The organism is Pseudomonas sp. GB2N2, from assembly GCF_054897705.1.
In genome coordinates this window covers 4409921-4465918 of the sequence record NZ_CM142701.1, presented here as the reverse complement: position 1 = coordinate 4465918, position 55998 = coordinate 4409921, and the positions used below count along the sequence as shown (strand labels likewise).

Below are 55998 nucleotides of genomic sequence, written 5' to 3'. Positions count from 1 at the left end.
GTTGCTGGGCACCGTCGCTCGGGAAACGGGCGTGGACTACAGCATCCTCGCCGGTCGTATCGACCGCATCAAAGACATTCCCTATGGGCAGTTGACCCTTGCGGTCACCGGCGGCGACATGGAAGCGGCGTTTGCTCACTTCACTGCGGCTGATGTCCACATGGAGGTGCTGCGTTGATGGAAGCCCTGACTGCATTCTTCTCCAACATCGACTGGTTCGAAATCTGGCTGGCGACCGGCGACACCTTGATGATGCTCGGCGGCTCGCTGCTGTTCACCGTTTTGCTGGGCCTGCCGCTGGGCGTGCTGTTGTTTCTGTGCAGCCCGCGTCAGTTGCTTGAAGCCAGAGGCGTGTATGCGATGTTGTCGCTGGTGGTGAACATTTTGCGTTCGCTGCCGTTCATCATCCTGTTGATCGTGATGATTCCGTTCACCGTTTTCCTCACCGGTACTTCCCTCGGTGTTGCCGGCGCGATTCCACCGTTGGTGATAGGCGCCACGCCGTTCTTCGCCCGACTGGTTGAAACGGCCTTGCGTGAAGTGGATCGCGGCATCATCGAAGCGACCCAGGCCATGGGCGCGTCGACGCGTCAGATCATCACCAACGCCTTGCTGCCGGAAGCCCGCCCGGGCATCTTCGCGGCAATTACGGTGACAGCGATTACACTGGTTTCCTACACGGCGATGGCCGGTGTGGTGGGCGCAGGTGGTCTCGGTGACCTGGCGATCCGTTTCGGCTACCAGCGTTTCCAGACAGACGTGATGGTGGTGACCGTGGTGTTGCTGCTGGTGCTGGTTCAAGTGCTACAAACCGTTGGCGACAAGTTGGTCGTACACTTTTCGCGCAAATAAGCTTTTTGTAATTTAATACATGAGCCGGCCATTCGCTGGCAGGCGCCGTGAGCGGCGCCTCACATGGAGTTAGCTGAATGAAAAAACTACTCGTCGCGTTCGCTGCCGTTGCAGCCTTTTCCGCCCACGCCGACACCCTGACTGTCGCGGCGACCCCGGTCCCGCACGCAGAAATCCTCGAATTCGTGAAGCCGGCCCTGGCCAAAGAAGGCGTGGACCTGAAAGTCAAAGTCTTCACCGACTACATTCAGCCGAACGTGCAAGTGGCCGAGAAACGCTTGGACGCCAACTTCTTCCAGCACCAGCCGTACCTTGATGAGTTCAACAAGGCCAAGGGCACTGACCTGGTGGCCGTGGCCGGTGTGCACCTGGAACCGCTGGGCGCTTACTCCAGCAAGTATAAAGCGCTGACCGAACTGCCGGGCGGCGCCACCGTGGTGATCCCGAACGACGCCACCAACGGCGGCCGTGCGCTGTTGCTGCTGGCGAAATCCGGCCTGATCAAGTTGAAGGATTCGAACAACATCCTGTCGACCACCAAGGACATCACCGAGAACACCAAGGACCTGAAAATCCGCGAACTGGAAGCCGCGACCATCCCTCGCGTGCTGACCCAGGTCGACCTGGCGCTGATCAACACCAACTATGCGCTGGAAGCCAAGCTCGATCCGGCCAAGGATGCACTGGTCATCGAAGGCAGCGACTCGCCTTACGTGAACATCCTCGTGGCCCGCCCGGACAACAAGGACAGCGAAGACATGAAGAAACTGGCTGCTGCACTGCATAGCCCGGAAGTGAAAGCCTTCATTCTCGAGAAGTACAAAGGCGCAGTGGTGCCGGCGTTCTGATCCAACGGCGCAATGAAAAAGGGAGGCCATGTGGCCTCCCTTTTTTGTGCCTGAAACACCGATCCCTGTAGGGCCTTGGCTTGTCGAGTCGTCGCACCGCGGCGATGGCGTCCGTGAGATCGCCATCGCCGGCAAGCCGGGCTCCTACAAGTACCACTTGGCTCTCAACCCTATCAGTTCTACTAGTAGACAACGTTGCTTCGATTACCCAGGCTGAATAAGATCAAAATTATTCAGGGGATTTAGCTCTTGCTCGCCAATGCTCAAGAAGTGATATGCACTTACTACTACGATCCGCTGAATCGCCTGGTGGGTACTTCTACTGATAGAGAAGCTGAACTCAGGCGCTTTTACTGCAAAGAACGTTTGGCGACGGAGATTCAGGGTTCAGCGAGCTATGCGCTATTTCAACAAGATGTTTTACCGTTGGCGCAACTATATATAAAGAAGAATTCAGCAACGATTTCGCTACTGGCGACAGATCAACCGCACACTATTTTGCACACCCTGAGGACTAAACCATTTAAATCATTTGCTTACTCGCCTTATGGGTATTCCCCAGTTGAAAACTGTTTATTGAGTTTGCTGGGTTTCAATGGTCAGCGACGAAGTTCTGTCACCGGGCATTATATGTTGGGCAATGGTTGTCGGGCTTTTAACCCTGTAATTATGCGCTTTAATAGTCCGGACAGTTTCAGTCCATTTGGGAGAGGTGGATTAAATGCTTATATGTATTGTTTGGGTGATCCCGTTAATCAACACGATATGAATGGACATTTTTCTTTATTTCACGGAGCGGGTGCAGCGTTAACTTCAATGTCTAATAAAATTGCGGAGCTCTTCAAGTCATCAAATGCATCTGCACATTTGAAAGGGGGTGGAAATCCAAGAATTAGAACGGCCAGCATAGGTAGCGTAAGCGAGGCACCTAAAGTAATAAAAAATATAGTGAGCAGTATTGCGGAGGATTACCGGGCTTACGAGATGGTTCAAAATGAACTTAACGGGAACATAATAAGGAATATTTCAACTTCGAACGAATTGCGTTCGTTAGAGCGTGGTGAACTTTACAAATACGTCCTAACTGATCAATATCAATTGGTCGTTGGTGGATATCCGGGGAAACACCCGGCAGATCTTGTTTCTCATTCCGTGCTAAGCCAATTCGCAGGAAGCAACAAAGTAATAAGTGCCGGTTATATAAAGAGCGTGGGAGGAAAAAGCCTTTTCGAAGTTAATAACTACTCGGGACACTATAAGCCAAGCGTCGAATCACTAATGCATATAAAAAAATTTGTGGAAGACATTGACGGGCGAGTGAGATTGATCCGATATTCCTTCTAGGTTGTTTCAATCTGCTTACTGCCGAAGCAGTTATTAACGATACAGCGTTTTATTTAGTTCCAAACGCGCCGTACTTCTCTTTTCGACAGGCGAGTGGAAGGCTTCCTGATGCTTCAGGAGCCTTCACCCTAAAAATTACTTGCGTTGCAGCATTACGGGCAACTGCGCCACCAACTTGGTGTTATTCAACGGTGCCCGAATAAACCCGCGCTGGGTCCCGTCGGGGCCAATCACTGCCAGGTTGCCGCTGTGATCCACCGTGTAGTTCGGCTTGCTGGTGTCTCCCGGAATAAACGGAATGCTCACCGCATTGGCCAGTTTCTGAAGGTCGTCCACCGACGCTGCGGTCAAACCCTGAAACTGTGGATCGAAGTAACCCAGGTACTGCTTGAGCTGTTTGGGCGTGTCGCGGTTCGGGTCGACGCTGACCAAAATGATCTGCAATTTATCCACAACCTCCGGCGGCAGTTCGCTTTTGATCTGGCGCAGTTGGGCGAGGGTGGTCGGGCAGATGTCCGGGCAGAAGGTGTAACCGAAGAACAGCAGGCTCCACTTGTCTTTCAGTGCGTTGACCGCCACCGGTTTGCCGTCCTGATCGGTCATCGTTACGTCGGGCAGGTTGCGACTTTGCGGCAACAGGATGATCCCGGCGTCGATCAACGCGGTCGGGTCGCCCTGGCCTTTGCCGGACAGCACTTTGTTTATGGTCAGGCCCAGAACCAGTGCGATCAGGGCGACGAGAATGAAGACGGTTTTTTGGGTTCGAGTCATAGGTTCAACAGTAAGTAGTGGTCAACGAGCAGCGCGATAAACAGCAGGAACAAGTAGTAGATAGAGTACTTGAAGGTGTTAATCGCCGCGTGCGGCCGAGTGCCACGGTACAGCACCACGGCCCATTGCAGAAACCGTGCGCCCAGTCCCAGCGCGCAGATCAGGTAGAGCATGCCGCTCATGTGGATCACATACGGCATCAGGCTCACGGCCAGCAGTGCGAAGGTGTAAAGCAGGATATGGATTTTGGTGTAGTGCTCGCCGTGGGTCACCGGCAGCATCGGAATGTCGGCCTTGGCGTATTCCTCTTTGCGGTGAATTGCCAGGGCCCAGAAGTGCGGCGGGGTCCAGGCGAAGATGATCAGCACCAGCAACAGCGGTTCGGCGCTGACATGACCGGTTGCAGCGGTCCAGCCGAGCAGCGGCGGGGCGGCACCGGCCAGGCCGCCGATGACGATGTTCTGCGGCGTCGCGCGTTTCAGAAAACCGGTGTAGACCACGGCGTAACCGAGCAGCGAGGCGAGGGTCAGCCAGGCCGTCAGCGGATTGGTGAACGCCAGCAACAAGGCCTGGCCCAACAGTGCCAGCACCAACGCAAAGGTCAGCGCTGCCGTCGGTGACACCCGGCCTTCGGCCAACGGACGTTTGTGCGTGCGCGCCATTACTGCATCGATACGCCGGTCCACCACATGGTTGACCGCCGCCGCCCCGCCAGCACACAACGCGATCCCCAGGTTGCCGAACACCAGCACCGTCCACGGCACGCCCGCACGGGTCGCGAGAAACATGCCGACCAGCGAAGTGATGAGCATCAGCACCACCACTTTCGGCTTGGTCAGCTCCAGGTAGTCACGCCAGATCGCCTGGCTGTGACGTGCGCCGATCAGAGTCGCCATGGCATCTCTCCTTTTATTGTTATGGGCCCGGCCGAGTGTTTACGCGGCCTGAAGCGCCAGCGCACAGGGGATTGCTGTTTGACCCGAACCAGACTGGTTCGCGCGTGGTAATTGACCAGCACCATCGTCAGCAGCAGCGCTGCGCCACCGGCGTTATGCGCGACAGCCACCGGCAGCGGCAGATGAAACACGACGTTGCTGATGCCCAGGGTGATTTGCGCGGCAAGGGCGATCAGCACCAACCCGGCGAGGCGAGTCATGCCAACGACCTTCAATTGCCACGCCAGCCCTAGCAGCACCACCGTCACCAACAATGCGCCGATACGGTGAGTGAGGTGAATCGCGGTGCGGGCATCGCTGTCCAGTTGCCCGCCGAGGTAATTGGGGCCGATGTGTTGGGTCAGGTGAAAGCCGTTGGCGAAGTCCGCCGGTGGCAGCCATTGCCCGTGACAGGTCGGGAAGTCGATGCAGGCCACCGCCGCATAGTTGGAACTGACCCATCCGCCGAGGGCAATTTGCAGGATCACCAGCAGCAAACCGGCGGTCGCCCAATACTGCAAACGCCGTGGCACGGTCAGCGCCGGCAGCACGCCGGACAGGCGCAAGGTCAGGAGGAATAACAGACTGAGCGTGGCAAAACCGCCGAGCAAATGCCCGGTCACCACCTGCGGCCAGAGCTTGAGCGTCACCGTCCACATGCCGAACGCCGCTTGGGCGAACACCACCGCCAACAGAAACAGCGGCAGCTTCACCGGTTGCCCTGGATGACGACGATGCATCCAGGCGCGGCCGGCCAGTATCGAAATCAACACCGCCAAGGTGCCGGCGAAGTAGCGGTGGACCATCTCGTTCCAGCCTTTGTGGGCTTCGACGGGCGCATCGGGAAAATGCAGTTCGGCATGGGCCAGTTGGGCTTCGCTTTTCGGCACGCTGATAAAGCCATAGCAGCCCGGCCAGTCCGGACAGCCGAGGCCGGCGTGGGTCAGGCGGGTGTAGGCGCCGAGCAACACCACAATCAGTGCCAGCAGGGTGGCAAACAGCGCGAGGCGAAATCCAGGTTTGGCCATGACGATGCCCTTATCCGATGTTCGACAGTTTCAGCAGATGACGCAGGTCGTTCAGTAAATCCTTGCCCTTCACCGTCGGGTCGTAGCGCAGTACCAGATTGCCGTGCGGATCGATGATCCACAGTTGGGGCACGGTCTTGTCGCCCGTCGTCTTGCTGAAGGTCGTCAGGTCCATGGGGTAGCGTCGCAGTTGCGGGTATTCGCGGGTCAGCTTGGCCTCGTAATCGGCGCTCAGGGGTTGTGCGGCGGCGAGTGCGTGGCTGGCGCGCGAGGCATCACGACCGAGACCGATCTGGATTTGCCGCGCCAGGTACACCAGTTGTTGGCAGTCCACCGAACAATCCTTCGGCGCGGTGACCAGCATTTGCCAGCGCTCCTCCTGCGCCTGCACGCCGAGGTCGGCGCGGGTCTGGCCGTTGCCGATCAGTTCGCCGTGATAGCTGCGACCGTCCGGCACCCAGAACTGCAATTTGTACATGCCGGTGGCGAGGATCATCGGACCGATCACCCCGAGCAGGATCAACAACAGCTGCAAGCGACCCTTGCGCCGACTCGCCGGCGTTTTCGCCTCAGACATGCGGGGTGGATTCATGGCCGCTCCCATGGTGTTTCTCCTTTGCGTTGTGCCAACCGAGGTAGATAAAGAGGCCGAGCAGGGCGATCGACATGGCGAACCACTGCACGGCGTAGGCGATGTGTTTTTCCGGCCCCATGGCGATCACCGGCCAATCGGCCTGGTAGGTTGCGGGGCCGGTTTCTGCGCGTAATTCGTAGGCAAACCCTTCGCGGTCCAGCGCCTTCCAAAGCTTGGCCGGCTCGACGGCGGTCACCAGCTCGGGCCAGTTCGTGGCGCTCGGATCGGCGTGCAGCTGAAAGGTAGCGCCGGGCGGAACGTAGACCCAGGCATCCAGATTCAACGCCTGAGTCGGCGTGGTGAATTGCGGCGGTGCGCGCCGGTCCGGCCACGGCAGCCAGCCACGATTGACCAGTAGCCACAGCCCGGTGGCCTGATCCTGAAACGGTTGCAGGAGCTCGACGCCGACCTTGCCGTCACGCTGGCGGTTATCCAGCAGCAGGCTGTGCGCGGCATCGAACTGGCCGTGCAGATGCACGCGACGAAAGGCCGGGTCTTCGCTGTGTTGAAGTTCGGTGCTGGCCACCGGCTCGGCGACCCGGCGTTCGGCATAGGTGTGCAGCAACGCGCTTTTCTCGGCGCCACGGCTCAGTTGCCAGAACCCGAGCGACACCAGCAGCGGCAGCAAGAGTGCGACCACCAGTGTCGGTACGATGCCCGGCCGGAAACGCTTCATGGCAGCGCCAGAAAGTCGGTCATCGCGATAGCTATACTCAAGTGCATCGCCTTACCCCTGGAGTTCCACCATGCTCAAAACAGCCATCGTCCTGATGCTGATTGCCACGGTTGTCAGCCTGTTCAGCGGCCTGTTTTTTCTGGTCAAGGACGACAGCAACTCGAACCGCCTCGTCATTGCCTTGAGTGTTCGGGTTGCGCTGGCCGCCATCACCGTCGGCTTGATCGCCTGGGGTTTTTTCAGCGGCCAGTTGGTGTCACACGTTCCTTGGTAGCTGTAAGCTTCAAGCGCTTCAAACTTGAAGCTTGCAGCTTGAAGCTTATAGCCGCCCCTAAAGCACATAGACGAAAACGAACAAGCCGATCCACACCACGTCGACAAAGTGCCAATACCAACTCGCCGCTTCGAAGCCGAACTGGTGCTCGTTATCGAAGTGCCCGCGCATGATCCGCATCAGCATCACAAAGAGAATGATGGTGCCGATGGTCACGTGGGCGCCGTGGAAACCGGTGAGCATGAAGAAGGTCGCACCGTAGATGCCCGAACCCAGGGTCAGCCCCAGTTCGTGGTAGGCGTGCATGTACTCTTCGGCCTGGAAGCCGAGGAACGCGCAACCCAGTAAAACGGTAATCGCCAGCCAGATTTTCAACGCGCCGCGATGACCCTTTTTCAAGGCATGGTGGGCGATGGTCACGGTGACGCTGGAGGTCACCAGCAGAATGGTGTTGATCAGCGGCAAGCCCCATGGGCTGATGACTTCTTTGGGGGGCGGGAACAGTTTCGGGTCCGGTGTATGCAGCAGCGGCCAGGTGAACTGGAAGTTCGGCCAGAGCATATGAGCAATGCCTTTCGGGCCTTCACCGCCGAGTGCCGGCCCGGAAATGTGCCGCACGTAGAACAGCGCACCGAAGAACGCGATGAAGAACATCACCTCGGAGAAAATGAACCAGCTCATGCCCCAGCGGAACGAGCGGTCCATTTGCGCGCTGTACAGCCCCGCGCGACCTTCCTTGACCACCGTGCCGAACCAGCCGAACAGCATGTACGCCAGCAGCAGGCCGCCGACGAAAAAGATCAGCGGTCCGTGGGATTCGGGGCGCGCGGCCTTCAGGTCGTTGAACCAGGTCGCCAGGCCAAACACCGTGACGAACATGCCAACCGTGGCGATGATCGGCCATTTGCTTTGGGCCGGTACGTAATAGTGCTCATGAGTTGCCATTTATTGTTCTCCTTATCGGGCACGCTCAACCGCCAGTGTTTACGGCTACCGGTGGATGTCGGGCGGTGATATCGAACAGCGTGTAGGACAGCGTCAGGTGCTTCACATCCTTGGGCATGTCTCGGTCAACGATGAAACGTACCGGCATCTCGATCCGTTGACCGGGCTGCAGCACTTGCTGGGTAAAGCAGAAACATTCGGTCTTGTGGAAATACGCGGCGGCAGTGCTCGGCGCGATGCTCGGCACCGCTTGCGCACTCATCGGTTTGTCGGTCGGGTTGTGAGCGATGAAAATCATCTCGTTGACGGCGCCCGGGTGGGCGGTCAGCTCTTCGCTCTTGGGGTAGAAATCCCAGGACATGTCGACGGAATTGGTGGTCAGAAACTGTACGCGAACCTGCCGCGAAGCATCGACCGTCTGCTCGCCCTCGTACTGCCCGGCGGTCTTGCCGTTGATGCCGAACGCCTTGCACATCACGTCGTAGATCGGCACCAGGGCAAACCCGAAGACGAACATCGCCACCACCACCAGCAACAGGCGGGTGACCAGTTTCTTCGTCGAAATCGAATCAGCCATGATTCCAACCCTCACTACCGAGCCCTGTGGGAGCGGGCTTGCCCGTGATAGCGGTGCGTCTGGCACACCGCGCCGACCTCATCGCTGGCAAGCCAGCTCCCACAGGGATTACCACAAGGCCACGGGTGTTCATTTCACTTCCGGTGGCGTCGTGAAGGTGTGGTACGGCGCCGGTGACGGAATGCTCCACTCAAGGCCTTCCGCCCCATCCCACGGTTTGGCCGGTGCTGGAGGGCCGCCGCGGATGGTCTTGATCACGATGAACAGGAAAAACAGCTGTGTGGTGCCGAACATGAATGCACCGATTGACGACACCATGTTGAAGTCGGCGAATTGCAGGTTGTAGTCCGGAATCCGCCGCGGCATGCCCGCCAACCCCACGAAGTGCATCGGGAAGAACGCCATGTTCATGCCGATGAACGAGAGCCAGAAGTGCAGCTTGCCGAGGGTTTCGTCGTACATGTGCCCGGTCCATTTCGGCAGCCAGTAATACGCCGAAGCGAAGATTCCAAAGATCGCCCCCGGCACCAGCACGTAGTGGAAATGCGCGACCACGAAGTAGGTGTCCTGATACTGGAAGTCCGCCGGGGCAATGGCCAGCATCAGACCGGAGAAGCCGCCGATGGAAAACAGGATCACGAACGCCACCGCAAACAGCATCGGTGTCTCGAAAGTCAGCGAGCCTTGCCACATGGTGCTCGCCCAGTTGAACACCTTCACCCCGGTGGGCACGGCGATCAGCAGCGTGGCGTACATGAAGAACAACTCGCCCACCAGCGGAATGCCGACCACGAACATGTGGTGCGCCCAGACGATGAAGGACAGGAACGCGATGCTCGCCGTCGCATAAACCATCGAGGTGTAGCCGAACAGCGGCTTGCGCGAGAAGGTCGGAATGATCGAGCTGACGGCACCGAAGGCCGGCAGGATCATGATGTACACCTCGGGGTGCCCGAAAAACCAGAACACATGCTGAAACAACACAGGGTCACCGCCACCGGCGGCACTGAAGAAACTGGTGCCGAAGTGGATGTCCATCAGCATCATTGTCACGCAACCCGCCAGCACCGGCATCACCGCGATCAGCAGAAACGCAGTGATCAACCAGGTCCAGACGAACAGCGGCATTTTCATCAGCGTCATGCCGGGGGCGCGCAGATTGAGGATGGTCGCGATCACATTGATCGCACCCATGATCGAACTGATCCCCATCAAGTGGATGGCGAAAATGAAGAAGGTCACGCTTTCCGGCGCGTAGGTCGTCGACAGCGGTGCGTAGAACGTCCAGCCGAAGTTCGGCCCGCCACCGGCGGTGAACAGGGTCGATATCAACAGAATGAACGCCGCCGGCAGCAGCCAGAAGCTGAAGTTGTTCATCCGTGGCAGCGCCATGTCTGGCGCGCCGATCATCAACGGGATCATCCAGTTGGCGAGGCCGACGAACGCCGGCATCACCGCACCGAACACCATCACCAGGCCATGCATGGTGGTCATCTGGTTGAAGAACGCCGGTTCGACAATTTGCAGTCCCGGCTGGAACAGTTCGGCGCGAATCACCATCGCGAATGAGCCGCCGAGCAGGAACATGGAGAACGCGAACCACAGGTACAGCGTGCCGATGTCCTTGTGGTTGGTGGTCAGCACCCAGCGCATCAGGCCTTTGGCGGGGCCGTGGGCGTGGTCGGCATGACCATGGTCATCGATGACGGCGCTCATGGCGTGTCTCCTGCAAACAGATGGGCTGGGCAGGCCGGGGCGCGTTGTCCCGACCGGTTCCTTACATGCGCAATAGACTGGGTCATTTGCTTTCCGCCTGTTTCAGCTCCAGCACTTCTTTAGGAGTGACCATGTCGCCCTTGTTGTTGCCCCAGGCGTTACGTTCGTAGGTCACGACCGCCGCGATGTCGACTTCCGAGAGCTGTTTGCCGAACGCCGCCATCGCGGTGCCAGGCTTGCCGTGGAAGACAATGCTCAGGTGACCTTCTTTCGGTCCGGTGGCGATTTTCGAGCCTTTGAGCGCCGGGAACATCGGCGGCAGGCCCTGGCCTTCGGCCTGGTGACACGCCACGCAGGTGGTGTGATAGATCTTGTCGCCGCGCTCTTTGAGCTCGTCGAGCGTCCATTCCTTGCTGGTCAGTTCTTTCAGCTGCAGGGCTTCAGCCTTGCGCTCGCCCAGCCATTTTTCGTAATCGGCCTTTTCCTTGACCTCGACCACGATGGGCATGAAGCCATGGTCCTTGCCGCACAACTCGGCGCACTGGCCGCGATAAATGCCGGGCTTGTCGATGCGGGTCCAGGCTTCGTTGACAAACCCCGGAATCGCATCGCGCTTGACCGCAAAGGCCGGTACCCACCAGGAATGGATGACGTCCGCGGACGTCACGAGGAAGCGCACCTTGGCGCCAATCGGCAGCACCAGCGGCTTGTCGACCTCGAGCAAGTAATGCTCGCCCTTGGCTTCCTTGTTGTGGATCTGGTCGGCGGGGGTGGCCAGGTTGCTGAAGAACTCGACGTCCTGGCCCAGGTATTTGTAATGCCACTTCCACTGATACCCGGTGACCTGGATATCGATATCCGGCTCACTGGCGTCGTACATCTTGATCAGGGTTGCAGTCGCAGGAACCGCCATGGCCACCAGAATCAGGAAGGGCACGATGGTCCAGAGAATCTCGACGGTGGTGCTTTCATGAAATTTTGCGGCCACCTGCCCGGTCGAGCGGCGGTGGACCATCATCGACCAGAACATGGCGCCGAAGACGATGATGCCGATCACTACACAGATCCAGAAAATGGTCATGTGCAGATCGAATACTGCGTGACTGATTTCAGTCGCTCCCGGCGCCATATTCACAGTCCAGGCGGCTTGCGCCTGGCTGAAAATCGACCACAACAGGAGGCCCATCCAGACGTGTGGATGTCGCATCATTGCGGGTTCCCCTTATCGTTCTTGTTATCCCGCCGGCTTTCACCTGCGGCAAGGGAGCGGCTTTTCAGACTACGAACTTGAATCGCCGGGTCTTGCTGCGTGTGCAGTCGGACGTCATCAGCTAACTCCATTCCAAACCGAGTATAGACAGCGACTGCTACCTCGCAATGTGCGCGCGTAAATCATCTGAAACAGGTGGGACTTGCGTTCCAGGGCACGAATGGAGAAGGATGCAGACGAGTGGTGGCACATCGATATAGCTTTGAAGTCTCAAGGATGAATTATTTATGACAAATGCGTCTTAGCAGATGTCGGATGCCAGCTAAGTTATGTCTTCCCAATTTCATTGCCTTTGTTTCCTGGAGTTTTCATGAACACCGCCGCATTGCGCGAGCAGATCCAAAAAGCCCAACAACACGAGGCCGAGACCGGCCTGCTGACGCGCCAACTGGAAAGCCAACTGCCTCATCTACACCCGTCTATCCAATTGCCGGAGGCGGACGCCAACGGCGTGCTGACGCGTTTTGTCGCCGCCTACATTGAGGAAGTGCCTGATCTGCTGGATGCAGCGAATGAAGTCGCCAGGGAAGCTGGAATCGAGTCACAAATCAAACCGGTGCTGAAAATTGCCGAACAGTATTTCCTCCAGCCGCCGGACATCATGAACGGCCATGTCGGGCTCGACAGCCTGCTGGACGAAGCCTATCTGGCGCACCGGTTTGTCGAAGAAGTCAACGACCTGTACATCAAGCATTTTGGCCAGCCACTGATCCCATTGGACATGACTGTCGCCAACCTGATTGCCCACCAATTGATCGGTGAGGCGTTCGCCAACCAACTGGATGAAGTGGTGCACCACGCGGTGGACAGCATGCTCGACGACGACAGCTTTGCGCTGGAGTCGGTGGAAGCCTACCGCGAGAAACTTAGCAGTCCGGACACCGGCACGGCATGGAAGCGCTGGCCGTGCATGTCGCGACGGTTGGGTGTGGGCCTGGAACTGGATCAGCCTGCCGCTTAAAGCCCTGTAGGAACCTGCTTGCTGGCGATGAACGAAACGCGGTTTATCTGAAAGACCGCATCATCGTCCATCGCCAGCAAGCAGGCTCCTACGGTTATGGGGTTGAGCCGACACCGGTGGTGGTGCGCAACCGCCCTTCCAGCCGACGCTTCAACCCCCGCGCTTCAATCAGCAGCGTCGAGCCCTTGGCCGCGTTGGCCCGCCCCCAATCCTCAAGCAACTCCAGACACGCGTGGTCGATGTAGCTCAGGTTATTCAACGGCACATGCACCGTCGCCCCGGCGGGAATGTTCCCCAGCACCTGAGTCAGCGCCGGCACCTTGAGAAAGGTCGCGGCCCCGATGAGGCGCAGCTCCATTTCACCGTCCTTGGGCAGATCGATCAGGCTGATCTTCAACCGCGAAGCCTTCCACGCCAGTTTGGCCAGGGTCAGGCCGAAGCCGATCAGTACGCCGGTCAGCAAGTCAGTAAAGATGATCGCCAGCGCAGTCGCCGCGTAGGTGAACATTGGCATCCGGCCATAGCGGCCCAAACCTCGAAAGACTTTCAGATCGACGAGCTTGAAACCGGTGTAAACCAGGACGCCCGCCAGACTCGCCACCGGAATGCTCTGCAGCACACTCGACAGCAGCAACACGAACGCCAGCAGCCACAGGCCGTGGAAGATTGTCGACATTCGGGTGGTGGCGCCGGCCTGCACGTTGGCCGAGCTGCGCACGATCACGCCGGTCATGGGCAGCGCGCCGAGCAGACCGCAGAGCATGTTGCCGATACCTTGGGCCGACAATTCCCGGTCGAAATCCGAGCGCTGGCCGTTGTGCATGCGATCTACCGCCGCGGCGGACAGCAAGGTTTCGGCGCTGGCAATGAACGCGACGGCGAAGGCCGCGATCAGCAGGGTGGGGTCGGCGAGATTGAGCAAGTCGGCCGGTTTCAGCCAGTCGATGGCTTCCGCCAGATTGGCCGGTACTTCGACCCGTTTGACCTGCAAGGCGAGCACCAGACTGGCGACCGTCGCCAAGCCCACACCAAGCAAAGCGCCTGGAACAAAGCGCAGGGAATGCGGACGCAGCTTTTCCCACAGGTACATCACCGCTATCGTCGCAACTCCGAGCAAACCGGCCTGCCAGCCAAACGAGGGCAAGGCTTGCGCCACGGCAGCCGGGAAGGCCGCCAGGTTATCCAGTCCAGACGGCTTGGGCACGGCATCGAGCATCACATGCACCTGGGACAATATGATCAGTACGCCAATGCCGGCGAGCATGCCATACACCACCGCTGGCGCCGTCACACGAAACCAGCAACCCAGTTTCAAACGGCCGGCGACCAATTGCAGAAATCCCGCCAACAACAGGATCGGACCGAGCATGGCAATGCCGTGCTGGCGCACCAGTTCGAACACCAGGACCGCCAGACCCGCCGCCGGGCCACTGACTTGCAAGGGCGAACCGGCGATCCAACCCACCACCAGACCACCGATGATCCCGGTGATCAGACCTTTGGCCGGCGGTAATCCCGAGGCGATGGCGATGCCCATGCACAAGGGCAGGGCGACCAGAAATACAACCACCGAAGCGAGCAGCTCCCGTGGCAGAACAGCTTTGAGTTGCGTAGCACGCATAGTGATTCTCCCGAAGATTTCTTCAGGCATGGCAAGGCCGGACCGCTGAAACAGCGGCCGGGGTCAAACCACACAGATTTTTAGGAGGATTTAGAAGCGCGCTTTGGGCGTTGCCACTGGTATCGGATGACTGCCATCGAGCGGCAGGAAGGCACCCTTATCCGCGTCATAAGCCTTGATTGCACTGGTTTCGATGTCGTAGACCCAGCCATGGATGAACAGATGACCGTTCGCCATGCGCGAGGCCACCGAAGGATGAGTTCGCAAGTGCTGCAATTGGGCGATGACATTCTCTTCGGTGAGGATGTGCATCGTCTCGTTTTCGTCGGTGCAATTGCAGTTGTCATGCACCATGGTTTTCGCGACTTCCGCATGCCGCAGCCAGGCTTTGACCGTGGGCATTTTTTCCAGGCTATCGGGGTTGAGCACCGCACGCATCGCGCCACAATCGGAGTGGCCGCAAATGATGATGTGTTGCACGCCCAGCGCCAGCACTGCGTATTCGATGGCCGTGGAAACACCACCGTTCATCTGCCCGTAAGGCGGGACGACATTGCCGACATTGCGGGTCACGAACAGATCACCCGGCGAGCTGTGGGTAATCAGTTCAGGCACGATGCGCGAGTCGGCGCAGGTGATGAACATCGCCCGTGGCTGTTGCGCCGTGGCGAGTTTTTTGAAGAGCTCTTCCTGCTGCGGAAAGATCTCATGATGAAAATGCAAAAAGCCGTCAACGATATGCTTCAACGCTGCATCGGCGGATTCAGCCTCCGGGTGGGCTGAAACCGACGCAGCCAACGGCTGTTTATCCTTGTCACTCATGAATTCATCCTCATTGGCGGAGTCAGGGAAGTTTCCCGTTTTGTCCGGTGTGAAGCCAGTGGCTGTTCGAAAAACATCCAGGTGAACGATCTCGACCCGTCAGTCACTCGATGAACAAGGTAGCGACCGAAACTTAACTCAAACTGAATCAACCGCTCTAGAACCTGTGTTCCAGATCGCAAGAAACGTGACCAGCCCGCAGTCGCTGCCCGTTCCCACTTCTCACCTTAGGCCAATTGTCGCTAAATCAAGGACATCTGGCGACCCGGCGGACAGAAGGCTTCGCAGTCCAGATTAAAACCTTCCCGTCGATTGAGCCCCAAGCGTTTGATGGTTTTGGCAAAACGTTGGGCCAGCAGGTCGGCGAATGGACCTTCGCCGCGCATCCGGCTGCCGAATCGGCTGTCGTAGAGCTCACCGCCACGGCTCTGCCGGATCAGGCTCAGCACATGGGCCGCGCGTTGCGGATAGTGGGCCGCCAGCCATTCCTCAAACAACGGTGCCACCTCCAGCGGCAAGCGCAACATCATGTAGGCCGCACTTTGCGCACCTGCGGCCTGCGCTTCGGCCAGCAGGCTTTCAAGTTCGCTGTCGTTGATCATCGGAATCATCGGCGAACACAGCACACCGACCGGAATCCCGGCTTCACGCATCACGCGGATCGCCCTGAGCCGGGCCTTGGGGGCAGCGGCACGCGGTTCGAGGATGCGTTTGAGTTCATCGTCCAGGGTGGTGAGGCTGATCATCACCGCTACCAGCCTTTGCCCGGCGAGTTCAGCGAGCAGGTCCAGGTCGCGCAGGATCAGCGAGCCCTTGGTGATGATCGTCACCGGGTGACGGTAACGCAGCAGCACCTCCAGGGTTTTACGGGTAATCCTGTGCTCGCGTTCGATGGGCTGGTACGGATCGGTGTTGGAGCCCAGGTTGATCGGCGCGCATTGATAGCCGCGTTTCGACAGCTGTTCTTCCAGCACATCGGCAGCGTTGGTCTTGGCGATCAATTTGGTCTCGAAATCCAGCCCCGGGGACAGGTCCCAATAGGCGTGGCTGGGCCGCGCGTAGCAATAGATGCAGCCGTGCTCGCAGCCACGATAGGGATTGATCGAGCGGTCGAAAGGCAGGTCCGGAGAAGTGTTGCGGGTGATGATGGTTTTTGCCGTCTCGATGCGCACCTCGGTGCCCTGGGTCATCGGCGCTTCCTGATACCAGCCTTCGTCCTCCGCTACCGTGCGGTTCGGCGCGAAGCGGTTGTGCGGGTTGGTGGCGGTGCCGCGACCGCGCGGCGGCAAAGGCGTACTCATGGACGATACTCGTAACTGTATGCGCATACAGTATCCGACGTTGGGCAAGTCGGCCAGTGCCGTTCGGCTCTTTGGCAAGTTTTCAAACCGCGCTGTCGTGGAGTTGAGTGAAAAGTGCAACTTTTGCAATTCCGGGAAACAGATAACGGATAGCCTGGAAGACAACTTGATAAGTAGTATCAGTTGCACACAAAGTTCCGTGTGTTTACTCATTAAATGGAATTTATAAATGTCGTTTTTTAATCAGCGCGGTATCTTTTTACAATTGTTGGCGCCCAGTATTACCAACCCCCGGGAAGCACAAGTGTCCATGCAACTGGCGCGCAAGGAGTCTGGCTGGGATGCCGTTAATCAAGAGCCTTCGGAGGCTCTGGTAGACTCTGTCTATGTCACGGCGGTTTCAAATGATGGAGGTCGATCCTTCAGCATCAACCTAGTAAAAATCGATGTGGACGGTGACGGAAATATTGACAACGATGACAAGGAAAAGCTGTTGGCTTTGGCAGAAGCGTACGCAAGTATTGTGAACCCATAAACATCTTTATAACCGGGCCCGTATAGACAGAGTTTGAAGCAGGCTTAGTTACGAGTACTTCAGCGGATCTAAAAATTCGCTGATTCACGATTCTTTGACAGATGGCTCACACACCTTTGACTGTCAGAGGCTCAGTCTGGCGTCGTCATCCCCCTACTTACAGATGGTCGCCAAGCATGTCACCACGCCTTATCCCCGCGTTATGCCTGTCGCTGGTCGCACTGTTCAACCTGACGTGCGCCCACGCCGAAGACACGGCTGTACCCCGTCCGGCGGAGTGGGCTCAGCCGGTCGAGGTTCAGTACAACCTTTTCCAGATGTCCCCGACGCTTTATCGCAGTGCCTTGCCTGACCAGGGTGCCGTCCCGTTGCTGGAAAAACTCAAGGTGACCACCGTGATCACTTTCCTGCCTGAGTCCGATTCAAGCTGGCTGACGGCGCCGGGTATCGATCAGGTGCGTCTGCCATACCGCACCAATCACGTGGATGATGCGCAGGTCCTCACGGCCCTTCGTGCCATCCAGACCGCCGAGGCCAAGGGGCCGGTGCTGATGCACTGCAAACATGGTTCGGACCGGACTGGCCTGATGGCCGCCATGTACCGGGTGGTCGTGCAAGGCTGGAGCAAGGAAGACGCGCTAAGCGAAATGACTCAGGGTGGTTTTGGTGACAGCGCTCATTTCAAGGACGGCGTTCGGTACATGATGCAGGCGGATGCGGATAAGTTGCGTACCGCACTGGCCAGTGGGGATTGCAGCACGAGCCCGTTCGCCGCGTGCTCGATGAAAAGCTGGTTCAAGTCGGCCCATGTCGAGTAATACGTTGCGACAATGCGCCCGTTTCCGACGATGCAGCGCCAGGACCCTCGGCGAACGGTCGTCCAAGAAATGCTGCCAAGGCGCTCAGTAAGGAGCGCGAATCGCCCGGCGAAAAGAAAGCCTCGCGAAAGGCCTGTCCTGTTTGCGCGTTGAAGACCCCATCCTGCTCAAACCGTTTGAACGCTTCGCTCGCCAGTACCCCTGACCACTTGTAGGCATAAACCGAAGCCCCATAACCGGTCACCATGTAATCAAAGCTGTTGGCGAACCGACACCAGGACGGAAGTCGCAGGTGATCGACCTCCCGCTCTACGTCGTCGAAGACCTGCTGAATACGACGGCCATCACCCTGGGTGCGATGCAACTCGAAGTCGAACAGTGCGCTCATCAATAGCTGTGCAGACTGCCAACTGTTCTGGGTTTGAATGGCTGACAGTGCCGCATCGACTCGCTCCTCGGTCAGGCGTTCGCCGGTTTCGTAATGGGCCGCAAGCCATAGCAGAAACTCCCGCGACAGGCACCACAGCTCAAACAACTGACCGGCAAACTCCCCTGAATCGCGTCCCAGTTGGGAAATGCCGGAGAGGGTGTAGTGAGGCGAACGCGTCAGCACATGCTGCAAGCAATGACCAAACTCATGAAACAGAACGCGCAAGTCCAGATGGGCGAGAAGACAAGGTTGTTCATCGATTCCGGGCCTGAAGTTGCTGTGCAGGACTGCAATCGGCAATGCCACCTGGCCTTCCGCGTTCCGCCGACGGTTGCGACACGTGGCGGTCCAGGCGTAGTCCGGTGCTTCCTCACGGTGGAAAGGATCGAGATAGATGTACCCGAGCACCTGGCCTCGTTCGCTGATCTCAAACAGGCGAACACTGTCATGCCAACGACTGAAATCCTTCTGCTCAACGATCGTGATCCCGAACACACGCTCACTGAAGAGGCAGAGTCGGCGTAGCGTTCCGTCCAGCGGGAAATAAGCCCGGAGGTTTTTCAGTGCGCCACCCAGTGGGTATTGGCGTAACTGTTCGGCGAGAAATTCAGTGTCCCAAGGCTGGACCTCTGAAATGTTCCGCGCTGGCGCAAATGCCTTGAGCGCTTGCGCGTCTTTCTCGAAGCCAGGCCTTGCCAGAATTATTTGCCGCCGCAGGAACCCGCTGACCTGTGCGGTGGACTCGGCCATTTCCGTTGCCAGGCTGAGTTGCGCGAAGTTCTCATACCCGAGCAACAGGGCCTTTTGGTGACGCAGTGCCAACAGCATGTGGAGTACCGGGCCGTTATCGAACTGATCGGCATGGGGACCTTGGTCGGAAGCGCGTGTGTTGTAGGCAACGAAATATTCCTCGCGCAGGCTTCGATTTTCCGCATAGGTCATGACCTGATGGCTGGTGTTCTGGTCCAGGCGCAGCAGCCACCCACCATGGCCAGCCTCTTGTGCATTCAGCGCCAGGCGGTCGATAGTTGTTCGGGATAACCCCTTGAGTTGTTCGATATCGTCAATGCGCTTGGTCCAGGCTGCGGAGGCGCTGTCGAGTTGAGTCATAAACAGGCTTTGCAGCGCGTTGATTTCGACATTGATGCGCGCGAGTGACCGTTGTTGTTCGGTAGACAAATTGATTCCCGACAGGCGAAACCGGCGCAAAATCTTGTTCAATACTGCTTTACGAGGCTCCTCGAAATTCACTGCGATCGAGCTTCGAGCGAGTCTTTGGTAGGTCTGGAACAGCGCCTGGTTGTTCAACTTTTCGGCGGTATAGCGTGCCGTAACGTAGCCACACCTTGCACTGGCCCATTCCCAGGCGATGTCGCGTTTCACCATGCCCAGTGTTTCGATGACGGACATCGCTTCGCCCAGTCGGGCATCGGTCTCATCGACTGCCAGCACGAGGTCGTCCCAGTTCGGGGACTTGGCTTGGGACGCGATGATTTCAGCAACAGTCTGCCGGTTGTCTGCAATGATTTTTTCGATGGCCGGGACAAGGTGCTCGGCGCGGACTGCTGAATAGGGCGGTAGCGTCCAGGGTTGCAAAAGCGGGTTGCTATCGGACATGAGTCTTCCTTGAGTACGGCTGATTTTGATCAGCGTAAAAGGAAGCGCAGGGGGAAAGGTGTTAGATAGTTACCACCTTCCACTCTGCTCATAGTGGAAGGTGGAGATGACTCAGTGCTGCTCGTCGGGGTTTTTCTTCAGCTTCGGATTCGGAAAAAACTGCACGGCCTGAACCTTGGCGTCCGGCACTTTCAGCGCTGACGTGTTGACCCGCGTGCCCAATTCCTTGGGCACCGACAGGCCTTGTTCATTCAAGGTGTCGGAGTAACCGCAGGCTACGCACTCGCGATGCGGCACGTCGTCTTCGTTCCACATCATCAACTTGTCCGGCTCGCTGCACGCCGGGCAGACCGCCCCGGCGATAAAGCGCTTCTTGGTGATCACAGGCCCCTCACTCATGCTGCTGCACCCTCACTCAGGCCGCTGTGGCGCAAGAGTGCGTCAATCGACGGGGCACGGCCACGGAAGTCGACGAACAGCACCATCGGCTCCTGCGAACCGCCGCGTGCGAGGATTGCTTCGCGGAACGCCCGACCGGTGTCGGCATTGAGTACGCCGTCTTCTTCGAATTTCGAGAAGGCATCGGCGGACAGCACTTCGGCCCATTTGTAGCTGTAGTAACCCGCCGCATAACCGCCAGCGAAGATGTGCGCGAAGCTGTTCGGGAAGCGGTTGTACGCGGGTGGGCGCATGACTGACACCTCGTCGCGCACGCCTTCGAGCACTTGCAGCACGCTGCGGCCGTCGCCGTGGGTCGCGTGCAGTTCGAAGTCGAACAGCGAGAATTCGATCTGGCGCACCATCATCAGGCCGGACTGGAAGTTCTTCGCCGCGAGCATTTTGCCCAGCAGGTCTTGCGGCAGCGGCTCGCCGGTTTCGTAGTGACCGGAGATCAGCGCCAAGCCTTCCGGCTCCCAGCACCAGTTTTCCATGAACTGGCTTGGCAACTCGACCGCATCCCATGCCACGCCGTTGATGCCGGACACGCCGGCATGCTCGACGCGGGTCAGCAGGTGATGCAGGCCGTGGCCGAATTCGTGGAACAGCGTGGTCACTTCGTCGTGGGTCAGCAGCGCGGGTTTGCCGCTGTCGGCCGGCGTGAAGTTGCACACCAGGTTGGCCACCGGGCTTTGCAGCACGCCATCGACGGTGCGACGACGGTCACGGGCACCGTCCATCCACGCACCGCCGCGCTTGTTGGCGCGGGCGTAGAGGTCGAAGAAGAAACGGCCGACGTGTTGGCCGTTTTCCTTGATTTCGAACAGGCGAACATCGGGATGCCAGGTGTCGAAGCCTTTCTGCTCGGCGATCTCGATGCCGTACAGACGCTGGACGATGGCAAACAGGCCGCCAAGCACTTTATCGATTGGGAAGTACGCGCGCAGGGCTTCCTGGGCAACGCTGTAACGTTGCTCACGAAGTTTTTCACCGTAGAAACCGCTGTCCCAGCTTTGCAGGTCCGGGCAGCCTTGTTCGGCAGCGTAGGCCTTGAGCTGTTCCAGGTCCTGGGTCGCGAATGGCTTGCTGCGCTTGGCCAGGTCACGCAGGAAACTCAGCACCTGATCGCTGGATTCGGCCATCTTGGTGGCCAGGCTCAGCTCGGAGAAGCTGGCGAAACCGAGCAACTTGGCGAGCTCCTGACGCAGGTCGAGGATTTCTTCCATCACCGGACCGTTATCGTTCTGACCGGCATTCGGGCCTTGATCCGACGCGCGGGTGCAGTAGGCGGCGTAGACTTCTTCACGCAGGGCGCGGTCATGGGCGTAGGTCATCACCGCGTAGTAGCTCGGAAATTCCAGGGTGATCAGGAAACCGTCGAGGTCCTTGGCCTTCGCGGCTGCGGCCATCTGCGCCTTGGCCGAATCGGTCAGGCCGGCGAGGGTGGTTTCGTCGGTAACGTGTCTGGTCCAGGCTTGAGTGGCGTCGAGCAGTTGATTGGAGAAGCGACTGCCCAGCTCCGACAATTTGCTCTGCACTTCGGCGTAGCGCTTCTGTTCAGGCGCAGGCAAGTCAATACCCGACAGACGGAAGTCACGCAGGGCGTGTTCCAGGATAGTTTTCTGCGCGACGTCGAACCCCGCGGCTTCCGGGCTGCTGGCCAGCGCTTCGAAAGCCTGGAACAGTTCGCGGTTCTGGCCCATCTCGGTGGAGTAGGCGCTCAGGGCGGGCAGGCAGGACTCGTAGGCTTCGCGCAACTCGGCGCTGTTGCACACGGCGTTCAGGTGGCTGACCGGGCTCCAGGCGGCGCCGAGGCGGTCATTGAGTTCGTCCATCGCCAACACCAGGCCGGCCCAGGTCGGTTGTTTGCCCTGGGTTTTGAGGATCTCGATAATCGCGGCGCGGTTGTCAGCCAGGATCTGTTCAATGGCCGGTTGCACGTGTTCTGCACGGATCGCCGAGAACGGCGGCAGGTCGTAGGACTGCAAAAGAGGATTGTTCACGCTCACGGTTGGCACCTTGGCTGGAAGAAACATGCAGCCATCTTAATTACAATCGACGTTCACCGCAGCTATCGGCAATAGAGAGAAACCCTATCGTGACCCTACGCAAGTATCAGAACCACGTGCCACTGCTGGGCAAAGGCGCTTTTGTCGACAGTTCGGCGGTGGTGATCGGCGACGTCGAAATCGGCGAAGACAGCTCCGTCTGGCCTTTGACGGTGATTCGCGGCGACATGCACCGCATCCGTATCGGCGTGCGCACCAGCGTTCAGGACGGTTGTGTGTTGCACATCACCCACGCCGGCCCGTTCAACCCCGATGGCTTTCCGTTGCTGATTGGCGACGACGTGACCATCGCGCATAAAGTCATGCTCCACGGCTGCAGTGTGGGCAGCCGGGTGCTGATCGGCATGGGCAGCATCGTCATGGACGGCGCGGTGGTCGAGGATGACGTGATCATCGGCGCCGGAAGTCTGGTGCCGCCGGGCAAGCGTCTTGTCAGCGGTTTCCTGTATGTCGGTAGTCCGGTGAAGCAAGTCCGTGCGTTGACTGACAAGGAAACAGCCTTTTTCACCTACAGCGCGGCGAATTACGTAAAGCTCAAAAACCTGCATCTGGCTGAAGGCTACGACCCGCTCTGACCCCGGCGCTCCCATTCAGGAATCAACATGCATTACCAAACCGTTTTGTTCGACCTCGACGGCACCCTGACCGACCCGCGCGAGGGTATTACCCGTTCGATCCAGTTCGCCTTGGGCAAACTGGGGATCGATGAACCTGACCTGACCAAGCTTGAGCACTTCATCGGTCCGCCGTTGTTGCAGGCTTTCATGCAGTTTTATGACTTCGATGAGGCGAAAGCCTGGGAAGCGGTGAATTTCTATCGTGAACGCTTCAAGGTCACCGGCCTCTACGAGAACCGCGTGTTCGAGGGCGTCACGCCGTTGCTGGAAACCCTCGGCGGGCAGGGGCGCCAGTTGTACATCGCCACCTCCAAGCCATGGATTTTCGCCCGAGAGATCGCCCGGCACTTCGACTTCGCCAGACACTTCAAGGTCATTTATGGCAGCGAACTGGATGGTACCCGGACCAACAAGGTTGAGCTGATCGCCCACCTGATGACCGAGGAAGGGCTGGACCCGAGCAACACCCTGATGATCGGCGACCGCAAACACGACTTGATCGGCGCCCGCAGCAATGGCCTGGACGCGGCGGCGGTGGGTTATGGGTTTGGTAGCCGTGCAGAATTGAGTGCCGAGGCGCCGGCATATCACTTCGAAACGTTGGAAGACCTGCATCAGGCGTTTTTGCGGGGTTAGCACGTACGCATTCGCGGGCAAGCCCGCTCCCACAGGTTATGTGTCGCACACGAGTTTTGTGAATTTCACATCACCCTGTGGGAGGTGGCTTGCCCGCGAAGAGGCCTGTTCAACCACCGGGAATGTTCAATTCAGCCAACGCTTTTAATGCCGCTTTTCGCTCATCCACCGGCAACGCACCCAGCCTTTCCACCGACGCATGAAACAGCACCCAATCCCCATTCTTCTGCTTGAACAACGCCGCAAACGCCGGCACCCATTGATCGTACAAACCAAACGGCAACAACCTCGCATTGTTCATCGGTGCGTTGATCCACGCGTCGTAGCGTTTATCCCCCGCCCATTGGCTGTCGCGCAGCTGCCGGTAGTCGGCGCGTAATTGCTCGAATTCTGCCGCTTTGCGCTCGCGCATCTGCTCGGCGGGTAGCGTTTGGGCATAGAGCCGTTCCAGCCGTGAGCGAGTCTCCAGAACCAGCTGGGTGAATTGATCCCGTCGCTGTGCCAGGTCACCAGTGTCTGGCGGCAATCCGCGATGCGCCCGCCACTGCCGGGTGCCTTCCTGTTCCACAAACGTAGCAAACGACTCATTGAATTCCGTGTCGTCCTTCACATAAAAGCGCTGATGCGCCAGCTCATGGAAGATCAACGTCGCCAAACGTTCATCGCCCCAACCCATCATCGAACTGATGATCGGATCGTTGAACCAGCCGAGCGTCGAGTAGGCCTCGACGCCGCCGATGGATACGTCCATACCTTGCAGTCGCAGCAATGCCGCCTCACCCCGAGCCGCGCTCTGGCTGTAATAGCCGCGATACGCCACGCAGCCCGCGATCGGAAAACAATGGTTCTGCGGCGACAGGGAAAATTCCGCGGTGGCAAACACATTCCAAACGACGAACGGTCGGTGAATGTCGGCGTACAAACGGTAGCTCTGGTTATCCGGCAGGTGCAGCTGCCGGCTGGCAAACGCCCGGGCTTTTTGTGACTGGGCCAGATGCGCACGCAGCTTTTGATCGCGTGATGGGTCGTCGATCACTTCGGAAACCGGCTCCCGAGCCCGCAGCAATTGCAGCTGACCACTGGCCAACTGGCCGTAATAGCTGACGCTGGCGCAACCGTTGAGCAACAAAAACATCACACCCGGAAACAAAACGCGCAAAACGCGATCAAGTAACCCAAGGCTTGGAAGCGGCCTGATCAAAATAAAATCATCCTTGGAAAGTCTGCCCGCAAGACTATCCCGCCTGACTGGAGCTCCGCTATGCGCACGATGATGCTGACGGGAGGCCTGTTGATGCTCACCGGCTGTGCAGGATTCGGATTACCTCACCACGACCCTTCTCAAGCATGGATCGATCTCGATTCACAACAGCAAGACACCGCACTGCAAGCGCTTGAGGTCGATGACAAGGCCTCCACCGACAAACGCTATTTCGAGGTTCAACCCGGCAGTCATGAGTTGACGGTGCGTTATCAGTTCCCGGTCGAGCCGAGCAACATCGGCCCCAATGCCGAGCCGCTGTGGCGCGATTGCCAACTGAACGTGAAATTCAACAGTTTCAACGCAGGTGAGAAATATCAGCTGCAAGCAGGGAATATCGGATTTCGACCGTGGGCCAAGCTCTATGATCAACAACGAAAAGTCATAGGCCAGGGCACACCGGCAGGCTGTCAACGTACCTGATCGGCGTTATGCTGAGTGACCAAAACTCCGGACATTCATCATGCGCAGGTTGTTGCTATTGCTCGTGGCAGGCGCCTTTGCCGGCTGCCAGAGCCCGTTGCCGGCGGTCAATCCACAGATGGCCTGGGTTGAATTTTCGACGCCATTCCCCAACGACAAGTTGGTGATGGCGGAACGACTGGACAAGCAGCGGTTGCGCGATGGACGCTTTTTCCAAGTGACGCCCGGCAGCCATGAGTTGATCGTGCGATTCGACTTTGAAGTGCCCGGTGGTGGTGGCTTGGGTGTGATGAACGGTCCCTCGGAGCGGTTGTGCTACCTGACCATCAACTACGACCATTTCGAAGCAGGCCAGCGTTACGTGCTCGAAGGTCGTTCGATTGCGTTCACTCCCAGCGCTCGGCTGTACAACGCCAAGCGGGAAATCGTCGCTGAGGACAGAGAGTCCTACTGCCTTATGTGAGAAGGATCAGCGGTCGTTCTTCTGGTAAATGATGGCTTTCCTGCCGTAGTCGCAAGTGCCGACGACCATGGCGACGTCATGCTTGTCGGCTTCTTCCTTGGAAACAATCTCCAGCGTGTAGGACGGCACCGCATTCGCCTGAATCTTCACTTCGATCTCGTTCTTGAGCTCTTCGCAGTCTTTCGGCGCCGCAAACGCGGAAGTGGCCAATGCACCGCAGATAATCGCCAAGGCAAAACGTTTCATGGTTGAAGCTCCTTAGAGGCAGCACGCTAGTGGGTGCGTTTTGCTGCTGTCATTTGTTCGACCACAGTGAAGCCAGCCGGGTTTTGTTTTGGCGCAAAAAAATCGCAGCCTGTCGAAGGCTGCGATCACTTATCGCGATTACGCGGGTCTAGCTGACCAGGGTGGCATCCAGACTGATCTTCGCGTTCAGCACCTTGGACACCGGGCAGCCTTCTTTGGCCTTGTTGCTCAGCTCCTCGAATTGCGCCTGAGTTGCCCCAGGGATTTTCGCTTTGAGGATCAATTTCACAGCGGTGATCGCAAAACCACCATCGACCTGGTCCAGCGTCACTTCGGCCTGGGTATCGATGCTGTCAGCCTTGAGCCCGGCATCGCCGAGAATCATCGAAAAAGCCATGGAGAAACAACCAGCATGCGCCGCGCCGATCAGCTCTTCCGGATTGGTGCCTTTGCCCCCTTCAAAACGCGCCTTGAAACCGTAGGGTGCTTCTCTGAGCACGCCGGTTTCCGTGGAAATCGAACCGATGCCGGTTTTCAGATCACCTTCCCAATGCGCCGATGCTTTCTTGGTAATAGCCATGTCTGCCTCCTCAGGATCCGGCGCGAAGCGTCGCGCCTTCGTGGTTTTCGGTTGCTAAGGGTTCTGAGGATAGACGGTGGTGCAAAGTTCACCTGATCTGATTAGTCCTACTATTTTCGTAGGTTTTTTTACCCTGGCTATTGAAACTCGGGTATATGCCCTCATTGCATAAAATACGCTTATGAATTTGGCAGGTTTTCGTTGGCAAGAAAAAACCTGCGCCCTCAATTTGGAGAAGCAGGTTTATGAAACGACTGTCCGATGTGAAGTTCTCGACTCTGGATCTGGTGCCCGTGCGCGAAAATGGCAGTGCGGCCCAGTCGCTGCGCAATTCCCTGGACCTGGCGCAGCACGTCGAAAAGTTTGGCTACAACCGCTTTTGGGTGGCCGAGCACCACAACATGGACGGCATCGCCAGTTCGGCGACCTCGGTGTTGCTCGGCTATCTGGCTGGCGGCACGTCGACCATTCGCGTTGGCTCGGGTGGCGTGATGCTGCCCAACCACGCGCCGCTGGTGATTGCCGAGCAGTTCGGCACCCTCGAAAGCCTCTATCCGGGCCGAATCGACCTCGGCCTCGGGCGCGCACCCGGCTCCGATCAAATGACCGCCCGCGCCCTGCGCCGTGAGCGTTCGGGCAGCGCCGATGAGTTTCCTGAAGACGTGACCGAGTTAATGCGCTACCTCGGCCCACGCACGCCGGACCAGCGAATCATTGCCATGCCGGGCACCGGCACCAATGTCCCGGTCTGGTTGCTGGGTTCGAGCCTGTTCAGTGCGCAACTGGCCGGTGAGCGCGGTTTGCCCTACGCCTTCGCGTCCCATTTCGCACCGCGCTACATGCATGAGGCGATTCGCGTCTATCGCAACCACTTCAAACCCTCGGCGGTATTGGACAAGCCCTACGTGATGCTCGGCGTTCCGTTGGTCGCCGCGGACACCGACGAGCAGGCCGAGTACCTGGCGACGTCGGTCTATCAGCGCATCCTCGCGTTGATCCGTGGCCAAAGCCTGGTGCAGCGTCCGCCGGTGGACACCATGGATGGCCTGTGGCTGCCCCATGAGAGGGAGGCCGTGCGTGACTTCCTCGGGCTGGCGATGGTCGGCAGCCCGCAGAAAATCCGCGCCAAACTGGACGTGTTGATCGAGCAGACGCAGGCGGATGAACTGATTTTCACCAGCGACCTGTACGAGCATGCCGATCGCGTGCACTCCTACGAGCTGCTGGCACAGGTTATGAAAGGCTGAAACGGTGCCCATAAAAATGCCGACGCAATTGCGTCGGCATTTGTACATCTGTGCGGGAATCATCCGCGTTTGTAGACGATTTCCTTGGTGCCTTTCTCACATTTGCCGACGACTTTTCCGCCACTGGCGGCGCCTTTATCGACAATTTCCAGTGAGTAATTCGACGCGCCTTTGGCATCGATTTTCGCTGCGATTTCGGCTTTGAGATCTTCGCATGATTTGCCGTCAGCAAACGCTGTACCCGCAAGGCTCAACAAACCTACCGCCAATATAAACTTCTTCATCGGTCGCATTCCCTGGTCGGATCAAAAGGAGCATCCAGCCATTAGCCGGATGCACTCATGTAGCGCTTTGCCATTCCCTATGGCACTCGGCCAGCGCGCAAGTTCAGAAGACTAGCTCAAACTCAGCTGCTGGCAATCCGGAACCCGACTTTAAGTGTCACCTGGAAATGTGCAGCCTTGCCGTCCTTGATATGCCCGCGGGTTTCGGTCACTTCGAACCATTCCAGGTGCTTGATGCTCTTGTTGGCTTCAGCCAGTGCGTTGTTGATGGCGTCCTCAATGCTGCTGGCGGATGAACCGACAAGCTCGACTTTCTTGTACGTGTGATGGTCAGTCATGGGCGTTCTCCTCAGGGTGTGAAATACAGCCTAGCAGTGATTTTTCGTATTACTTCTGTCGGTCTTTACGACACAGAAGTTCAGATTTACTGCACTTTTTCAAACCCCTGAAGTCCCAAACAACACACGCCACTCATCATCAATGCAGGAGAGCCACCATGGCCAACACCTCTTTACGTAAAGCCTCATTGCAAAGCATGGAAGCCGAGATCGAGAGTCTGCTGAAATCTTTGGAAAGCCTGAAGGACGACGCCTCGGACGAGTCGCGCAAAACCCTGAAAGCGTTGAAAACGAACGCCGAGAGCGCACTGAAACATTCGCGTCATTTGCTCAGCGATGCGTACGAAGAAGTCAAAGTCAAAACCCGTGAAACAGGGCTTGCCACTCGGGATTACGCTCAGGAACACCCTTGGACCACAGCCGGCGTCGCGGTCGGTGCACTGGGTCTGCTCGCGGCTTATCTGCTGTTCAAACGCGGCGACTAATCCGTCTGGCGCAGCTCGTTTTTGAGCCATTGCGCCAGTTGCCGAGCGCGCCCGTCCGCGGCGTGCTTGGGTAGCCACAACGCCAGTTGCGCCGGGGTTTCACTAAAACCCCACGGCGCTACCAGGCGACCGGCTTTCAAGTCCTCGGTCACCAGCGGTTCCGGCGCAATCGCCACACCCAGTCCCGCCACTGCTGCCTCCAGCAAATAATACAAATGCTCGAAACTTTGCCCGTACTTCAACGCTTTGGCGTCGAGGCCGTTTTGCTGCGCCCAGCTTGGCCAGGCCTGCGGGCGCGAGGTGGTGTGCAGCAACGGTTCGTTCAAAAGCGCATTAGCCGGTGCTTTTCCAAGCCGTTCGTAGCCCATCAATCGCGGACTCATGACCGGACCGATACGTTCGCTTGCCAATTCGTACACTTGCATGTCTGACGGCCAGGGTGGTTCGGCGAATACCAGCAAAGCATCCAGCCCTGGCCTGCGCGGATCGAGATCCCCCTCGCCGGCTGACAAGTGCAGGCGCAAGTCTGGCAAGTCGGCGTTCAAGCGACCCAGACGCGGAATGAACCAGCGCGCCAGCAGACTACCCGAGCAGCCGAGGACGAATGGCGCGTCGGCGGTGCTTTGGGTGAGTTCGGCGCACACGGTACGCAAACGTTCGAAGGCTTCGGCGCTGGCGTCGCGTAAACGCACGCCGGCATCTGTGAGTTTCAGGCCGCGACCATCCTTGATGAAAAGACTCACGCCGAGATGTTCTTCGAGTACTTTCAGCTGTCGGCTGACCGCGCCGTGGGTGACGTGCAGCTGTTCGGCCGCCTGACTCACGCTGTTAAGGCGGGCAGTGGCTTCAAAGGCGCGAAGTGCGTTCAGCGGGGGAAGGTCGTGGCTCATGGTATCTGTGAGTTTTCCTGACAGGTTACGGCGATCTTATCGGTTTTCAGCGACGGGCGTCAGAGGTAAAGTTAGGCCCATTCTCTGTTCAAAAGCATCATTTCACGCATTCAATCGGAGCGACCCATGACCCAGACTCATCTGCGCAACGGCCCCGACGTCAACGGCCTGTTTGGCGCGTTCGGCGGCCGTTACGTCGCCGAAACCCTGATGCCGTTGATCCTCGACCTGGCTCGTGAATACGAAACAGCCAAGGAAGATCCGGCCTTCAAAGAAGAGTTGGCCTACTTTCAGCGCGACTACGTCGGACGCCCGAGCCCTCTCTATTACGCTGAACGCCTGACCGAATTCTGCGGCGGCGCGAAGATTTATCTGAAGCGTGAAGAGTTGAACCACACCGGCGCGCACAAGATCAACAACTGCATCGGCCAGATCCTGTTGGCGCGGCGCATGGGCAAGAAACGCATCATCGCCGAGACCGGCGCCGGCATGCATGGCGTGGCGACCGCCACCGTGGCCGCGCGTTTTGGTCTCGATTGCGTGATCTACATGGGCACCACCGACATCGAGCGTCAGCAAGCCAACGTGTTCCGCATGAAACTGCTCGGTGCCGAAGTCATCCCGGTCGTGGCCGGTACCGGCACGTTGAAAGATGCGATGAACGAAGCCCTGCGTGACTGGGTGACCAATGTCGACAGCACGTTCTACCTGATCGGCACGGTCGCCGGTCCGCACCCCTACCCGGCAATGGTGCGTGATTTCCAGGCCGTCATCGGCAAGGAAACCCGTGACCAATTGCAAGCCCAGGAAGGTCGTCTGCCCGACAGCCTGGTGGCGTGCATTGGCGGTGGCTCTAACGCGATGGGCTTGTTCCACCCGTTCCTTGACGACACAAGTGTCGAGATCATTGGTGTTGAAGCTGCCGGTCACGGCATCGAAACCGGAAAGCACGCCGCCAGCCTGAACGGCGGTGTACCGGGCGTACTGCATGGCAACCGTACCTTCCTGCTGCAGGACGACGACGGCCAGATCATCGACGCTCATTCGATCTCCGCTGGCCTCGATTATCCGGGCATCGGCCCTGAACACGCTTGGTTGCATGACATCGGTCGCGTTCAATACACCTCAGTGACCGACCACGAAGCCCTCGACGCGTTTCACAAATGCTGTCGTCTGGAAGGGATTATTCCTGCGCTGGAAAGCGCCCATGCCCTGGCTGAAGTGTTCAAACGCGCACCGAGCTTGCCAAAAGATCACCTGATGGTGGTCAACCTGTCCGGCCGTGGCGACAAAGACATGCAAACCGTGATGCATCACATGGAACAGTCTCAACCAGAGCAATCCCAGCAGGAGAAACACTGATGAGCCGCCTGCAAACGCGTTTTGCCGAACTCAAGCAACAGAACCGCGCTGCCTTGGTGACCTTTGTTACCGCTGGCGACCCGAGCTATGACACTTCGCTGGCAATCCTCAAAGGCTTGCCCGGCGCTGGCGCCGATGTGATCGAGCTGGGCATGCCTTTCACCGATCCGATGGCCGATGGCCCGGCGATCCAGTTGGCCAATATCCGCGCGTTGGAGGCCAAGCAAAACCTGGCGAAAACCCTGCAAATGGTTCGTGAGTTCCGCGAAGGCAACAGTGATACGCCGCTGGTGCTGATGGGCTACTTCAACCCCATTCACATGTACGGCGTGCCACGCTTTATCGCTGACGCCAAAGAGGCCGGCGTGGATGGTCTGATCGTGGTCGACCTGCCGCCCGAGCATAACGGCGAGCTGTGCGATCCGGCTCAGGCCGCGGGTTTGGACTTCATCCGTCTGACCACGCCGACGACTGACGATGTGCGCCTGCCGACGGTCTTGAACGGCAGTTCCGGTTTCGTCTACTACGTGTCTGTCGCCGGTGTTACCGGTGCCGGCGCGGCGACGCTGGAGCACGTTGAAGAAGCGGTTGCGCGTCTGCGTCGCCACACGGATCTGCCGATCAGCATTGGTTTCGGCATTCGTACCCCGGAGCAAGCGGCGTCCATCGCGCGTCTGGCCGATGGTGTTGTGGTGGGGTCGGCGTTGATCGATCACATCGCCAATGCGACGACCCCGGATCAGGCAATTGACGGCGTGTTAGGCCTCTGCGCCGCGCTGGCCGATGGCGTGCGTAAGGCACGGGTCAGCTGAAGGTAAAGTTGCTGATACAGAGGAATTAGAGGGGCGCAACACAGACTAAACAGCAAGACCGAGGGCTTCAGGACTACGTTCTGAGGCGCTTTTTGCTGTTAGTGCAGTGAGGAAAGACCCGATGAAAATGCCGAAACGGCTGATTGCCAGCCTGGGTGTGCTGATGCTAAGCGCCACTCCGTTGCTGCACGCCAGCGCCGATCAACGCGACGATCACGACCGCGGCGACCAGCAACAGGGCCCTTACGATAACCATGGCGATAATCACGGCGACAATTATGGCGACAACCGTGGCGATGATCACCGTGGCCCGCAGGACAATCATCGCGGCGGCCCTCCGCCGAGGGACTTTGGTCCGGTGCGCCAGACGATTCACGACAATCACGGCTACTTCGTCCGTGGTGCGCCGCCACCTCCAGGCATTCATCTGGAACGCGGCCGGCCGTTGCCGCGCGGTTATTACGGCGAACGCCTGGACAATCGCGCATTGAGCCGGCTGCCGTATTACCAGGGTTACGAATGGCGCCGTGCCGGTGGCGATATCGTGTTGATCGCGGTAGGCACCGGGATCGTTTACGAGATTCTGGAAGGCGTGCTTTGATTTAACCAGCGGGCAAAAAAAGGCTTCGCGGACAATCCGCGAAGCCTTTTTAATTTACGGCAATTCCAACCCGCCCGCCGCTTTATGCAGTGTGCGCAAATGCTCGCCAACTTGTTTGAGGTTGGCTTCGTTGGCAGCCATTTCCGCGGCTCGACTCGGTTCGAGCAGCGCTCGCACTTCTTTATCCAAATCGCCAGTCAGCGCCTGAAGCTGTTTTTGACGCAGGCTGCTTTCCGACTCCAGGCGTTGCCATTCGCTGGGTTGCGGCAATCCATAACCACCAGTGCCGAGCAACTCCGCCGGCCGGCTGAGGTAGCCGCTGTTGGCGAGAATCTGCTGCAACGTCGCATTGGCTTTGTCCATGCCGCCGTTCTTCAACTCCCGCGCGCCGAGATAGCGTTGCTTCACTTCATCCTGGGCCAGCACCAATTGCTGCCGGAAAGCCGCCTGCTCCAACAACAGCAACGCGGCGCTGGTACGCAGGTCGGCTTGTTCAATCCACGGGCGGCGTTCTTGCGCCTTCAAAGCCAGCCAGTCTTCCACTGTGTCCTGCTTGATCGGCAGGTGCTTCTTCAGCACGTCGAACATTGCTTGATAGCGATCACGGAAAGAGTCGAATCGGTAGCCAAGCCGCAGCGCTTCGCGAGGATCATCCAAGACGCTGGTATCCGCCAGCCCGCGGCCCTTGAGCACTTCCAGCAAGCCGTTGGGCATGATGTTGTCCAGCCCGACCAGTTTCGCGTTGTTGGTGCCGCTGCGAAGCAACTTCAAACCTTCCACGGCGCAGTTGTTGGACAGGAAGAAGTAGTTGCCGTCGTAACTCCAGTGCATTTCGGCGGCGTGCTCCACCACGTCTTCAATCTCGGTGCGCGACAGGTTCAGCGGCACCGAGGCGAGGCTGCGCAGTTCGGTTTTGGTGTATTCGTCGATCACCTGAGCCAGCGGCAGGACGAACAGGCGCGACGGGTATTTGCCGACCAGGCCATCCCAACTCGACAGCTGTACATCGCCGACAAACGCGCGGTAGGACAACACCAGGTGCTGATCCAGATCCAGCCGGCAGTCCGGCCCCCGTGGCCGACCGGGTGCACAGATCACCAGCCGCAACATGCTGTGGCCCCAGCGGCTTACCCAGTTTTGATTGGCCTCGGCGAGCAGATAGTCGACTGCGTACACCCGTTCCGGATCGACCTGGCCCAAGGGTTGTTTGGCGAAATCGTTACCGGCATTGAGGAAGGCAAAGGATTTGTTGCAGGTCTCTTGGGCGGCGGGTGCCCAGCCGAAATGTTCTTTGTAGTAACGGTACAGCGCTGGCCGGCGACAGGCGTAGCTCGGGTCGAGAAGGAAATACTCCATGTTGACCGCGACGAACTCTTTCGGGCTGCTGATCTCATAGAGGTCGGGGCTGCGTGCGATCTGCCGGTTGTGCTGTTCGCGCTCGCCGCGACGGCCGACATATTGCTGCCAGCCCGCGAGGTCGAGCAGGCGCGGGTCATCGCTGAGGGTAAAGCGGCGATCGGATTGGCCGCGGCATTCATCCGGAATGCCAATCTGCCCTGAACTGCTGCTGCGTCGGCTGCAGCGCTGGATCAGCGTACGTTCGGCATCTGGCCACAGACGCGAACGATCATAGATGTGGGTGAGTTCGTGCAACACCGTGGCCAGCATCTCGCGGCGGACGGTGCCATGGGGGCGATAAGTCTTTTTGGTCGCGGCGCTGCCGTCGGTGAGGCTGGCGAGCAAATTGCGATTGAGGTCGAGTTCGGACACCAGTGACGCCTGGCCGTAGGCGTTGCTTGGCATGTCATCGGTCCAGCCGACGTCTATACGCCGGTCAAGCTGCTGGATGAAGCGCGGCGGCAATGCCTGCATGGCTTCATCCAGCAACGCTTGGCTGGCCTCCTGTTGTGCGGGGCTCAGGCCGTTTGTCTTGAGGCGTAATTGTAAGCCGGCCTGAGCCGTGTTGCCGAGCAGCAACACGACCCCGGCCAGAAGCCAGGCGCTTAATGACCTCACAGTGCGAGGATGGCTTCAGCGAGTACCTGATCACTGGCGTCCCGGGCTTCCGGCACGCGGGTGCGCAACAGATTGAGCGCTGATTCAAGGTGCGCACCGCGGATATCGCCATTGCTGGCGACGAAACTGGCGGCGTCGTCATGGGCTTCTCGAACGATTTTCGAGTCACGGATGGACGTCGTGGTATCGGAAGTGAAATCAAGGGTGCGCCGAGTGGCGTTGATCAGGATGTTACTGGTGGCAACCAGGGTGTGTGCCTGGGCGGCATCGGCCAATAACAGCAGGCCAAGGGTGGCGATAATCAGCGGGCTACGCATGGAACGACTCCGGACGAACGAGGTTAACTATTGGACGAAAATAGTTTGTGCCAGTTCACGGTCGCTTGCATGAAGTTTTGGTTGGGCGATGCGCAATACCGGGACACCTTGGCGTGTCCCCGCAATAGATAACGCTTAGATCGTCAGGATGGCCTGGGCCAGTTGCGCGTCGGTTGCGTTCAACGCCGGCGCCTGATGACGGATGTGGTCGAGCGCGCTTTCCAGTTTCACGCCACGAATGGCACCTTTGCTGGCGACAAAACTGGCCGCGTCGTCGCGTGCAGCCCGTACGATCTTGTCGTCGCGAAAGGATGAAGTGACATCGGACGTGGCGTCGGACGAGGACTTGAGTGCACCGACGACAGCATCGGTGGTCACGATGAAGCTGGTGGCGTGGGAATTGGCGGCCACGGCAAGCAGGGCTGCAGCACTGAGCAGACGAAGACGGGACATGGTGTAACTCCTTTGGACAGATCGATTGAGAGGTGGCGCGGTAGCTGTCGAGTCTGGTGAGTCAGACGCCAGTCGGGCAGTCATCGCCACGTTCCGACGTGATATTAGGCCTCAAGGGTCGGTTCGCACAGTCCTGTCTGTCCCAGTGGAAGTCAGCGCCAGAACGGTTTGTCCAATTCCTGCAGTCGGTCCGACAGACTGATGCCGAGGTCTGAAAGCTGACTTTCATTCATCTGACTCAATAAACGCCTGGTTCTGGCTCTTTCAAGGCTGTTATGGAGGGCTCTGTCCAATTGTCGAAACCAGGAAAAACGCACGGGTGTGGGAGCTGTGACATCCAGGGAATTGCTCATGGTGCAGTCCTTTTGCAGTCGGGTTGGAATTCCATGTTGATCCCGACGAGCATTCCACAACAGACACACTGCTGTAAAATTGTACTGGTTCAGTTGTTGATAATTTAAAACTGTACCTACTATTAGTCATGCTTTTTGTTTTGAAGATTTTACACCCCTTGAACGACAAAACCCGTCGTGGTTTCCCACGACGGGTCTTGTTTGTTCAATTCGGGTGCTGGCGGTTGACCTTAAGGATCAGAGCCAGCGACGCTTACTTAGCGCCAGAACGGCTTGCTCAGCTCTTCGTAGCGTTGTGCTTCGCTAATCCCGGCATCAGCCAGCAGACGCGAATCCAGACGAGCCAATTGGTGGCGGCTGGAGATGCGGCGCTGCCACAACATCAGGTTGGCGATAACGCGCAGAGGCATGGAAGCCTGGGTTTTTGCAGCGGTGTCTTCAAAGAACAGATCGGAACTGAGTGTACGTTCCATGGTTTTCATCCTTCCGCTTGTGGCGGGATTAGGTAGTGGTTTAACTGATGCCAATGATCCTCCTGTTTGGCCAGTCTCCCTAGATACAGTTCACCAGTATTGTGAGGGACCAGTTAACTGTTAAAGGGTGGTGTACGGGTCTAAATTGAGGCAACTGTACCTATACGCACCTATATAGTGCCTTTTTAGGAATTTAGATTTGAAAGGTAGGCAAGTGACGTAGGAAATGACCGGTACAGCAGTACAGTTTTGAGCATATTCCTGCCTGGCATTCGCAAGCTGACGAAATTGTGTTCGCGTCAGCTGCTAGCTGTACCAATTACACCGCCAGCATTTTTCCGGTTTCTTCCAGATTTATGTGCCAGCTCAGTGCCTCACGCAGGATATGCGGCGTATGCCCGCCGATGGCGCAAGCGGCGGTGAAGTAGTCGTCCAGAGCCTGGCGATAATCCGGGTGCACACAGTTATCGATGATGACCCGCGCCCGTTCCCGCGGCGCCAGGCCACGCAGGTCAGCCAGACCGACTTCGGTCACGAGGATGTCAACGTCATGTTCCGTATGGTCAACGTGGCTGACCATCGGCACCACGCTGGAGATCGCGCCGCCCTTGGCGATCGACTTGGTCACGAAGATCGCCAGATGCGCGTTGCGCGCGAAGTCGCCCGAGCCGCCGATGCCATTCATCATCCGCGTACCGCAGACGTGGGTGGAGTTGACGTTGCCGTACAGGTCGAACTCCAGCGCTGTGTTAATCCCAATGATGCCGAGTCGACGCACCACTTCCGGGTGGTTGGAGATTTCCTGAGGACGCAGCACCAGCTTGTCTTTGTAACGCTCAAGATTGCCAAACACATCGGCGTTGCGGCGGCTCGACAAGGTAATTGAGCTGCCCGAGGCAAAGCTCAGCTTGCCGGCGTCGATCAGGTCGAAAGTCGAATCCTGCAACACTTCGGAATACATGGTCAGGTCTTCGAAGGGTGAGTCGATCAAGCCGCACATTACCGAGTTGGCGATGGTGCCGATACCGGCCTGCAACGGTCCGAGTTTGTTGGTCATGCGCCCGGCGGCCACTTCCTGCTTGAAGAAGTCGATCAGGTGGTCGGCAATGGCCTGGGTGTCGACGTCCGGCGGCAGCACAGTCGAAGGCGAGTCAGGCTGATGGGTGATCACGATCGCGACGATCTTTTCCGGCGGGATCGGGATGGCGGTGCTGCCAATGCGATCATCGACCTTCACCAGCGGAATCGGCGTGCGGGCCGGGCGGTACGTCGGGATATAGATGTCGTGCAGGCCTTCGAGATTCGGGTTATGCGCCAGGTTGATCTCGACGATCACGTGCTTGGCGAAAATCGCGAAGCTGGCGGAGTTGCCCACGGACGTGGTCGGCACGATGTGGCCTTGCTCGGTAATCGCCACGGCTTCGATGACGGCGATGTCCGGCAGCTTCAGTTGCTGGTTGCGCAACTGCTCCACGGTTTCCGAAAGGTGTTGATCAATGAACATCACTTCGCCGGCGTTGATGGCCTTGCGCAAAGTGCTGTCGACCTGGAACGGCATGCGTCGCGAAAGAACGCCGGCTTCGGTGAGCTGTTTATCAAGATCGTTGCCCAGGCTCGCGCCGGTCATCAAGATGATTTTCAGCGGGGTGATTTTGGCGCGTTCGGCCAGTGCGTGCGGTACGGCTTTGGCTTCGCCGGAGCGAGTGAAACCGCTCATGCCGACGGTCATCCCGTCCTCAATCAGAGCAGCAGCATCGGCGGCGCTCATCACCTTATCCAACAACGAAGGCAAGCGAATACGATCACGGTACATGGGTGGTGTTCTCGGGCAACGGAAGCAAGGTGTGCAGTTTAGTGACTTGAAAAAAATCCGCCCCGCTACCATGGTCGAATGCCGAGCCCTGATTTAGAGCCTTTGGTCGGGTTTCACAGAGCATAAAAAAACCCCAGCCTACTAAAGGCTGAGGTTTTCGGTATTGCGCTGGAGCAGCTTTTACTCGACCGCTTTAACCATGTCCTCGATGACTTTCTTGGCATCGCCGAAGACCATCATGGTTTTGTCGAGGTAGAACAGTTCGTTATCCAGACCGGCATAACCGCTGGCCATCGAACGCTTGTTGACGATGATCGTCTTGGCCTTGAACGCTTCGAGAATCGGCATACCGGCAATTGGCGATTTCGGATCGTTCTTCGCGGCCGGGTTGACCACGTCGTTGGCGCCGAGCACCAGCACCACGTCGGCCTGACCGAACTCGGAGTTGATGTCTTCCATCTCGAACACCTGGTCGTACGGCACTTCGGCCTCGGCCAGCAACACGTTCATGTGGCCAGGCATCCGACCGGCAACCGGGTGGATCGCGTACTTCACGGTCACGCCGCGATGGGTCAGCTTCTCGGTCAATTCTTTAAGCGCGTGCTGCGCCCTTGCTACCGCCAGGCCATAGCCCGGAACGATGATCACGGTATCGGCGTTGGTCAGCAGGAAGGTCGCATCGTCAGCCGAACCGGATTTTACCGGGCGAGCTTCCTTGGCGCCGGCAGGACCCGCATCGACTGTGTTGCCGAAACCGCCGAGCAGCACATTAAAGAAGGAGCGGTTCATCGCCTTGCACATGATGTACGAGAGGATCGCACCGGACGAACCCACCAGCGAGCCCGCGATGATCAACATCGAGTTGTTCAGCGAGAAGCCAATGCCCGCCGCTGCCCAACCGGAATAGCTGTTGAGCATCGACACCACCACCGGCATGTCAGCGCCGCCGATCGGGATGATGATCAGCACGCCCAGCACAAAGGCCAGGGCCAGCATCAACGCGAACGCGCTGAGGTTGCCGGTCAGCATGAAGGTGATGCCCAGCGCCAGTGTCGCCAGACCCAACAGCAGGTTCAGCTTGTGTTGGCCGCCAAACTGTACCGGTGCGCCCTGGAACAGGCGGAACTTGTATTTGCCCGAGAGCTTGCCGAATGCGATCACCGAACCGGAGAAGGTAATTGCACCGATGGCCGCACCGAGGAACAGCTCCAGACGATTACCCGCCGGAATCGAATCGCCCAAGTGTTTAACAATGCCCAGCGACTGCGGCTCGACCACCGCCGCAATGGCAATGAACACCGCCGCCAGGCCGATCATGCTGTGCATGAACGCGACCAGTTCCGGCATCTTGGTCATTTCCACGCGCTTGGCCATGATCGATCCGGCGGTGCCGCCCACGAGCAGGCCGACGATGACGTAGCCAATGCCCGCCGTCGCCAGCTCAGCGCCGAGCTTATAGATGAGGCCAACCGTGGTCAGAATCGCCAGGCCCATGCCGAGCATGCCGAACAGGTTGCCGCGCCGCGACGTGGTTGGGTGCGACAGGCCTTTGAGGGCCTGGATAAAGCAGATCGACGCGATCAAGTAGAGCGTCGTTACAAGGTTCATGCTCATTACTTCGGCGCCTCTTCTTTGACGACTTTCGGGGCTTTTTTCTTGAACATCTCAAGCATTCTGCGGGTGACCAGGAAGCCACCGAACACGTTCACTGCCGCCAACGCGACGGCCAGGGTGCCCATGGTCTTGCCCAGAGGCGTGACGGTCAGCGCTGCGGCGAGCATGGCGCCGACGATGACAATCGCCGAGATGGCGTTAGTTACCGCCATCAACGGGGTGTGCAGCGCAGGTGTAACGTTCCAGACCACGTGGTAACCGACATAAATCGCCAGCACGAAGATGATCAGGTTGTAGATACCGGGGGAGATAAGCTCTTCCATCGTCTGAATCCCTGCTTAGGCGTTTTTGCGGAGGACTTGGCCGTCGCGGCACATCAGGCACGCGACGACGATGTCGTCTTCGAGGTTGATCTCGAACTGGCCTTCTTTGTTGAAGACCAGTTTCAGGAAGTCCAGCAGGTTGCGTGCGTACAGGGCCGAGGCGTCTGCACCGACCGCGCCGGCCAGGTTGGTCGGACCGCAAATGGTCACGCCATTCTCGATCACCACCTGATCCGCCACGGTCAGCGGGCAGTTGCCGCCTTGCGCTGCTGCAAGATCGATGACCACCGAGCCCGGTTTCATCTGCGCCACGGTTTCCGCGCTCAACAGCGTCGGTGCCTTGCGGCCCGGGATCAGTGCGGTGGTGATGACGATGTCCGCCTGTTTCGCGCGTTCGTGCACCGCCAGGGCCTGACGTTGCATCCAGCTGGCGGGCATTGGCCGTGCGTAGCCGCCGACACCAACGGCGCATTCGCGCTCTTCATCAGTCTCGTAAGGCACGTCAACGAATTTGGCGCCGAGGGATTCGATCTGCTCTTTGACGGCAGGACGCACGTCAGACGCTTCGATCACCGCACCCAGGCGTTTCGCCGTAGCGATCGCCTGCAACCCCGCGACGCCGGCGCCGAGAATCAGCACGCGCGCCGCTTTCACGGTGCCCGCCGCCGTCATCAGCATCGGCATGAAACGCGGATAGTGGTGAGCGGCCAGCAACACGGCCTTGTAACCGGCGATGTTGGCTTGGGAGGACAGCACATCCAGGCTCTGGGCGCGGGAGGTGCGTGGCGCAGCTTCCAGTGCGAACGCGGTGATACCGCACTCAGCCAGCTTGGCAATGGTTTCATTGCTGAACGGGTTGAGCATGCCGACCACAACAGTGCCGCTCTTGATCAGAGCGAGTTCGCTGTCGCTGGGGGCGACTACCTTCAGAATCAGCTCGGCGCCAAACGCATCGTTGGCGCTGCCAATGGTTGCGCCCGCCGCTTCGTAAGCACTGTCGACAACACTGGCTTTTATACCGGCGCCGCTTTGAACAGTGACCTTATGACCCTGGCCGATCAGCTTCTTGATGGTTTCCGGGGTTGCAGCAACCCGCGTTTCACCCGTCTGGGTTTCGAGAGGAACACCAATGTGCACGTCAAATCTCCTGCGTGATCTTATTGAGTAAACCCAGGCACTTCGGATGGTGCGGCTGGGGCGGCCGATCAGCACGATCCCGCCAAATCAGGGCGGGGCGCGGCATTTTGCAGGCGAACTTTGTGCCCTTCAAGGGATTATGACGGGTGACGGAAAATTAACTACAAGTCACCCCGTGACCGAATGTCGCAACGGGCTCGCTCAATCCCTTGCAGGCCGCGCCTTCTAAGCGTTTCGGGCGTAATTCAAGAATTTGCTCATCGGTACGGTGAATGAATGAGTATCGCGCCTCGTTAAGCCGCTCAAGGCCACGTCGTCAGGCACTTGGAGGACTTTTTATCGCTAATCCGTACAGTCAGTGAATATGCGACAAATACTTATATCTGTAGGGCTTTGAACGTGCTGACTACGGGGTCAGCTAATGAGGCGAAGCCTTTACCCTTCAAGGCTGTAGCTCTGTGCCTGGTTCACTAGCCAATCGCGAAACGCCTTCAATGACGCGGATTCGACCTTTCGCTCAGGAATCATCAGGTAATACGCCTTGATGCTCGACAGTGCCTGATCGTTGGCAATCACCAGGCGCTTCTCCGCCAGCTCGCGCTGAATCAGGAACGGCGGGATCAACGCTATTCCCATGTCGTGCATCGCCGCTTGGGCAAGCATGGAGAATAGCTCGTAGCGTGGACCTGTCATGTCGCGCGGGATATTAAGGTGTTGCGAGTTGAACCACTGGCGCCAGGCGTAGGGGCGAGTGGTCTGTTGCAGCAGCGGCAGCTCGGCGATTGTTTTCGCGTTCAGTGCTGAGCTTTTGCCCAGCAGGGCGGCGCTGCACACCGGCATCGGATTTTCGCCCATCAGCCTGTGGGATTCTGTCCCTGACCAATCGGCATCCCCGAAGTAGATCGCAGCATCGAAGTCGGTGTCGGCGAACAGGAAGGGGCGGGTGCGGTTAGTGAGGTTAACCGTTACTTCCGGGTGTTTTTGCTGAAAGTCCTTGAGACGAGGCAACAGCCATTGAGTGCCGAAAGTCGGTACGACGGCGAGCTCAATGACGTTGGCTCCCTGCTGGCCCATCACCGACAGGGTGTCACGCTCGACGGCATCCAGTTGCGTGGCGACCCTGCGACTGTAGGAAAGACCGGCCTCCGTCAGCTTCACTCCGCGCCGTGAGCGTCTGAACAATTCCACGCTCAGGAATTCTTCGAGGCTGGCGATCTGTCGGCAGATGGCGCCCTGGGTGAGGGAAAGTTCTTGGGCGGCCTTGGTAAAGCTCTCGTGGCGTGCGGCCGCTTCAAAGCTGATCAGGGCGGCTGTGCTGGGGATTTTTCTGCGCATGTACGTCAACCTCACTAATTCATCGCACTAAAGCCGTTTCCCGATGTTACGGAGTGAGAAATTAGCACAACAGTATGCAAAATCCTCGTTTGCCGTGACGCCTAACCGGGCCTAGGATCAACCCACGTTATTTGACCCGATTCGAGAGGACACACTCATGGGCGGTAAAGCTAGCTTCAACTGGATCGATCCCCTGCTGCTGGATCAACAGCTCACCGAAGAAGAACGCATGTTCCGCGACACCGCCGAGCAGTTTGCTCGGGACAAGCTCGCGCCGCGTGTTCTTGAAGCTTTCCGTCATGAGAAAACCGATCCGGCAATCTTCCGCGAGATGGGCGAAGTCGGCCTGCTTGGCGCAACCATTCCCGAGCAGTACGGTGGCAGCGGCCTGAACTATGTCAGCTACGGCCTGATTGCCCGGGAAGTCGAGCGTGTCGACTCGGGTTACCGTTCGATGATGAGTGTGCAGTCCTCTCTGGTAATGGTGCCGATCAACGAGTTCGGCACTGAAGCCCAGAAACAGAAGTATTTGCCGAAACTGGCCTCGGGCGAGTGGATCGGTTGCTTTGGTCTTACAGAGCCTAACCACGGCTCCGACCCGGGCGCGATGATTACTCGTGCGCGCAAAGTGGAAGGCGGCTACAGCCTGACCGGCAGCAAAATGTGGATCACCAATAGCCCGATCGCCGACGTGTTTGTGGTCTGGGGCAAGGATGACGCGGGCGACATCCGTGGTTTCGTTCTGGAGAAGGGCTGGAAAGGCCTGAGCGCTCCAGCCATTCACGGCAAGGTCGGTTTGCGTGCGTCCATCACCGGTGAGATCGTCATGGACAACGTGTTTGTCCCTGAAGAGAACATTTTCCCGGACGTCCGCGGTTTGAAAGGCCCTTTTACCTGTCTCAACTCGGCACGTTACGGCATTTCGTGGGGCGCGCTGGGTGCTGCTGAATTCTGCTGGCACACCGCTCGCCAATACACCCTGGATCGCCAGCAATTCGGCCGCCCTTTGGCGGCTACTCAGTTGATCCAGAAGAAGCTCGCCGACATGCAGACCGAGATCACCATGGCGCTGCAAGGCTGCCTGCGTCTGGGTCGCATGAAAGATGAGGGGACTGCGGCGGTCGAGATTACTTCGATGATGAAGCGCAACTCCTGCGGCAAGTCGCTGGACATCGCGCGGATGGCCCGCGACATGCTGGGCGGCAACGGCATCTCTGATGAATTCGGCGTGGCCCGTCACCTGGTCAACCTGGAAGTGGTGAATACCTATGAAGGTACGCATGACGTGCATGCGCTGATCCTGGGTCGCGCGCAGACCGGCATCCAGGCGTTCTATTAATAGGAGAACGGCATGGGCGCGCTTTCGCATCTACGGGTACTGGATTTATCGCGGGTGCTGGCCGGGCCTTGGTCCGGGCAGATCCTCGCGGACCTTGGCGCCGAGGTGATCAAGGTCGAGCGCCCCGGCAATGGCGACGACACACGTGCCTGGGGCCCTCCTTTCCTCAAAGACGCTTATGGCGAGAACACCAGCGAGGCCGCCTATTACTTGTCGGCCAATCGCAACAAGCAATCAGTGACCATCGACTTCACGCGCCCGGAAGGCCAGAAGCTGGTGCGTGAGCTGGCTGCCAAATCAGACATCCTCATCGAGAATTTCAAGGTCGGTGGTTTGGCGGCGTATGGGCTGGACTATGAGTCGCTGAAGGCGGCCAATCCGGACCTGATCTATTGCTCGATCACCGGGTTTGGTCAGACGGGTCCGTACGCCAAGCGCGCGGGTTATGACTTCATGATCCAGGGCCTGGGCGGATTGATGAGCCTGACGGGGCGGCCGGAGGGCGATGAGGGTGCCGGACCGGTGAAAGTCGGCGTGGCGCTGACGGATATTTTGACCGGGCTTTATTCGACGGTGGCGATCCTTGCGGCGCTTGCGCATCGGGACCATGTCGGTGGCGGTCAGCATATCGATATGGCGCTACTGGATGTTCAGGTGGCTTGTTTGGCTAACCAGGCGATGAACTACCTGACTACGGGCACTGCGCCGAAGCGTCTGGGCAATGCGCATCCGAACATCGTGCCGTATCAGGATTTTCCTACGGCCGATGGTGATTTCATCCTTACCGTAGGTAACGACGGACAATTCAGAAAATTTGCAGAAGTGGCCGGGCAGCCGCAGTGGGCGGATGATTCGCGCTTTGCCACCAACAAACTGCGGGTGGTGAACCGGGCAGCGCTGATTCCGTTGATCCGCCAGGCCACGGTGTTCAAGACCACCGCTGAGTGGGTGGCGCAGCTGGAGCAGGCGGGCGTACCGTGCGGGCCGATCAATGATCTGGCTCAGGTGTTTGAAGATCCCCAGGTGAAAGCGCGAGGGCTGGCGATCGAGTTGCCTCATGTGCTGGCCGGTAGTGTCCCGCAGGTGGCAAGCCCGATTCGACTGTCCAAAACACCCGTGGAGTACCGCAATGCGCCACCTCTGTTAGGTGAGCACACGTTGGAGGTCCTGCAACGAGTGTTGGGTCTGGATGCAACTGCGGTAGCTGCTTTCAAGGACGCCGGGGTCCTTTGAAGATTCCTTCTATATAGAGGGCGAGCGTTGATTGTTTTATATAGAGGGAAGACGGGCAGTTTTCCGGATATCTGCAGGTTATTGATAGAAAGGCCAAATAAGGGCTTGACGGCAGATTCTGGACGTCTATAATTCGCCCCACTTCCGGCGCAGTCGAAACGGAAAACTCCTTGGTAAACAAAGAGTTACGCAGTTTTCGACAGCGAGTTGCTTCAGGTTATCGAAGCCAAAAGGGAGTTGAAAAAGAGGTGTTGACAGCAGCGAGTAACGCTGTAGAATTCGCCTCCCGCTGACGAGAGATCGGAAGCGCAAGTGGTTGAAGTTGCAAAGGAAACTTTGAAAACTTCTGAAAATAACCGCTTGACAGAAACAGAGGACGCTGTAGAATGCGCGCCTCGGTTGAGACGAAAGATCTTAACCACCCGCTCTTTAACAACTGAATCAAGCAATTCGTGTGGGTGCTTGTGGAGTCAGACTGATAGTCAACAAGATTATCAGCATCACAAGTTACTCCGCGAGAAATCAAAGATGTAACCAACGATTGCTGAGCCAAGTTTAGGGTTTCTTAAAAACCCAAAGATGTTTGAACTGAAGAGTTTGATCATGGCTCAGATTGAACGCTGGCGGCAGGCCTAACACATGCAAGTCGAGCGGTAGAGAGAAGCTTGCTTCTCTTGAGAGCGGCGGACGGGTGAGTAATGCCTAGGAATCTGCCTGGTAGTGGGGGATAACGCTCGGAAACGGACGCTAATACCGCATACGTCCTACGGGAGAAAGCAGGGGACCTTCGGGCCTTGCGCTATCAGATGAGCCTAGGTCGGATTAGCTAGTTGGTGAGGTAATGGCTCACCAAGGCGACGATCCGTAACTGGTCTGAGAGGATGATCAGTCACACTGGAACTGAGACACGGTCCAGACTCCTACGGGAGGCAGCAGTGGGGAATATTGGACAATGGGCGAAAGCCTGATCCAGCCATGCCGCGTGTGTGAAGAAGGTCTTCGGATTGTAAAGCACTTTAAGTTGGGAGGAAGGGCAGTAAATTAATACTTTGCTGTTTTGACGTTACCGACAGAATAAGCACCGGCTAACTCTGTGCCAGCAGCCGCGGTAATACAGAGGGTGCAAGCGTTAATCGGAATTACTGGGCGTAAAGCGCGCGTAGGTGGTTCGTTAAGTTGGATGTGAAATCCCCGGGCTCAACCTGGGAACTGCATTCAAAACTGACGAGCTAGAGTATGGTAGAGGGTGGTGGAATTTCCTGTGTAGCGGTGAAATGCGTAGATATAGGAAGGAACACCAGTGGCGAAGGCGACCACCTGGACTGATACTGACACTGAGGTGCGAAAGCGTGGGGAGCAAACAGGATTAGATACCCTGGTAGTCCACGCCGTAAACGATGTCAACTAGCCGTTGGGAGCCTTGAGCTCTTAGTGGCGCAGCTAACGCATTAAGTTGACCGCCTGGGGAGTACGGCCGCAAGGTTAAAACTCAAATGAATTGACGGGGGCCCGCACAAGCGGTGGAGCATGTGGTTTAATTCGAAGCAACGCGAAGAACCTTACCAGGCCTTGACATCCAATGAACTTTCCAGAGATGGATTGGTGCCTTCGGGAACATTGAGACAGGTGCTGCATGGCTGTCGTCAGCTCGTGTCGTGAGATGTTGGGTTAAGTCCCGTAACGAGCGCAACCCTTGTCCTTAGTTACCAGCACGTTAAGGTGGGCACTCTAAGGAGACTGCCGGTGACAAACCGGAGGAAGGTGGGGATGACGTCAAGTCATCATGGCCCTTACGGCCTGGGCTACACACGTGCTACAATGGTCGGTACAGAGGGTTGCCAAGCCGCGAGGTGGAGCTAATCCCAGAAAACCGATCGTAGTCCGGATCGCAGTCTGCAACTCGACTGCGTGAAGTCGGAATCGCTAGTAATCGCGAATCAGAATGTCGCGGTGAATACGTTCCCGGGCCTTGTACACACCGCCCGTCACACCATGGGAGTGGGTTGCACCAGAAGTAGCTAGTCTAACCTTCGGGAGGACGGTTACCACGGTGTGATTCATGACTGGGGTGAAGTCGTAACAAGGTAGCCGTAGGGGAACCTGCGGCTGGATCACCTCCTTAATCGACGACATCAGCTGCTCCATGAGCTCCCACACGAATTGCTTGATTCATTGAAGAAGACGAAAAGAAGCAGCCCGAAATTGGGTCTGTAGCTCAGTTGGTTAGAGCGCACCCCTGATAAGGGTGAGGTCGGCAGTTCGAATCTGCCCAGACCCACCAATTTTTGTGTGGGAACCTGTAGCAATACGGGGCCATAGCTCAGCTGGGAGAGCGCCTGCCTTGCACGCAGGAGGTCAACGGTTCGATCCCGTTTGGCTCCACCACTACTGCTTCTGATTGTGTAGAGTTTAGAAATGAGCATTCCATCGAAGGATGGTGAATGTTGATTTCTAGTCTTTGACTAGTTCGTTCTTTAAAAATTTGGGTATGTGATAGAAAGATAGACTGGACGTTACTTTCACTGGTAACGGATCAGGCTAAGGTAAAATTTGTGAGTTGCTCTTAATTGAGTATTATCGAATTTTCGGCGAATGTCGTCTTCACAGTATAACCAGATTGCTTGGGGTTATATGGTCAAGTGAAGAAGCGCATACGGTGGATGCCTTGGCAGTCAGAGGCGATGAAAGACGTGGTAGCCTGCGAAAAGCTTCGGGGAGTCGGCAAACAGACTTTGATCCGGAGATGTCTGAATGGGGGAACCCACCTAACATAAGTTAGGTATCTTAAGCTGAATACATAGGCTTAAGAAGCGAACCAGGGGAACTGAAACATCTAAGTACCCTGAGGAAAAGAAATCAACCGAGATTCCCTTAGTAGTGGCGAGCGAACGGGGACTAGCCCTTAAGTGGCTTTGAGATTAGCGGAACGCTCTGGAAAGTGCGGCCATAGTGGGTGATAGCCCTGTACGCGAAAATCTCTTGGTCATGAAATCGAGTAGGACGGAGCACGAGAAACTTTGTCTGAATATGGGGGGACCATCCTCCAAGGCTAAATACTACTGACTGACCGATAGTGAACTAGTACCGTGAGGGAAAGGCGAAAAGAACCCCGGAGAGGGGAGTGAAATAGATCCTGAAACCGTATGCGTACAAGCAGTGGGAGCCCACTTTGTTGGGTGACTGCGTACCTTTTGTATAATGGGTCAGCGACTTATTTTCAGTGGCGAGCTTAACCGAATAGGGGAGGCGTAGCGAAAGCGAGTCTTAATAGGGCGTCTAGTCGCTGGGAATAGACCCGAAACCGGGCGATCTATCCATGGGCAGGTTGAAGGTTGGGTAACACTAACTGGAGGACCGAACCGACTACCGTTGAAAAGTTAGCGGATGACCTGTGGATCGGAGTGAAAGGCTAATCAAGCTCGGAGATAGCTGGTTCTCCTCGAAAGCTATTTAGGTAGCGCCTCATGTATCACTGTAGGGGGTAGAGCACTGTTTCGGCTAGGGGGTCATCCCGACTTACCAAACCGATGCAAACTCCGAATACCTACAAGTGCCGAGCATGGGAGACACACGGCGGGTGCTAACGTCCGTCGTGAAAAGGGAAACAACCCAGACCGTCAGCTAAGGTCCCAAAGTTATGGTTAAGTGGGAAACGATGTGGGAAGGCTTAGACAGCTAGGAGGTTGGCTTAGAAGCAGCCACCCTTTAAAGAAAGCGTAATAGCTCACTAGTCGAGTCGGCCTGCGCGGAAGATGTAACGGGGCTCAAACCATACACCGAAGCTACGGGTATCACTTAGGTGATGCGGTAGAGGAGCGTTCTGTAAGCCTGTGAAGGTGAGTTGAGAAGCTTGCTGGAGGTATCAGAAGTGCGAATGCTGACATGAGTAACGACAATGGGTGTGAAAAACACCCACGCCGAAAGACCAAGGTTTCCTGCGCAACGTTAATCGACGCAGGGTTAGTCGGTCCCTAAGGCGAGGCTGAAAAGCGTAGTCGATGGAAAACAGGTTAATATTCCTGTACTTCTGGTTATTGCGATGGAGGGACGGAGAAGGCTAGGCCAGCTTGGCGTTGGTTGTCCAAGTTTAAGGTGGTAGGCTGGACTCTTAGGTAAATCCGGGAGTCTAAGGCCGAGAGCTGATGACGAGTTACCCTTTGGGTGACGAAGTGGTTGATGCCATGCTTCCAAGAAAAGCTTCTAAGCTTCAGGTAACCAGGAACCGTACCCCAAACCGACACAGGTGGTTGGGTAGAGAATACCAAGGCGCTTGAGAGAACTCGGGTGAAGGAACTAGGCAAAATGGCACCGTAACTTCGGGAGAAGGTGCGCCGGTGAGGGTGAAGGACTTGCTCCGTAAGCTCATGCCGGTCGAAGATACCAGGCCGCTGCGACTGTTTATTAAAAACACAGCACTCTGCAAACACGAAAGTGGACGTATAGGGTGTGACGCCTGCCCGGTGCCGGAAGGTTAATTGATGGGGTTAGCTAACGCGAAGCTCTTGATCGAAGCCCCGGTAAACGGCGGCCGTAACTATAACGGTCCTAAGGTAGCGAAATTCCTTGTCGGGTAAGTTCCGACCTGCACGAATGGCGTAACGATGGCGGCGCTGTCTCCACCCGAGACTCAGTGAAATTGAAATCGCTGTGAAGATGCAGTGTATCCGCGGCTAGACGGAAAGACCCCGTGAACCTTTACTATAGCTTTGCACTGGACTTTGAATTTGCTTGTGTAGGATAGGTGGGAGGCTTTGAAGCGTGGACGCCAGTTCGCGTGGAGCCAACCTTGAAATACCACCCTGGCAACTTTGAGGTTCTAACTCAGGTCCGTTATCCGGATCGAGGACAGTGTATGGTGGGTAGTTTGACTGGGGCGGTCTCCTCCTAAAGAGTAACGGAGGAGTACGAAGGTGCGCTCAGACCGGTCGGAAATCGGTCGTAGAGTATAAAGGCAAAAGCGCGCTTGACTGCGAGACAGACACGTCGAGCAGGTACGAAAGTAGGTCTTAGTGATCCGGTGGTTCTGTATGGAAGGGCCATCGCTCAACGGATAAAAGGTACTCCGGGGATAACAGGCTGATACCGCCCAAGAGTTCATATCGACGGCGGTGTTTGGCACCTCGATGTCGGCTCATCACATCCTGGGGCTGAAGCCGGTCCCAAGGGTATGGCTGTTCGCCATTTAAAGTGGTACGCGAGCTGGGTTTAGAACGTCGTGAGACAGTTCGGTCCCTATCTGCCGTGGACGTTTGAGATTTGAGAGGGGCTGCTCCTAGTACGAGAGGACCGGAGTGGACGAACCTCTGGTGTTCCGGTTGTCACGCCAGTGGCATTGCCGGGTAGCTATGTTCGGAATAGATAACCGCTGAAAGCATCTAAGCGGGAAACTAGCCTCAAGATGAGATCTCACTGGGACCTTGAGTCCCCTGAAGGGCCGTCGAAGACTACGACGTTGATAGGTTGGGTGTGTAAGCGCTGTGAGGCGTTGAGCTAACCAATACTAATTGCCCGTGAGGCTTGACCATATAACACCCAAGCAATTTGCTTGCTCTAACGAGCACCAGATTGCGGTGTGTGAAGACGAAACGAACCGAAAGTTCGATCTCGCAAAAACACCGAAAGCTATCACATACCCATTTGCTGAAACGTCGAAAGACGCGTCGGCACACCGAATTTCTTGACGACCATAGAGCATTGGAACCACCTGATCCCATCCCGAACTCAGCAGTGAAACGATGCATCGCCGATGGTAGTGTGGGGTTTCCCCATGTGAGAGTAGGTCATCGTCAAGATTAAATTCCGAAACCCCAATTGCGAAAGCAATTGGGGTTTTGTTTTAGTAGAAGTCATCTATTTTGCTGGCACGTTACCGAGTAACGGGCTGGTCACAGAATTTCTTGACGACCATAGAGCATTGGAACCACCTGATCCCATCCCGAACTCAGCAGTGAAACGATGCATCGCCGATGGTAGTGTGGGGTTTCCCCATGTGAGAGTAGGTCATCGTCAAGATTGAATTCCGAAACCCCTGCCTGCTAACGCAGACAGGGGTTTTGTCGTTTCAGGCTTACCGAAAGCCTACGCAAATAGCTTCAACACATTCCCCATCGCATCATCAGCAAAGTCCTGCACGAAATCCTTGAACGCTGGCATTGCCTCGGCGCCCCCCTGAGCCGGTTCGGCGATAATGGTCCAGGTTGCCCGTGATTCACCTTCACCCAGCGGTTCAACCGTCATCGCCGCCCACAAATGGGCCACTCCCAGCGTGTTGTAGATCGTGGTCCAGGTCATGCTCAATGCCTGGTCATCTCGTGAGTTGAGCTGCTCGACCACCAGGTTGCCGTCCTTGAAAAATTTCTTGCGCAGGGACGACATGCCAACGCCAGTCATCTCGATGTGCGAAAGCGCCGGGATGAACCGATCGAAACCGGCAAAGTTGCCGACCACCGCCCAGACTTTTGCGGCCTCTGCCGGCACCTCCACCGAAGACACAACGTGGCAGCCTTCAGCATTTCTGATCAGGGTATCGGGTTGCAGGGTTTTCATGGTTTTGCTCCGGTTGAGTGAATCAGATGAAGTTGATTTCTTTCAGGTAATCGCAGCCGCGACGCAGCAGCGCCCGGGATTTTTCCGGGTAGTGCGCGCCCATCTGCCGTACGCCGGCCTGAGCGTTGTCATGACCAATCATCGAGATGTCGCCGATGTCTTCCTCGAAGCCGTTGAGGTAGAAACCCAGCACGCCGAACAGCGCGTTGTCGCCGTCAACCCGGCCCAGTTGCTGTTGCCAGTCAGCGACGCTGACCATGGAGAATTCCCGACCGGCCTCACGGAAGGACGCAACGTAATCGTCCCAACTCAAGGGCTCCGGGTTATGCAGGTTGAACACCGCTTTTTCCGCTGAATACCGGCTGGCATGGAAGGCGATGAAGCGGGCAAGGAAATCCACCGGCATCAGGTCGAAATTCAGTGCGAATTCCGGCACCTGACCAAGCTGGATTGAGCCCTTGAGCATCAGCATCAATCGGTTCTTGTGCGGCTGGCAGACGCCCGACAAGCTGTTGAAGCTAATGTTGCCGGGGCGATACACGTTGACCCGAACCCCAAGCTCCCGGGCCCGCTCAAGAATGCATTCACCGACCCACTTCGACAGGTTGTAGCCATTCTTGATGTAGATCGGCGGCGTGTGCGCGGCGGGCAGTTCGAGCACCTGGCCATCGTCGGAAATCGTGCTCGACGCTGACAGTGTCGAAACGAAATTAAAGATTTTTTTACTGCGCCCTTCGCACAAGCGCAGGCACTCGAAAATCGGCTCGACGTTGTCCCGTGCCAGCGACTCGTAATCGAGCACGTGATTGACGTTGGCTGCGTTGTGCACCAAGGCGCCGAACTCGCGATCCAGTCGCTCGTAAACATCCATATCAAGCCCCAGCGCGGGCTGTGTGATGTCCGCCGCATAGACCCGCACCCGACTCAGATCCAGATGCTCCAGACGGTTCTCACGCAATGCATGGGTGAATCGTTCAGCTGCCGATTGGCCACCGCCATCGCGCACCAGACACGCCACTTCACTGGCGCCCCACGTCAGCAGCGCCTCGACGATGTGCACACCGACAAAACTGTTGGCGCCGGTGACGATCACGTTGTGCACATCGCCCATACGGCTGACGGGCAGCGGCTGTATGTCCAGTTCGCGGAAGGCATCGGCCAGGGCTTGTTCACTCAACACTTCTTCAGTGCCGGAGCCGCGCACCAGCGTTGCCAGTTTGGCGATGGTCGGCAGCTCGATGAAGCGATTGATCGAGATGCTGCGCCCGAACTCCTCACGCAATCGCAACAACATGCGCGACAGCAATATTGAATGACCACCCAGATTGAAGAAGCTTTCGTCGGTAGATATATCGGTGGGTGGCAGCTCCAGCAACTCAGCCCAGATCTCCAGCAGCAGCGCTTCATCAGCGCTGGCCGGCAAACGCCGCGACGCGTTCTCTGCCAGATTGACGGGCAACGCCAGCAGCACTTTACGATCAACTTTGCCATTGCTGGCGGCCGGCATGCTCGCCAGTTCGGTCCACGCCGCAGGCTGCATGTAGTCCGGTAGAAACAGCGCGGCATGTGCTTTCAGCGCTTCACGGGCAGCGCCCGGTTGAGCCTCTTGAGGCTGGGCGAGGAACGCCAGAATTCGCCGCTGGCTGTCGATGACCACCGCCACCTGGCGGTACAACTGACTGTCGCGCAGGCAGCGTTCGATCTCTTCGGGCTCGACCCTAAAGCCACGAATCTTCACCTGATTATCCAGACGTCCACAGAGTTCGACACCTGCGCCGGTCCACTTCGCCGTGTCGCCGGTGCGGTAGGCGCGCAGGCTAGAACCGTTCGGCAGATTCAAATTCAAATAGCGTTCGGCGGTCTGTTGCGGATTATTCAGATAACCCAGGCACACACCCGGTCCGACGATGTACAACTCGCCGACGGTCTGTTCAGCGACCGGCTGAAACTCCTCGTCGAGTATCAGCACCTGACTGTTGGCGATTGGCGCGCCGAGCGTGCGATTGCTGTCGCCGGCGCGCAGTTGTCTTGCGGTGATCAGCACCGTCGCTTCGGTCGGGCCGTATAGGTTGTAGAGGTTGCCCTGACGGCTGAGCTGCTCGATGACATAGGGTTCGCAAACGTCGCCACCGGTCATCACATGGTCCAGGCACTGCAATTGCTCCAGCGGCAAAATGCTCAACAAGGCTGGCGGCAAAAACGCATGGCTCAATTGCTGGTGGCGGATCAGTTCCACCAGTTGCAGCGGGTCGCGGCGTTGATCGTCGCTGGGCACGATCAGCTCGGCGCCTTGCAGCAGGGTCGGGAAGATATCGATCAGCGACGAGTCGAAGCTCAATGATGAAAACTGCAGCACGCGGCTGCGTTCGGTCAGGTGCACATAATCGGCGTACCACGCCGTGAAGTGCGCGAGGTTGGCCTGGCTCAGCAATACGCCCTTGGGATGCCCGGTAGTGCCCGAGGTGTAGAGCGCCATGCAGGGCGCATCGAGATCGGGGCGCTGATGCATCAGCGGTTGATCGAGGTCCGCACTCTCGATGTCGATCGCGCTGATGTCCAGGCTGGGCATCTCATCCGCCAGCGGGTGCTGCCCGTCATGCAGTAACAACACGGCGCCGGCGTTCGACAGAATGAAGTGCTGACGCTGCATGGGATGGCTCGGTTCCAGCGGCAGGTACACCGCGCCATTGCCGAGAATCGCCAGGATTCCCGCATACAAGGCGCTGCACTTCGGCAGGCAGATCCCGATCACTAACGGCCCGTCGTGCCGCTCAAGCAACGGTTGCAGGTGCTGTGCAATGGCGCGGCTGTGAGCGTGCAACTGGCGATAGCTGAGGGACGTGCCGGCGATGCTCAGCGCCGGCCTGTCGGCGGACTGAATGAAGCGTTGCTCAAGGCGCTGGATCATCGGGACCTGAGCGAGCTGCAGCAATCGAGGCTCAGCGGTGGTATTGAGCTGATGCACATAGGCGAGGCTCTCGAGAAACAGCAGGCTTTCCTCGCGCTCGAAAGGAACAGTCGTCGCCGGAGCAGCCAGCAAAAAATAATCCGCGTCACGGCAGAAACGACTGACCAGCAACGCCACGTGATCCACCAGGTCCGCCACCACTCGCAGACGCAACGCCTGGCCGTTGCCCGACAGTTCATCGGCAATCGGTAGTCGTGTGAGCAATTGCGCATCGTGCCGGTACAGCAAATCCAGCCCAGGCAGCCCTGAAGCACTCGGCACACCGACGCCCAGGCGCAGCGCCAATCGCGGTGCATCGCTGCACGGTTGAATCGGCAGGCTGCCATCCTCGATCAGCAAATCCGCGTGGCCCAGCGGTTGACCGTCCGCAGCCGACAGCCGCGTCAGTGAGTGCCCGTGTTGTTCGAGTTCCCGCGCCAGCTCGCTCAGGGCCTGGCTCTGTCCGATAAGCAGAATGTCGAGACGTCTCATGATGTGCTCCTCGTTAAACCAGATAGTCGCTCAGGGCTTCTTGCACGCCCGCTGAATCGAGCAGCGAACTGCTGCGGAAAAACCGCACGATGTTGGCGACCAGCGGGTGATGACGGTTGATCGGGAAAGCCAGCCCCGATACTTCACTTCTGAGTGCGCGACACGCGGCCTCGCTGATCTGCAAGGACTCGATCAGGTGGAAGTCGAAGGATTTCTGGATGTCGTTGGTCAGGTAATGGCCGATGAACACCGGCAGAATCTGGGCGATGCACTGACGGTCTTCTTCACTTGCGGTGTGCCAGTAGATGCGCACCAACCGCGCCCAGAATCCGGAATGCCGGCCTTCGTCGAGCAAGTGATCGGCCATCAAGCCCTTGATTGATTGCTTGACCGTATCGTCCTTGGCGAACGCTGCGACATCGCCGGTCACGGTGTTTTCGGCGATGGCCACGCAGATCAGTTCCACCGCGCTGCGCAGGTGCTCGGGTGCGAGTGCGACGGCGGCGGGGATCGCCCGGCTGAGCTCGATTTCATCCGGCAATTCGATCGGCATGATGCCGGTCATGGTGACGGTCTGCTGCATGAAATCCATTGCCACCAATGCGTGGTAATCCTCGTCCACCACCACGGTCATCGCGTCGTAGCGGCAGGCGAACGGGAAGGCTACGGCGAAGCGATTCTTGGCGATGCTGCGCGCGGTTTTGTCGACGATCTCGGTTTCGAAAATCACCACGTCGTTGATGAATTTGTAAAGCGTCTGCACCAGGGCGAAGTCTCGTTGCTCCGGGCATTCGCGCAGGAAGGTTTCGCTCAACACCAGCGGCTGGCGGCTGAGCGGATAGATCAGCTTGTCGTCGTTCTCCAGCACGCGACGCGGGCG

At 57.7% G+C, this 55998-nt stretch carries 53 protein-coding genes, 2 tRNA genes and 4 rRNA genes (2 of these 59 only partly in view); 25 read left to right on the top strand and 34 right to left on the bottom strand.

The window, feature by feature from the left end; translation table 11 throughout:
* The 4 genes from ACYZT4_RS20645 to ACYZT4_RS20630 form a co-directional block, all read left to right on the top strand.
* Positions 1 to 178, top strand: partial view of a methionine ABC transporter ATP-binding protein gene (locus tag ACYZT4_RS20645; RefSeq protein WP_461982716.1) — the final stretch only. 830 nt of this gene lie to the left of the window's left edge; only the last 178 of its 1008 coding nucleotides appear in the window; its start codon lies off the left edge, out of view; it ends in the stop codon at positions 176 to 178.
* Positions 178 to 852, top strand: coding sequence for a methionine ABC transporter permease (locus ACYZT4_RS20640; RefSeq protein ID WP_461982715.1), 675 nt, complete (start codon positions 178 to 180; stop codon positions 850 to 852). The genes ACYZT4_RS20645 and ACYZT4_RS20640 overlap by 1 nt, the downstream gene beginning before the upstream one ends.
* 77 nt (positions 853 to 929) lie before the next feature.
* Positions 930 to 1700 (top strand): MetQ/NlpA family ABC transporter substrate-binding protein, encoded by a 771-nt coding sequence (locus ACYZT4_RS20635; RefSeq protein WP_461982714.1) that lies wholly within the window; start codon positions 930 to 932, stop codon positions 1698 to 1700.
* A 249-nt stretch (positions 1701 to 1949) separates the two neighbouring features.
* Positions 1950 to 3044 (top strand): RHS repeat-associated core domain-containing protein, encoded by a 1095-nt coding sequence (locus tag ACYZT4_RS20630; protein ID WP_461982713.1) that lies wholly within the window; start codon positions 1950 to 1952, stop codon positions 3042 to 3044.
* Positions 3045 to 3179: 135 nt separating this feature from the next.
* On the opposite strand, the gene ACYZT4_RS20625 is transcribed toward ACYZT4_RS20630, so the two are convergent.
* The 5 genes from ACYZT4_RS20625 to ACYZT4_RS20605 are packed head-to-tail and all read right to left on the bottom strand — an operon-like array spanning position 3180 to position 7088.
* Complete coding sequence (locus ACYZT4_RS20625; protein ID WP_461982712.1) at positions 3180 to 3815, bottom strand: SCO family protein; 636 nt, start codon at positions 3813 to 3815, stop codon at positions 3180 to 3182.
* Positions 3812 to 4711 carry a heme o synthase gene (gene cyoE / locus ACYZT4_RS20620; protein ID WP_461982711.1) on the bottom strand — a complete coding sequence of 300 codons (900 nt, stop codon included), beginning with the start codon at positions 4709 to 4711 and terminating at the stop codon, positions 3812 to 3814. The genes ACYZT4_RS20625 and cyoE overlap by 4 nt, the downstream gene beginning before the upstream one ends.
* A complete protein-coding gene (locus tag ACYZT4_RS20615) occupies positions 4699 to 5778 on the bottom strand; it encodes a COX15/CtaA family protein (protein ID WP_461982710.1) in 1080 nt (359 codons plus the stop codon). The genes cyoE and ACYZT4_RS20615 overlap by 13 nt, the downstream gene beginning before the upstream one ends.
* 10 nt (positions 5779 to 5788) lie before the next feature.
* Positions 5789 to 6382 (bottom strand): hypothetical protein, encoded by a 594-nt coding sequence (locus ACYZT4_RS20610; RefSeq protein WP_461982709.1) that lies wholly within the window; start codon positions 6380 to 6382, stop codon positions 5789 to 5791.
* The gene (locus ACYZT4_RS20605) at positions 6348 to 7088 is read right to left on the bottom strand and encodes an SURF1 family protein (protein ID WP_461982708.1); all 741 of its coding nucleotides are present in this window, start codon (positions 7086 to 7088) and stop codon (positions 6348 to 6350) included. The genes ACYZT4_RS20610 and ACYZT4_RS20605 overlap by 35 nt, the downstream gene beginning before the upstream one ends.
* A 70-nt stretch (positions 7089 to 7158) precedes the next feature.
* Between ACYZT4_RS20605 and ACYZT4_RS20600 the strand changes: the two genes are divergently transcribed.
* Positions 7159 to 7362, top strand: a complete 204-nt coding sequence (locus ACYZT4_RS20600) for a twin transmembrane helix small protein (protein WP_461982707.1) — start codon at positions 7159 to 7161, stop codon at positions 7360 to 7362.
* Positions 7363 to 7419: 57 nt separating this feature from the next.
* On the opposite strand, the gene ACYZT4_RS20595 is transcribed toward ACYZT4_RS20600, so the two are convergent.
* From ACYZT4_RS20595 to coxB, 4 genes are all read right to left on the bottom strand, one after another.
* Positions 7420 to 8307, bottom strand: a complete 888-nt coding sequence (locus tag ACYZT4_RS20595; RefSeq protein ID WP_461982706.1) for a cytochrome c oxidase subunit 3 — start codon at positions 8305 to 8307, stop codon at positions 7420 to 7422.
* Between the two features lie 25 nt (positions 8308 to 8332).
* Positions 8333 to 8884 carry a cytochrome c oxidase assembly protein gene (locus tag ACYZT4_RS20590; protein WP_461982705.1) on the bottom strand — a complete coding sequence of 184 codons (552 nt, stop codon included), beginning with the start codon at positions 8882 to 8884 and terminating at the stop codon, positions 8333 to 8335.
* Between the two features lie 129 nt (positions 8885 to 9013).
* Positions 9014 to 10600 (bottom strand): cytochrome c oxidase subunit I, encoded by a 1587-nt coding sequence (gene ctaD / locus ACYZT4_RS20585; RefSeq protein WP_461982704.1) that lies wholly within the window; start codon positions 10598 to 10600, stop codon positions 9014 to 9016.
* 82 nt (positions 10601 to 10682) lie between these two features.
* Entirely contained in the window at positions 10683 to 11810 is a 1128-nt protein-coding gene (gene coxB, locus ACYZT4_RS20580) for a cytochrome c oxidase subunit II (protein WP_461982703.1), read from the bottom strand.
* A 370-nt stretch (positions 11811 to 12180) separates the two neighbouring features.
* Between coxB and ACYZT4_RS20575 the strand changes: the two genes are divergently transcribed.
* Complete coding sequence (locus ACYZT4_RS20575; protein WP_461982702.1) at positions 12181 to 12831, top strand: hypothetical protein; 651 nt, start codon at positions 12181 to 12183, stop codon at positions 12829 to 12831.
* Positions 12832 to 12925: 94 nt separating this feature from the next.
* On the opposite strand, the gene ACYZT4_RS20570 is transcribed toward ACYZT4_RS20575, so the two are convergent.
* From ACYZT4_RS20570 to ACYZT4_RS20560, 3 genes are all read right to left on the bottom strand, one after another.
* The gene (locus tag ACYZT4_RS20570) at positions 12926 to 14452 is read right to left on the bottom strand and encodes a SulP family inorganic anion transporter (RefSeq protein WP_461982701.1); all 1527 of its coding nucleotides are present in this window, start codon (positions 14450 to 14452) and stop codon (positions 12926 to 12928) included.
* A gap of 90 nt (positions 14453 to 14542) precedes the next feature.
* Positions 14543 to 15274, bottom strand: a complete 732-nt coding sequence (locus ACYZT4_RS20565; protein WP_461982700.1) for a carbonic anhydrase — start codon at positions 15272 to 15274, stop codon at positions 14543 to 14545.
* Between the two features lie 242 nt (positions 15275 to 15516).
* Positions 15517 to 16575, bottom strand: a complete 1059-nt coding sequence (locus tag ACYZT4_RS20560) for a PA0069 family radical SAM protein (protein ID WP_461982699.1) — start codon at positions 16573 to 16575, stop codon at positions 15517 to 15519.
* A gap of 229 nt (positions 16576 to 16804) precedes the next feature.
* Here ACYZT4_RS20560 and ACYZT4_RS20555 point away from each other — a divergent pair, with 229 nt between their 5' ends.
* Together ACYZT4_RS20555 and ACYZT4_RS20550 are read left to right on the top strand one after the other, a co-directional pair.
* Positions 16805 to 17110, top strand: coding sequence for a hypothetical protein (locus ACYZT4_RS20555; protein WP_461982698.1), 306 nt, complete (start codon positions 16805 to 16807; stop codon positions 17108 to 17110).
* 176 nt (positions 17111 to 17286) lie between these two features.
* Positions 17287 to 17928: a phosphatase domain-containing protein gene (locus ACYZT4_RS20550; RefSeq protein WP_461982697.1), complete on the top strand. Its 642-nt coding sequence runs from the start codon at positions 17287 to 17289 to the stop codon at positions 17926 to 17928.
* Here ACYZT4_RS20550 and ACYZT4_RS20545 read toward each other — a convergent pair.
* From ACYZT4_RS20545 to prlC, 3 genes are all read right to left on the bottom strand, one after another.
* A complete protein-coding gene (locus tag ACYZT4_RS20545) occupies positions 17906 to 19975 on the bottom strand; it encodes a M3 family metallopeptidase (RefSeq protein ID WP_461982696.1) in 2070 nt (689 codons plus the stop codon). The genes ACYZT4_RS20550 and ACYZT4_RS20545 overlap by 23 nt on opposite strands.
* Before the next feature lie 111 nt (positions 19976 to 20086).
* Complete coding sequence (locus tag ACYZT4_RS20540; RefSeq protein ID WP_461982695.1) at positions 20087 to 20374, bottom strand: YheV family putative zinc ribbon protein; 288 nt, start codon at positions 20372 to 20374, stop codon at positions 20087 to 20089.
* Entirely contained in the window at positions 20371 to 22449 is a 2079-nt protein-coding gene (prlC, locus tag ACYZT4_RS20535; RefSeq protein ID WP_461982694.1) for an oligopeptidase A, read from the bottom strand. Before prlC ends, ACYZT4_RS20540 begins: the two co-directional genes overlap by 4 nt.
* A gap of 62 nt (positions 22450 to 22511) precedes the next feature.
* On the opposite strand from prlC, the gene ACYZT4_RS20530 reads away from it, so the two are divergent.
* Together ACYZT4_RS20530 and ACYZT4_RS20525 are read left to right on the top strand one after the other, a co-directional pair.
* Positions 22512 to 23057, top strand: a complete 546-nt coding sequence (locus ACYZT4_RS20530; RefSeq protein ID WP_461982693.1) for a gamma carbonic anhydrase family protein — start codon at positions 22512 to 22514, stop codon at positions 23055 to 23057.
* A 27-nt stretch (positions 23058 to 23084) separates the two neighbouring features.
* Complete coding sequence (locus tag ACYZT4_RS20525; protein ID WP_461982692.1) at positions 23085 to 23735, top strand: HAD family hydrolase; 651 nt, start codon at positions 23085 to 23087, stop codon at positions 23733 to 23735.
* 109 nt (positions 23736 to 23844) lie between these two features.
* On the opposite strand, the gene ACYZT4_RS20520 is transcribed toward ACYZT4_RS20525, so the two are convergent.
* Positions 23845 to 24936, bottom strand: coding sequence for an aminopeptidase (locus ACYZT4_RS20520; RefSeq protein WP_461982691.1), 1092 nt, complete (start codon positions 24934 to 24936; stop codon positions 23845 to 23847).
* Between the two features lie 60 nt (positions 24937 to 24996).
* Here ACYZT4_RS20520 and ACYZT4_RS20515 point away from each other — a divergent pair, with 60 nt between their 5' ends.
* Both ACYZT4_RS20515 and ACYZT4_RS20510 read left to right on the top strand, forming a co-directional pair.
* A complete protein-coding gene (locus tag ACYZT4_RS20515; protein WP_461982690.1) occupies positions 24997 to 25419 on the top strand; it encodes a PA0061/PA0062 family lipoprotein in 423 nt (140 codons plus the stop codon).
* A 40-nt stretch (positions 25420 to 25459) separates the two neighbouring features.
* Positions 25460 to 25882, top strand: a complete 423-nt coding sequence (locus ACYZT4_RS20510) for a PA0061/PA0062 family lipoprotein (protein ID WP_461982689.1) — start codon at positions 25460 to 25462, stop codon at positions 25880 to 25882.
* Between the two features lie 6 nt (positions 25883 to 25888).
* On the opposite strand, the gene ACYZT4_RS20505 is transcribed toward ACYZT4_RS20510, so the two are convergent.
* Positions 25889 to 26128, bottom strand: coding sequence for a DUF1161 domain-containing protein (locus ACYZT4_RS20505; RefSeq protein ID WP_461982688.1), 240 nt, complete (start codon positions 26126 to 26128; stop codon positions 25889 to 25891).
* 148 nt (positions 26129 to 26276) lie between these two features.
* Positions 26277 to 26708, bottom strand: a complete 432-nt coding sequence (locus ACYZT4_RS20500) for an OsmC family protein (protein ID WP_461982687.1) — start codon at positions 26706 to 26708, stop codon at positions 26277 to 26279.
* 245 nt (positions 26709 to 26953) lie between these two features.
* On the opposite strand from ACYZT4_RS20500, the gene ACYZT4_RS20495 reads away from it, so the two are divergent.
* Positions 26954 to 27955, top strand: coding sequence for an LLM class flavin-dependent oxidoreductase (locus ACYZT4_RS20495; RefSeq protein WP_461982686.1), 1002 nt, complete (start codon positions 26954 to 26956; stop codon positions 27953 to 27955).
* A 59-nt stretch (positions 27956 to 28014) separates the two neighbouring features.
* Here ACYZT4_RS20495 and ACYZT4_RS20490 read toward each other — a convergent pair whose 3' ends face one another.
* Together ACYZT4_RS20490 and ACYZT4_RS20485 are read right to left on the bottom strand one after the other, a co-directional pair.
* Positions 28015 to 28239, bottom strand: a complete 225-nt coding sequence (locus ACYZT4_RS20490; protein WP_461982685.1) for a DUF1161 domain-containing protein — start codon at positions 28237 to 28239, stop codon at positions 28015 to 28017.
* A gap of 122 nt (positions 28240 to 28361) precedes the next feature.
* The gene (locus ACYZT4_RS20485; protein ID WP_461982684.1) at positions 28362 to 28577 is read right to left on the bottom strand and encodes a dodecin; all 216 of its coding nucleotides are present in this window, start codon (positions 28575 to 28577) and stop codon (positions 28362 to 28364) included.
* A gap of 158 nt (positions 28578 to 28735) precedes the next feature.
* On the opposite strand from ACYZT4_RS20485, the gene ACYZT4_RS20480 reads away from it, so the two are divergent.
* Positions 28736 to 29062, top strand: coding sequence for an ElaB/YgaM/YqjD family protein (locus tag ACYZT4_RS20480; RefSeq protein ID WP_461982683.1), 327 nt, complete (start codon positions 28736 to 28738; stop codon positions 29060 to 29062).
* Here the strand turns inward: ACYZT4_RS20480 and ACYZT4_RS20475 are convergent.
* Positions 29059 to 29952, bottom strand: coding sequence for a LysR family transcriptional regulator (locus ACYZT4_RS20475; RefSeq protein ID WP_461982682.1), 894 nt, complete (start codon positions 29950 to 29952; stop codon positions 29059 to 29061). The two genes, ACYZT4_RS20480 and ACYZT4_RS20475, sit on opposite strands and share 4 nt — an antisense overlap.
* Positions 29953 to 30078: 126 nt before the next feature.
* Between ACYZT4_RS20475 and trpB the strand changes: the two genes are divergently transcribed.
* The 3 genes from trpB to ACYZT4_RS20460 all read left to right on the top strand — a co-directional run bounded on the left by trpB (position 30079) and on the right by ACYZT4_RS20460 (position 32727).
* Positions 30079 to 31314 carry a tryptophan synthase subunit beta gene (gene trpB, locus ACYZT4_RS20470; protein ID WP_461982681.1) on the top strand — a complete coding sequence of 412 codons (1236 nt, stop codon included), beginning with the start codon at positions 30079 to 30081 and terminating at the stop codon, positions 31312 to 31314.
* Entirely contained in the window at positions 31314 to 32126 is an 813-nt protein-coding gene (gene trpA, locus ACYZT4_RS20465; protein ID WP_461982680.1) for a tryptophan synthase subunit alpha, read from the top strand. The genes trpB and trpA overlap by 1 nt, the downstream gene beginning before the upstream one ends.
* A 121-nt stretch (positions 32127 to 32247) precedes the next feature.
* Positions 32248 to 32727, top strand: coding sequence for an anti-virulence regulator CigR family protein (locus ACYZT4_RS20460; RefSeq protein ID WP_461982679.1), 480 nt, complete (start codon positions 32248 to 32250; stop codon positions 32725 to 32727).
* Positions 32728 to 32781: 54 nt separating this feature from the next.
* Here ACYZT4_RS20460 and ACYZT4_RS20455 read toward each other — a convergent pair whose 3' ends face one another.
* The 10 genes from ACYZT4_RS20455 to ACYZT4_RS20410 form a co-directional block, all read right to left on the bottom strand.
* Positions 32782 to 34743 carry a DUF7844 domain-containing protein gene (locus ACYZT4_RS20455; protein WP_461982678.1) on the bottom strand — a complete coding sequence of 654 codons (1962 nt, stop codon included), beginning with the start codon at positions 34741 to 34743 and terminating at the stop codon, positions 32782 to 32784.
* Entirely contained in the window at positions 34740 to 35060 is a 321-nt protein-coding gene (locus tag ACYZT4_RS20450) for a DUF2388 domain-containing protein (RefSeq protein WP_461982677.1), read from the bottom strand. The genes ACYZT4_RS20455 and ACYZT4_RS20450 overlap by 4 nt, the downstream gene beginning before the upstream one ends.
* Before the next feature lie 135 nt (positions 35061 to 35195).
* Positions 35196 to 35513, bottom strand: coding sequence for a DUF2388 domain-containing protein (locus ACYZT4_RS20445; RefSeq protein WP_461982676.1), 318 nt, complete (start codon positions 35511 to 35513; stop codon positions 35196 to 35198).
* Between the two features lie 152 nt (positions 35514 to 35665).
* Positions 35666 to 35866: a DUF1127 domain-containing protein gene (locus tag ACYZT4_RS20440; protein ID WP_461982675.1), complete on the bottom strand. Its 201-nt coding sequence runs from the start codon at positions 35864 to 35866 to the stop codon at positions 35666 to 35668.
* Positions 35867 to 36123: 257 nt separating this feature from the next.
* Positions 36124 to 36276, bottom strand: a complete 153-nt coding sequence (locus tag ACYZT4_RS20435) for a DUF1127 domain-containing protein (RefSeq protein ID WP_370694728.1) — start codon at positions 36274 to 36276, stop codon at positions 36124 to 36126.
* Positions 36277 to 36658: 382 nt separating this feature from the next.
* Complete coding sequence (locus ACYZT4_RS20430; protein ID WP_461982674.1) at positions 36659 to 38152, bottom strand: acetyl-CoA hydrolase/transferase family protein; 1494 nt, start codon at positions 38150 to 38152, stop codon at positions 36659 to 36661.
* A 180-nt stretch (positions 38153 to 38332) separates the two neighbouring features.
* Positions 38333 to 39766, bottom strand: coding sequence for an NAD(P)(+) transhydrogenase (Re/Si-specific) subunit beta (locus tag ACYZT4_RS20425; protein ID WP_461982673.1), 1434 nt, complete (start codon positions 39764 to 39766; stop codon positions 38333 to 38335).
* Positions 39766 to 40089, bottom strand: coding sequence for an NAD(P) transhydrogenase subunit alpha part 2 (locus ACYZT4_RS20420; protein WP_007947884.1), 324 nt, complete (start codon positions 40087 to 40089; stop codon positions 39766 to 39768). Before ACYZT4_RS20420 ends, ACYZT4_RS20425 begins: the two co-directional genes overlap by 1 nt.
* A 15-nt stretch (positions 40090 to 40104) precedes the next feature.
* Entirely contained in the window at positions 40105 to 41226 is a 1122-nt protein-coding gene (locus ACYZT4_RS20415; RefSeq protein ID WP_461982672.1) for a Re/Si-specific NAD(P)(+) transhydrogenase subunit alpha, read from the bottom strand.
* Positions 41227 to 41661: 435 nt separating this feature from the next.
* Positions 41662 to 42561 carry a LysR family transcriptional regulator gene (locus ACYZT4_RS20410; protein ID WP_461982671.1) on the bottom strand — a complete coding sequence of 300 codons (900 nt, stop codon included), beginning with the start codon at positions 42559 to 42561 and terminating at the stop codon, positions 41662 to 41664.
* A gap of 157 nt (positions 42562 to 42718) precedes the next feature.
* On the opposite strand from ACYZT4_RS20410, the gene ACYZT4_RS20405 reads away from it, so the two are divergent.
* The 8 genes from ACYZT4_RS20405 to rrf (ACYZT4_RS20370) all read left to right on the top strand — a co-directional run bounded on the left by ACYZT4_RS20405 (position 42719) and on the right by rrf (ACYZT4_RS20370) (position 51145).
* Positions 42719 to 43900: an acyl-CoA dehydrogenase gene (locus ACYZT4_RS20405; protein ID WP_461982670.1), complete on the top strand. Its 1182-nt coding sequence runs from the start codon at positions 42719 to 42721 to the stop codon at positions 43898 to 43900.
* A 12-nt stretch (positions 43901 to 43912) separates the two neighbouring features.
* A complete protein-coding gene (locus ACYZT4_RS20400; RefSeq protein ID WP_461982669.1) occupies positions 43913 to 45133 on the top strand; it encodes a CaiB/BaiF CoA transferase family protein in 1221 nt (406 codons plus the stop codon).
* Between the two features lie 585 nt (positions 45134 to 45718).
* Positions 45719 to 47255 (top strand): 16S ribosomal RNA (locus tag ACYZT4_RS20395).
* An 82-nt stretch (positions 47256 to 47337) separates the two neighbouring features.
* Positions 47338 to 47414 (top strand) — tRNA-Ile (locus tag ACYZT4_RS20390).
* Between the two features lie 28 nt (positions 47415 to 47442).
* Positions 47443 to 47518, top strand: a tRNA-Ala gene (locus tag ACYZT4_RS20385).
* 248 nt (positions 47519 to 47766) lie between these two features.
* Positions 47767 to 50658: ribosomal RNA gene (locus tag ACYZT4_RS20380) — 23S ribosomal RNA — on the top strand.
* A 151-nt stretch (positions 50659 to 50809) separates the two neighbouring features.
* Positions 50810 to 50925, top strand: a 5S ribosomal RNA gene (gene rrf, locus ACYZT4_RS20375).
* A gap of 104 nt (positions 50926 to 51029) precedes the next feature.
* A 5S ribosomal RNA gene (gene rrf, locus ACYZT4_RS20370) occupies positions 51030 to 51145 on the top strand.
* Together the 16S, 23S and 5S rRNA genes with 2 tRNA genes alongside form the textbook arrangement of a ribosomal RNA operon.
* Before the next feature lie 66 nt (positions 51146 to 51211).
* Here the strand turns inward: rrf (ACYZT4_RS20370) and ACYZT4_RS20365 are convergent.
* The 3 genes in view from ACYZT4_RS20365 to ACYZT4_RS20355 are tightly spaced (at most 22 nt apart) and all read right to left on the bottom strand, a layout consistent with a single transcriptional unit that may run on beyond the window.
* Positions 51212 to 51679 (bottom strand): SRPBCC family protein, encoded by a 468-nt coding sequence (locus tag ACYZT4_RS20365; protein ID WP_461982668.1) that lies wholly within the window; start codon positions 51677 to 51679, stop codon positions 51212 to 51214.
* 22 nt (positions 51680 to 51701) lie between these two features.
* Positions 51702 to 55118, bottom strand: a complete 3417-nt coding sequence (locus ACYZT4_RS20360; RefSeq protein ID WP_461982667.1) for an amino acid adenylation domain-containing protein — start codon at positions 55116 to 55118, stop codon at positions 51702 to 51704.
* A gap of 13 nt (positions 55119 to 55131) precedes the next feature.
* Positions 55132 to 55998, bottom strand: the 3' portion of a protein-coding gene (locus ACYZT4_RS20355; RefSeq protein ID WP_461982666.1) for a diiron oxygenase. The gene runs 63 nt beyond the window's last position; only the last 867 of its 930 coding nucleotides appear in the window; its start codon lies beyond the right edge, outside the window — the gene reads right to left on this strand; the stop codon is at positions 55132 to 55134.

Coding starts and splice junctions, on each gene's coding strand:
- ACYZT4_RS20545 (WP_461982696.1), bottom strand. CDS start 19,975: ATGTCCGATAGCAACCCGCTTTTGCAACCCTGGACGCTACCGCCCTAT.
- ACYZT4_RS20625 (WP_461982712.1), bottom strand. CDS start 3,815: ATGACTCGAACCCAAAAAACCGTCTTCATTCTCGTCGCCCTGATCGCA.
- ACYZT4_RS20365 (WP_461982668.1), bottom strand. CDS start 51,679: ATGAAAACCCTGCAACCCGATACCCTGATCAGAAATGCTGAAGGCTGC.
- ACYZT4_RS20505 (WP_461982688.1), bottom strand. CDS start 26,128: ATGAAACGTTTTGCCTTGGCGATTATCTGCGGTGCATTGGCCACTTCC.
- trpB (WP_461982681.1), top strand. CDS start 30,079: ATGACCCAGACTCATCTGCGCAACGGCCCCGACGTCAACGGCCTGTTT.
- ACYZT4_RS20440 (WP_461982675.1), bottom strand. CDS start 35,866: ATGAGCAATTCCCTGGATGTCACAGCTCCCACACCCGTGCGTTTTTCC.
- ctaD (WP_461982704.1), bottom strand. CDS start 10,600: ATGAGCGCCGTCATCGATGACCATGGTCATGCCGACCACGCCCACGGC.
- ACYZT4_RS20425 (WP_461982673.1), bottom strand. CDS start 39,766: ATGAGCATGAACCTTGTAACGACGCTCTACTTGATCGCGTCGATCTGC.
- ACYZT4_RS20430 (WP_461982674.1), bottom strand. CDS start 38,152: ATGTACCGTGATCGTATTCGCTTGCCTTCGTTGTTGGATAAGGTGATG.
- ACYZT4_RS20510 (WP_461982689.1), top strand. CDS start 25,460: ATGCGCAGGTTGTTGCTATTGCTCGTGGCAGGCGCCTTTGCCGGCTGC.
- trpA (WP_461982680.1), top strand. CDS start 31,314: ATGAGCCGCCTGCAAACGCGTTTTGCCGAACTCAAGCAACAGAACCGC.
- ACYZT4_RS20565 (WP_461982700.1), bottom strand. CDS start 15,274: ATGAGTGACAAGGATAAACAGCCGTTGGCTGCGTCGGTTTCAGCCCAC.
- ACYZT4_RS20420 (WP_007947884.1), bottom strand. CDS start 40,089: ATGGAAGAGCTTATCTCCCCCGGTATCTACAACCTGATCATCTTCGTG.
- ACYZT4_RS20615 (WP_461982710.1), bottom strand. CDS start 5,778: ATGGCCAAACCTGGATTTCGCCTCGCGCTGTTTGCCACCCTGCTGGCA.
- ACYZT4_RS20405 (WP_461982670.1), top strand. CDS start 42,719: ATGGGCGGTAAAGCTAGCTTCAACTGGATCGATCCCCTGCTGCTGGAT.
- ACYZT4_RS20540 (WP_461982695.1), bottom strand. CDS start 20,374: ATGAGTGAGGGGCCTGTGATCACCAAGAAGCGCTTTATCGCCGGGGCG.
- ACYZT4_RS20605 (WP_461982708.1), bottom strand. CDS start 7,088: ATGAAGCGTTTCCGGCCGGGCATCGTACCGACACTGGTGGTCGCACTC.
- ACYZT4_RS20475 (WP_461982682.1), bottom strand. CDS start 29,952: ATGAGCCACGACCTTCCCCCGCTGAACGCACTTCGCGCCTTTGAAGCC.
- ACYZT4_RS20460 (WP_461982679.1), top strand. CDS start 32,248: ATGAAAATGCCGAAACGGCTGATTGCCAGCCTGGGTGTGCTGATGCTA.
- coxB (WP_461982703.1), bottom strand. CDS start 11,810: ATGATGCGACATCCACACGTCTGGATGGGCCTCCTGTTGTGGTCGATT.
- ACYZT4_RS20560 (WP_461982699.1), bottom strand. CDS start 16,575: ATGAGTACGCCTTTGCCGCCGCGCGGTCGCGGCACCGCCACCAACCCG.
- ACYZT4_RS20610 (WP_461982709.1), bottom strand. CDS start 6,382: ATGGGAGCGGCCATGAATCCACCCCGCATGTCTGAGGCGAAAACGCCG.
- cyoE (WP_461982711.1), bottom strand. CDS start 4,711: ATGGCGACTCTGATCGGCGCACGTCACAGCCAGGCGATCTGGCGTGAC.
- ACYZT4_RS20435 (WP_370694728.1), bottom strand. CDS start 36,276: ATGCCTCTGCGCGTTATCGCCAACCTGATGTTGTGGCAGCGCCGCATC.
- ACYZT4_RS20450 (WP_461982677.1), bottom strand. CDS start 35,060: ATGCGTAGCCCGCTGATTATCGCCACCCTTGGCCTGCTGTTATTGGCC.
- ACYZT4_RS20525 (WP_461982692.1), top strand. CDS start 23,085: ATGCATTACCAAACCGTTTTGTTCGACCTCGACGGCACCCTGACCGAC.
- ACYZT4_RS20570 (WP_461982701.1), bottom strand. CDS start 14,452: ATGCGTGCTACGCAACTCAAAGCTGTTCTGCCACGGGAGCTGCTCGCT.
- prlC (WP_461982694.1), bottom strand. CDS start 22,449: ATGTTTCTTCCAGCCAAGGTGCCAACCGTGAGCGTGAACAATCCTCTT.
- ACYZT4_RS20640 (WP_461982715.1), top strand. CDS start 178: ATGGAAGCCCTGACTGCATTCTTCTCCAACATCGACTGGTTCGAAATC.
- ACYZT4_RS20480 (WP_461982683.1), top strand. CDS start 28,736: ATGGCCAACACCTCTTTACGTAAAGCCTCATTGCAAAGCATGGAAGCC.
- ACYZT4_RS20635 (WP_461982714.1), top strand. CDS start 930: ATGAAAAAACTACTCGTCGCGTTCGCTGCCGTTGCAGCCTTTTCCGCC.
- ACYZT4_RS20595 (WP_461982706.1), bottom strand. CDS start 8,307: ATGGCAACTCATGAGCACTATTACGTACCGGCCCAAAGCAAATGGCCG.
- ACYZT4_RS20495 (WP_461982686.1), top strand. CDS start 26,954: ATGAAACGACTGTCCGATGTGAAGTTCTCGACTCTGGATCTGGTGCCC.
- ACYZT4_RS20590 (WP_461982705.1), bottom strand. CDS start 8,884: ATGGCTGATTCGATTTCGACGAAGAAACTGGTCACCCGCCTGTTGCTG.
- ACYZT4_RS20550 (WP_461982697.1), top strand. CDS start 17,287: ATGTCACCACGCCTTATCCCCGCGTTATGCCTGTCGCTGGTCGCACTG.
- ACYZT4_RS20445 (WP_461982676.1), bottom strand. CDS start 35,513: ATGTCCCGTCTTCGTCTGCTCAGTGCTGCAGCCCTGCTTGCCGTGGCC.
- ACYZT4_RS20555 (WP_461982698.1), top strand. CDS start 16,805: ATGTCGTTTTTTAATCAGCGCGGTATCTTTTTACAATTGTTGGCGCCC.
- ACYZT4_RS20410 (WP_461982671.1), bottom strand. CDS start 42,561: ATGCGCAGAAAAATCCCCAGCACAGCCGCCCTGATCAGCTTTGAAGCG.
- ACYZT4_RS20575 (WP_461982702.1), top strand. CDS start 12,181: ATGAACACCGCCGCATTGCGCGAGCAGATCCAAAAAGCCCAACAACAC.
- ACYZT4_RS20500 (WP_461982687.1), bottom strand. CDS start 26,708: ATGGCTATTACCAAGAAAGCATCGGCGCATTGGGAAGGTGATCTGAAA.
- ACYZT4_RS20400 (WP_461982669.1), top strand. CDS start 43,913: ATGGGCGCGCTTTCGCATCTACGGGTACTGGATTTATCGCGGGTGCTG.
- ACYZT4_RS20600 (WP_461982707.1), top strand. CDS start 7,159: ATGCTCAAAACAGCCATCGTCCTGATGCTGATTGCCACGGTTGTCAGC.
- ACYZT4_RS20515 (WP_461982690.1), top strand. CDS start 24,997: ATGCGCACGATGATGCTGACGGGAGGCCTGTTGATGCTCACCGGCTGT.
- ACYZT4_RS20490 (WP_461982685.1), bottom strand. CDS start 28,239: ATGAAGAAGTTTATATTGGCGGTAGGTTTGTTGAGCCTTGCGGGTACA.
- ACYZT4_RS20360 (WP_461982667.1), bottom strand. CDS start 55,118: ATGAGACGTCTCGACATTCTGCTTATCGGACAGAGCCAGGCCCTGAGC.
- ACYZT4_RS20485 (WP_461982684.1), bottom strand. CDS start 28,577: ATGACTGACCATCACACGTACAAGAAAGTCGAGCTTGTCGGTTCATCC.